Here is a 56,594-nt window from a genome sequence, read left to right on the forward strand (position 1 = left end):
CGACCGGCATCACCGGCACCACCGTAATCACCGGCATCTCGGCGGATTGGGGCGCATTCCATGACACCAACGCTCGTCCGGCACCACAGGCACGCGGATCCGTCCGCCCCGGTGGACACCGGGTCCCGGGCCCGTGACTGGGCCGAGATCCAGGAACGGATGCTCGCGCCGCTCTACGAGGCGGTGTACCGGCGGCTGGAGGTGGGGGCCGCCACCCGGATGCTCTCGCTCGGCTGCGGCTCCGGGCTCGCGCTGCTGATCGCGGCCGGCCGCGGGGCCCACGTCACCGGCGTCGACACCGACACCGAACGCCTCGCGCTCGCCCGCGCCCGGCTGCTGCCGGACCCGGAGCCGGTGGGCGGCGCCGGGCCACCGGCCACCGGGCCGTGGCTCCTGGACGGCGTCCCGGCCGTCGCGGCGGACCACCGGCCGTACGGCCTGATCACCGCGTTCACGCCGATCGGCTGCTCGGCCGACGACGCGGAGGAGCTGGTGGGCGCGCTCGGCTCCGCGGTGCCGCTGGCGGCTCGGGGCAGCACCGTCGTACTCACCGGCTGGGGCCCGCCGGAACGGTGCGCCACCGCGGCGGTGCTGCGGGTGGCCGCCCGGCTCGCGGAGGGGACCGGTTCCACCGGGGCGGGCGGCTGGCTGGGCGCGCGGCGGGACGATCTGGAGGACGTGGCGTTCCGGACCGGGCTGAAGCCGGACGGCTCCGGTCGGGTGGCGTGCCCGTTCGGCTACGCGGACCTGGACAGCGCGGTCCGCGGCCTGCTGTCGACCCGGCTCTTCGACGCGGCGGTACGGGCGACGGACCGGACCCAGGTGGAGAAGGAGGTGGCGGAGGCGCTCCACCCGCACCTGCGCCGGGACGGCACCGTCTGGATGCCCAACGTGTTCCGCTATCTCGTCTGCACGACGTAGCGGTCCCGGCGGCGGGCGTCGCGGACAGCCCGGCAGCCCTTACGGCTTGTCGAGCCGGGTGATGCCGGCCGCCCGGTAGGCGGCCACCTCGTCCAGCGTCTCGTGCTCCAGCAGCGCCCCGGCGAGGGAGTCCAGCCGGTCCCGGTTGTTCCCGAGGAGCCGGCACGCCTCCTCGTAGCACTCGTCGACGATGCGGCGCATCTCGCCGTCCACCGCGTCGAGGGTGGCGGGCGCGGCGCTCAGCCCGTACGCCTGCTGGGCATCGGCCGGAATCGCCGTCAGCCGGCCCACCTTGTGGCTCATGCCCCAGCGGCCCACCATGCCCCTGGCCAGACCGGTGACCTGCTCAAGATCGCTCTCCGCGCCCGTGGTGACGACACCGAACACCACCTGCTCGGCCGCCATCCCGCCGAGCGCGCCGATGATCCGGCCGCGCAGGTACTCCTCGGTGTACGCGTACTTGTCGGCGTCCGGTGTGGAGAGCGTGACCCCGAGGGCCCGCCCGCGCGGCACGATGGTGACCTTGCGGACCGGGTCGGCGCCGGGCTGGAGCATCCCCAGCAGGGCGTGCCCGCTCTCGTGGAAGGCGGTTCTGCGGCGTTCCTCGTCCGACATGACCAGCGAGCGCTCCGCACCGAGCTGGACCTTCTCCAGGGCGTCGGAGAGATCGGCGCCGCTGACCTCCCGCTGTCCCCGCTTGACGGCGAGCAGCGCGGCCTCGTTGGCGAGGTTGGCCAGGTCGGCGCCGGTCATCCCCGGGGTCGTACGGGCCACCTGGCCCAGGTCCACGTCCTGCGCCATCGGGATCTGCCGGGTGTGGATCTCCAGGATCGCCTCCCGGCCGGTCTTGTCCGGCGGGCTGACCTGGACGATCCGGTCGAAGCGGCCGGGCCGGGTGAGCGCCGGGTCCAGGACGTCCGCGCGGTTGGTGGCCGCGAGCACGATCACGCCCTCGGAGCCGGAGAAGCCGTCCATCTCGGTGAGGATCTGGTTGAGCGTCTGCTCGCGCTCGTCGTGCCCGCCCATGCCCGAGCCGCCGCCCCTGACCCGTCCGATGGTGTCGATCTCGTCGATGAAGACGATGGCGGGCGCGACCTTGCGCGCCTCGGCGAAGAGCTCCCGGACCCGTCCCGCGCCGACGCCGACGATCATCTCGATGAACTCGGAGGCCGAGGCCGAGAAGAACGGCACCCCCGCCTCCCCCGCGACGGCCCGCGCCAGCAGCGTCTTTCCGGTGCCGGGAGGACCCGCGAGGAGTACGCCCCCGGGCATCCTGGCGCCCATCTCGCGGTAGGCGTCCGGGTTCTTCAGGAAGTCCACCACGTCGTCGAGCTCGCCCGCGACCTCGTCGATACCGGCCACGTCGGCGAAGGTGGTGCGGCGGCCGCCCTCCAGCTCGACCGGCTTGGGCGGGGCCTTGCGGCCGAAGCCGCCCAGCCCGCCGCCCATGCCGCCCTTCGACATCCGCCGGGCGATGAACACCCAGAGCGCGACGAGCAGCAGCATCGGTGCCAGCGAGATCAGCAGGTTGGCCAGGAAGCTGCGCTCCTTGACGACCGGTTCGGCCGTGACCGTGACGTCGTCCTTGACCAGTTCGGCCCAGAGGTTGTCGTCGGCGAAGGCGGGCCGCTGGGTGACGAACTTGGTGTACTTGTCGTCCTTGCCCGGGACCTTCGCCTCCTTCTTGAGCTGCCCCTCGATGGCATCGCCCTTGGAGTAGATCTTGGAGACATTGCCCGAGGTGACCTGCTTGCTGAACTCCGTGTACGCGATCGTCCGCTCCTCCTCGCCGTTGAAGAAGGAGAGCAGCAGGTTGGCGATCAGATAGACGGCCAGCGCGGTCAGCAGCAGTCCGCCCCAGCCTCCGGGCATCTTCCGGCGGGGCGGCGGGGGCGGTGGTGCGCCCTCGGAGCGCCAGGGCTGGTCGGTGCGGTCGCGGGGAGGTACCGGACTGGTCACGCGTGCTCCTCTGCCGACAGCCGTTGAGCCGACATTAAGGGAGAAACACGGACGAAGCCCTCGGAGCGGCGGTCCGCTGGGCCCATGGAGGGAACGCCGCTCCCCCGCACACGCCCGAGGGGGCGCCCGCCGTGAAGCGGGCGCCCCCTCGGGGACATGGCACGGGGCTCGGTCAGCCCATGAACTTCTTGAACTCGTCCGGGAGCTCGAAGTTCTTGTCGTCCTGGCCGGCGGGCAGGCCGAGCGCGCCGCCCTGCGCGGCCTGCTCGCGGCGGGCGGCCTCGGCCGCCTCCTCGGCCTTGCGCTTCATCGGGTTACCGCTCTTGCGCTTGCCCTTGGCCTGCTTGACCTGCTTCTTCTGCCGGCCGGGGCCGCCGCCCATGCCCGGCATCCCCGGCATCCCCGGCATGCCGCCGCCCTGCGCCATCTTCGACATCATCTTGCGGGCCTCGAAGAACCGCTCGACCAGGCTCTTCACGGCGCTGACCTCGACACCGGAGCCCTTGGCGATACGGGCCCGGCGCGAGCCGTTGATGATCGTCGGCTCGGCGCGCTCCTTCGGGGTCATCGACTTGATGATCGCGGCGGTGCGGTCGACGTCGCGCTCGTCGATGTTGTTGATCTGGTCCTTGATCTGCCCCATGCCGGGCAGCATCCCGAGCAGCTTGGAGATGGAGCCCATCTTGCGGACCTGCTCCATCTGGGCGAGGAAGTCGTCGAGCGTGAAGTCCTTGCCCTTGCTGGACGCCAGCTTGGAGGCCATCTTGGCGGCCTCGTCCTGGCTGAAGGTCTTCTCCGCCTGCTCGATCAGGGTGAGCAGGTCACCCATGTCGAGGATGCGCGAGGCCATCCGGTCCGGGTGGAAGGCGTCGAAGTCCTCAAGCTTCTCGCCGTTCGACGCGAAGATGATCTGCTTGCCCGTGACGTGGGCGATCGACAGGGCCGCGCCGCCCCGGGCGTCACCGTCGAGCTTGGAGAGCACCACACCGTCGAAGCCGACGCCGTCGCGGAAGGCCTCCGCGGTGTTGACCGCGTCCTGACCGATCATCGCGTCGACGACGAAGAGGATCTCGTCGGGGCTGACGGCGTCGCGGATGTCCGCGGCCTGCTGCATCAGCTCCTGGTCGATGCCGAGGCGGCCGGCGGTGTCGACGACGACGATGTCGTGGACCTTGGTCCTGGCGAACTCGATCGAGTCCTTGGCGACCTGGACCGGGTCACCGACGCCGTTGCCCGGCTCCGGTGCGTACACCGCGACGCCGGCGCGCTCGGCGACGACGCTCAGCTGGTTGACGGCGTTGGGGCGCTGGAGGTCACAGGCGACGAGCAGCGGGGAGTGGCCCTGGCTCTTCAGCCAGAGGCCGAGCTTTCCGGCGAGGGTCGTCTTACCGGCACCCTGGAGACCGGCGAGCATGATCACGGTGGGCGCGGTCTTGGCGAACCGCAGCCGACGGGTCTCGCCACCGAGGATGGAGACGAGCTCCTCGTTGACGATCTTGATCATCTGCTGCGCGGGGTTCAGCGCCTGGGAGACCTCGGCGCCGCGCGCCCGCTCCTTGACGTTGGCGATGAAGGACCGGACGACGGGCAGGGCGACATCGGCCTCAAGCAGGGCGATACGGATCTCGCGAGCCGTGGCGTCGATGTCCGCCTCGGACAAGCGGCCCTTGCCCCTGAGGTTCTTGAAAGTCGCGGCAAGGCGGTCGGAGAGAGTATCGAACACGGCGCTCGTCGGTCCTCAGGGTCGGGGGCGGGATGGGTCAGTCGTTCCCAAGGGTATCCGGACGCCGTGGAACGCAAAGCCCTCGCCCGGTTCTCGTGACGGACGAGGGCTGTCGCACACGGTGAAAGCGCTCAGCCGAGCGCCTTCTCGACCTCCTGGGCCAGCTCCGCCGCGCGCTCCGCCGACAGCGGCCTGCCGTCCTCATCCGTGACGTAGACCGTGTCCACCGCGTTGGCCCCGAGCGTCGACACGTGCGCGCTGCGGACCCGTACCGCGCTCTGCTCCAGCGCCCGGCCGATCCGGTGGAGCAGCCCCGGAGCGTCCTGGGCGCGCACCTCGATCACCGTGGCCAGCCGCGAACCGGCCGCCGCGACCTTCACCCTCGGCGGCGGGGCCTTCACCCCGCGCCGGCGCGGATAGGCCGCCTCGCGCTCCGCGAGCCGGGACCGGATGTCCAGCGAGCCGTCCAGCGCGCGTACGAGATCGGCGCGCAGCCGGGCGGCCTGGGGCAGGGACCCGTACTCGGCGGCGACCCGCCAGCTCAGCAGCAGTACGTCGGCGCTCTCGCCCAGCTCGGTGGGGAGCTCGACGGCCCGCAGGTCCGCGGCGCGGACGGTGAGCCGGTGCAGGGCCAGCACCCCGGCGGCGGCGGGGAGGACTCCGGGCCGGTCCGGGAGGGCGATGAGGAGTTCGACGCCGACGGGTTCCGGGGCGTCCTCCTCGTGCGGGGTCTCGGTCTGGGCGTGCAGGGCGAGGACGGGTTCGCCGGTGCGCAGGGCCTCGACGGCCAGGCGTTCCTGTTCGGCGCTCGGGGCCGCGGGCTCCGGCTCCTCCGGTTCCTCGCCGGCGAGGACCGCCGCGACGCGTCTGACCAGGTCCGCGACGAGGGAGGCGCGCCAGGCGGACCAGGCGGCGGGCCCGGTGGCGAGGGCGTCGGCCTCGGTGAGCGCGTGCAGCAGTTCCAGGGTGGAGGTGGTGGAGACGGCGGTGGCGACGGTGCGGACGGTCGCCGGGTCGTCGAGGTCGCGGCGGGTGGCGGTCTCGATGAGCAGCAGGTGGTGGCGGACGAGGGTGGCGATGACGCCCACGTCGTGCGGCTCGAAGCCGATCCGTGCGGCCATGTCGCGGGCGATGACCTCGCCCGCGACGGAGTGGTCGCCGGGCCAGCCCTTGCCGATGTCGTGCAGCAGTGCGGCGACGAGCAGCAGGTCGGGGCGGCCGACGCGGCGGGTGAGGGAGGAGGCGCGGACGGCCGCCTCGACGAGGTGGCGGTCGACGGTCCAGGTGTGGACGGGGTTGCGCTGGGGGCGGCAGTGGACCCGTTCCCAGTCGGGCAGCAGCCGGGTGATCAGCCCCTCCGCTTCGAGGGCCTCCCAGACGGGCACGGTGGCCTCGCCCGCGCCGAGCAGGGTGACGAGCTCCTCCCGTGCCTCGGCCGGCCACGGCACCGGCAGCGGTTTGGCGGCACCGGCCAGGTGGCGTACGACGTGGCGGGAGAGCGGGAGTTCGGACTGGGCGGCGGCCGCGGCGGCGCGCAGGACGAGCACCGGGTCGCGTTCCGGACGGGCGGTACGGGCGAGCACGACCTCGCCGTCCGCCTCGACGACGCCGTCCGCGAGCGGGCTGCGGTCGACGCCCTGCGCCCGGCCGCCGCCCAGCATGGCGCGCAGCCTGGGACGCGCCGAGCGGGCCCGCAGCACCCGGTTGACCTCGCGCCAGGTGACGTCGGTGGCGTACGAGACGGTGCGGGCGGCCTCGTACACCTGGCGGAGCAGGGCGTCGGCGTCGAGGAGGCCGAGGGCGTCTGCGACCTGGTCCTGTTCCTGGAGGGCGAGGCGGTCGGTGGCGCGGCCGGTCGTCAGGTGGAGGGCGTCGCGGGCGTCCAGCAGGACGCGGCGGGCCTCCGCGAGGCCTTCGCGCGGTGCGTCGGCGACCCAGGAGGCGGCGACGGCGCGCAGGGCGGTGGCGTCGCGCAGGCCGCCGCGGGCCTCCTTGAGGTCGGGTTCCAGGAGGAACTGGAGCTCGCCCTGGCGCTCGGCCCGTTCGCGGCAGAGCTCGTCGAGCGCGGGCAGCCGCTTGGGGGCCTGGTTCCGCCAGTCCGCGAGGATCGCGGTGCGCAGGGAGGCGACGAGGCCGAGGTCGCCGGCCACGTGACGGGCGTCGAGCAGCCCGAGCTGGACCTTGAGGTCCTCGCCCGCCGTCTTGCGGGCCTCGGCGGGGGTGCGGACGGAGTGGTCGAGGGCCAGGCCGAGGTCCCAGACGGGGTACCAGATGCGGTCGGCCAGGGTGGCGACGGCTCCGGAGTCGGCGCTGCCGTCGTGCAGGAGCAGCAGGTCGAGGTCGCTGCGCGGGGAGAGTTCGCCCCGTCCGTAGCCGCCGACGGCGACGAGGGCGGCGCCGCGTACTCCGGCGTGTGCGGTGGCGGAGGCGAAGAGGGCGCTCAGCCAGTCGTCGGTGAGCGAGGCGAGGGCCGCACGGCGCGGCGGCCCGGACCGCACCTCTCCCTGGAGGAGGCGCAGCCGGGCCGCCGCATAGCCGCTGGGTCCCGAGTCCTCGGATTCGGTGGTCACTTCGGTACTCGTCACCCAGCTGCCTTCCGTTCGCGGAATCGTCGGTCAGAGTGCGTCGGGGCCGCGTTCGCCGGTACGGACCCGGACCGCGGTCTCGACAGGGACGCTCCAGACCTTGCCGTCACCGATCTTGCCGGTCCGGGCCGCCTTGACGACGACCTCGATGAGCTGTTCGGCGTCCTCGTCCTCGACGAGCACCTCGATGCGGATCTTCGGGACGAGGTCGACGGTGTACTCGGCGCCCCGGTAGACCTCGGTGTGGCCGCGCTGGCGCCCGTAGCCGCTGGCTTCCGTGACCGTGAGGCCCTGGACGCCGAAGGCCTGGAGGGCCTCCTTGATCTCGTCAAGCCGGTGGGGCTTCACGACTGCGGTGATGAGCTTCATGCGTCCACCTTCTTGTTCGTCGGGGCTGCCGTGGTGCCGGGGGCGGGAGGCGTGGGGCGGGGGGACAGACCGCCTCCCGCGCCGCTGAAGTCGTACGCGGTCTCCGCGTGCTCGACCTGGTCGATGCCGGAGACCTCGTCGTCCTCCTCGACCCGCATCCCGATGGTCTTGTCGAGGACGAGGGCGAGGATCGCGGAGACGACCAGAGAGTACGCGAGGACGGCGAAGACGCCGACGGCCTGCTTGCCGAGCTGGTCGAGCCCGCCGCCGTAGAAGAGGCCCTTGGCGTCGGACTGGACCCCGCCGGTGGCGAAGAAGCCGATGAGCAGGGAGCCCGCGATACCGCCGACGAGGTGGACGCCGACGACGTCCAGGGAGTCGTCGTAGCCGAACCGGTACTTCAGACCGACCGCCATGGCGCACAGCACACCGGCGATGGCACCGACCGCGATGGCGCCGAGCGGGCTGACCGCGCCGCCCGCCGGGGTGATGGCGACGAGTCCGGCGACGGCACCGGAGGCGGCGCCCAGGGTGGTGACGGAGCCGTGCCGGAGCTTCTCGTAGCCGAGCCAGGCGAGCATCGCGGCGGCGGTGGCGACCTGCGTGTTGACGAACATGACCGCGCCGACGCCGTCGTCGTTGCCAAGCCACGAGCCGGCGTTGAAGCCGAACCAGCCGAACCAGAGCAGTCCGGCGCCGAGCATCACGAGCGGCAGGCTGTGCGGCCGCATCGGGTCCTTCTTGAAGCCGACCCGCTTGCCGATGACGAGGATCACGCCGAGGGCCGCGGCACCGGCGTTGATGTGGACGGCCGTACCGCCGGCGAAGTCGATGACGCCGAGCTCGTACAGCCAGCCGCCCGCGCCCCAGACCCAGTGCGCGACCGGGAAGTAGACGACGGTGACCCAGAGGGTGATGAAGAGCGCCCAGGAGGTGAACTTGACCCGGTCCGCGAGGGCACCGCTTATCAGGGCCGGGGTGAGGACGGCGAACATCAGCTGGAACACGGCGAAGACGTAGACCGGGATGGTGTAGCCGTCCCAGAGTTCCGTGACACCGATTCCGCTGAGTCCGGCGAAGTCGGAGCTCCAGCCGATGAAGGAACCGATGTCGGAGCCGAAGGCGAGGCTGAATCCGTACAGCACCCAGAGGATCGTGACGATCCCGAGGCTGATGAAGCTCATCATCAGCATGTTGAGGGTGCTTTTGACGCGGACCATGCCTCCGTAGAAGAAGGCCAGGGCCGGGGTCATGACCATCACGAGGGCGGAGCAGATGAGCATGAATCCGGTATTGGCGGCAGACAGCGTCGGGGCGTCTGCTGCGAACGTCGTGATGCCTGGGGGCATCGGCGTCTCCTCGTCGTCGGTGCGGCCGCGTGCGGGCGGTGGGGGCACAACCACGTGCGGAACCACTGGGGAAAGGGGCCGTCCTTATGCGCCATGAGATTCGCTCAGCGCCGTTTCCATGGATGCCGCGTGGTGTTTCGCCGCAGTGACGAAGGCGAGCGACGTGTTACGTCCCCATGAACCGCCCGTGCCGTTCCCGCGCTCGCACCTACTCTGCGGCCGGGGCCGCATACGGTGCGGTTACGACGCTCCGGTACGGGAACGACCACACGAACCGGCCACGGCGACCACCCACTGACCTGGCAATCGGGGGAGCCGAAGTCGGTCTGTGCGGGGTGGCCGTCGTGGCCGGGGACTGGGTGCTCTCAGACCGCTTCCGCGGCCTCGGGGAGCTGTTCGGTGAGGAGATCGGTGAGCCGGGCGACCTCGGGGATGTCCCCGAAGTCCCTGGCCGCGGTGTCGACCGTCTTGCGCAGCCGGGTGTTGACGCGCTCGGACCGGACCTTCTTGGCGACCCGCAGCGCCTTCTCGGCCAGCACGGTGGACTCCTCCGGTTCGCGCTTGAGGAGGTGGACCGTGGCGAGACCGATCAGGTTGAGGGCGTAGGAGCGCTGGTGCTCGTCGTCCTCCCCGAAGAGCTGGACCGCCTTCTGCATGACGGGTTCGGCCAGCGAGGCGTACGTGGGGCTGCGGCCGGCCACATAGGCGAGGTCGCGGTAGGAGTGGGAGTTCTCGCCGTTCAGCTCGGCGTCGGAGAAGAACCGGATCCAGTCGGGCTCGGGCTCGCCGTCGATTCCCGCGTCGAGGAAGGTGTCCTCGGCCATCCGGACGGCCCGTTTGCACTTGCTGGGCTGGCCCATGTTGGCGTACGCGCGGGCCTCCATCGCATACAGCATGGCCTGGGTGCGCGCGGTGGCGCAGTCCCGGCTGCCGTACTGGGCGAGGTGGATCAGTTCGAGGGCGTCGTCGGGCCGGCCGAGGTGGATCATCTGCCGGCTCATGCTGGACAGGACGTACGAGCCGAGCGGCTTGTCACCGGCCTCCTTGGAGGCGTGCAGGGCGAGGACGAAGTACTTCTGGGCGGTGGGCTGGAGGCCGACGTCGTAGCTCATCCAGCCCGCGAGCTCGGCCAGCTCGGCGGCGCAGCGGAACAGCCGTTTGGCGGTGGCGGCCGGCTGCGGCTCCTGGAGCAGGTCGGTGACCTCGTGGAGCTGGCCGACGACGGCCTTGCGGCGCAGTCCGCCGCCGCACTGCGCGTCCCACTGGCGGAACATCGCGGTGGTGGACTCCAGCAGGTCGAGCTCGGGTCCGGAGAGCCGGGAGGGGCGGCGGGCGGCGGCCTCCGGATCCGGCTCCGCGGCCGCGGCGGCGGTGACGGGCACCAGCCAGCGCTGCATGGGTTCGATGAGGGCGGGGCCGGCGGCGAGGGCGAGGGAGCTGCCGAGGAAGCCGCGCCGGGCGAGCATCAGGTCGCTGCGGGAGAACTCACTGAGCAGGGCGACGGTCTGGGGCCCGGCCCAGGGCAGGTCGACACCGGCGACCGACGGGGCCTGGTGCGCGGCGCGTAACCCCAGGTCCTCGACGGCGACGACCGAGCCGAAGCGCTCAGAGAACAGCTCGGACAGGATGCGCGGGATCGGTTCGCGCGGCTGCTCGCCGTCCAGCCAGCGCCGCACCCGTGAGGTGTCGGTGCTGATGTGGTGGGCGCCCAGCTGGCGGGCCCTGCGGTTCACCTGGCGGGCCAGCTCGCCCTTCGACCAGCCGCTGCGCACGAACCATGATCCCAATTGCCCGTTGGGGCGCTTACCGGCATTCGAATCGCCCGCGCCGCTGCCACTCACTGGAACGCCCCCATCCCGCCGAAATACCGTCCGCCCGAACCATTCTCAGAATGCCGTGAACCGATCCTGTCCGTACGGAGGTCGCACGCCATCGAACAGAAAGTCGAGTTGCCTCCGGCATACCCATGGGCGCACATACTTCCATGGTTCGTGTACCGACGGTAATCCTACGATCACCCCCTCGGGGAGAGTGATTGCGGAAACGCCACCATTCGCCACCCCTTCGGATGAACGCCACCGCAGCTGAGCGCGATTCACTTGACAGGTGACGATCAGCGGTAGGCGCAAAGAAGCATTCGGCGGCGTGCGAATGAGTTCGGGCACCCCGGCGCACGCCCCGCGCCCGGCCGGATCAGCGAGGACGGCGGAGTGTCACGATTGAACCGCGTTCCGTAACCACCGCGAGCTGGACCCGTTGGAGGGGGCATGGGCTTCACGATCGGCGGCATCCGCGAACTGCGATCCGGCGCACGGCGCCGCGGCCGTGCGACCGAGGGCACCGCGGTGGCCGAGTACACGGGGTTATGGGGCTGGGCCGTCGCACCGGGCGCGCGGGCCTCTGACGGCCGCTGCTCCTGCGGCGCGGCCGACTGCCCCTCCCCCGGCGCGCATCCGCTGGACTTCGCGCGGGAGGTGCCCGCGGGGGCGACGCTCGACACCGCGGCACGTGCGTGGGCAGAGGTGCCCGGCGCCTCGATGCTGCTGCCGGTGGGCCGCAGCTTCGACATCCTCGAAGTCGCGGAGCGGTCCGGGCGCAGGGCGCTGGTACGGATGGAGCGAATGGGCCTGCCGCTGGGTCCGGTGGCCGTGACGCCGGCCGGACGGGCGCAGTTCTTCGTGGCACCCGGCGCGGCCGCCGGGCTCCCCCAGCTGCTGTACCGGATGGGCTGGGACGACGCGGAGCTGGACCTGCGGGCGCTCGGCCTCGGCTCCCACATCACGGCGCCCCCGTCCGACCAGGGCGGCCTCGGCCCGGTCCGCTGGCTCCGCCCGCCCGCCCTGGACACCGCGGCGGCCCCGCCTGAAGCGCGGCTGCTGCTGGGCACGCTGGCGTACATCTGCCACCGCTGGGCCCTCTGCGGCTGAGCCCGCACAACGACCCCGCACAGCGAACGGCCCGGCCGCCCGGATGTCCGGGCGGCCGGGCCGTTTCCTGTCCGGCGGTCTCAGTCCCCGATCAGGGCGTCCACGAACGCCTCCGGCTCGAAGGGGGCCAGATCGTCCGGCCCCTCGCCGAGCCCGATCAGCTTCACCGGTACGCCCAGCTCGCGCTGGACGGCGATGACGATGCCGCCCTTGGCGGTGCCGTCCAGCTTGGTGAGGACGATGCCGGTGATGTCGACGACCTCCGCGAAGACTCGGGCCTGCACCAGGCCGTTCTGCCCGGTGGTGGCGTCCAGCACGAGCAGGATCTCGTCGAGCGGTCCGTGCTTCTCGACCACCCGCTTGACCTTGCCGAGCTCGTCCATCAGGCCGGTCTTGGTGTGCAGCCGGCCCGCCGTGTCGATCAGTACGACATCGGCGCCCTCCGCGATACCTTCCTTCACCGCGTCGAAGGCGATCGAGGCCGGGTCACCGCCCTCGGGTCCGCGCACGGTGCGGGCGCCGACGCGCTCGCCCCAGGTCTGGAGCTGATCGGCGGCGGCGGCCCGGAAGGTGTCGGCCGCGCCGAGTACGACGCTGCGGCCGTCGGCCACCAGCACCCGGGCGAGCTTTCCGGTGGTGGTGGTCTTTCCGGTGCCGTTGACACCGACGACCATCACGACGCCGGGGGTGTCGACACCGCTCTCCGTCTTGACCGCACGGTCGAAGTCGGTGCCGAGCAGGGTGACGAGCTCCTCGCGCAGCAGGGTGCGCAGGTCCTCGGGGGTACGGGTGCCGAGGACCCGGACGCGCTCGCGGAGCCGTTCCACCAGCTCCTGGGTGGGGGCGACGCCGACATCGGCGGTGAGGAGGGTGTCCTCGATCTCCTCCCAGGTGTCCTCGTCGAGGTTGTCCCGCGACAGCAGCGTGAGCAGCCCCTTGCCGAGGGAGTTCTGCGAGCGGGCGAGCCGGGCCCGCAGCCGGACCAGCCGGCCCGCGGTGGGCTCGGGGACGTCGAGCGCGGGGGGCGCGGCGGCCTCAGGGGCCTGCTCCGCCTCCTCCTCGGTGGGCGGGAGCCCGACCTCCTCGATGGTGCGGCGCGATTCGTCGCGCGGCGTTTCGGCCTCCTCGCCGACATGGGGCTCGGCGGGAGGAGTGATGGTCGGCGTGCTCGACGGTGCCGGGGGCAGCTGCTTCTTCTTGCGGCTGCTGACCACGAGCCCGCTGATCACGCCGACCGCGACCAGGGCGATGACTACAGCAAGGATGACGAATTCCATAACCCACCCAGTATCAGTCACGCGCGGGGACAATCGGGGAATGGCCGTTCCGCAGGGGGCCGGGTGCGCGATATTCGCGGTACGGCCATGGCTCCGCCCGCGCCCGGCACCACCGCGCCCCGGCGCACGGCGGCGCAACACACCCCTACACTTCTGACGCTGCGTCAGCTACTGTCCGGCCTCGCCCAGCCCGCCCGGCGAAGGGGACAGTGTCATGGCCTTCACAGTCGTCCGGTTCAACCTCGTCGATCCAGCCGCCACGCCCGGCTCGCTCTCGGCCCGCTACCGCGCGGCCCTGGACATGGCCGCGTACGCCGACGAGCACGGCATCGACACCGTACAGACCGAGGAGCACCACGGGGCCGCCAACTCCTGGCTGCCCTCGCCCTTCGTCCTGGCCGGGGCCGTCTTCGGCGCGACGGGCCGGATCGCGGTCACGGTCTCCGCGGTGATCGGGCCGCTGCACGACCCGCTGCGGCTGGCGGAGGACATCGCGGTGCTCGACCTGCTGAGCGCGGGCCGGCTGGTCACGGTCGCGGGGATCGGCTACCGGCCGGAGGAGTACGAGCGGGCGGGCGTCGAGTGGGGCAGGCGCGGCCGGATCCAGGACGAGCTGCTGGAGACGCTGCTGCTGGCGTGGACCGGGGAGCCGTTCGAGTTCCGCGGCCGCACGGTCACGGTGACCCCCCGGCCGTTCACCCGGCCGCACCCGCTGCTGCTGGTCGGCGGCAGCTCGCGGGCGGCGGCGCGGCGGGCGGCGCGGCTGGGGCTGCCGCTGTTCCCGAGCGCGCATCTGCCGGAGCTGGAGGCGTACTACCACGAGCAGCGCGCGGAGCACGGCACCGAGGGCTTCTGCATGATGCCCGCGGCCGAGACCCCGCTGCTGCACGTGTCCGAGGACCCGGACCGTACGTGGGCCGAGTACGGGGAGCACTTCCTGCACGAGGCCCGTACGTACGCCTCCTGGCAGTCCAAGGACATCCGCTCGGCCGTCCGCTCCGCGGCCACGACGGTGGCGGAGCTGCGCGCCGAGGGCGTCTACCGGATCGTCACCCCGCAGGAGTGCGCCGATCTGGGCCGGGAGCTGGACAGCCTGGTGCTGCATCCGCTGTGCGGCGGGATGCCGGTCGAGGAGGGGTGGCGCAGTCTGCGGCTGTTCTGCGAGGCGACCGGCGGCTGAAGGAGCGCGGACCGCGGGGGTCAGCCCATCTCCTCCAGCGCCTTGCCCTTGGTCTCCTTGACGAACTTGAGGACGAAGGGGATCGAGAGCGTCGCGAAGCAGGCGTAGATGATGTACGTGCCCGACAGGTTCCAGTCGGAGAGGCTCGGGAAGCTCGCGGTGATCGCCCAGTTGGCGATCCACTGCGCGGACGCGGCGACACCGAGCGCCGCGGCGCGGATCCGGTTCGGGAACATCTCGCCGAGGAAGACCCAGACGATGACACCCCACGAGAGGGCGAAGAACAGCACGAACACGTGGGCGGCGACGAGCGCGACCACGCCCTGGGTGTTGGGGAGCTTGCCGTCGACCAGGTTGGCGGAGAAGGCCCATGCCTCGAAGGCCAGCGCGACGGCCATGCCGCAGGAGCCGACGAGAGCCAGCGGACGGCGGCCCACCCGGTCCACCAGCACCATCGCGATCACGGTACCGATGATGTTGATGATCGAGGTGGTGAACGAGTAGAAGAACGAGTCGGTCGGGTCGATGCCGACGGACTGCCACAGCGTCGCCGAGTAGTAGAACGCCACGTTGATGCCGACGAGCTGCTGGAAGACCGACAGGCCGATACCGACCCAGACGATGGGCAGGAAGCCGAAGCGGCTGCCCAGCAGGTCCTTGAAGGTCGACTTGTGCTCGCGGTGCATCGCGGTCTCGATCTCGGTCACCCGGGCGTCGAGGTCGACCCCCTCGCCCTCGACCTCCGCCAGGATCTGGCGGGCCCGGTCCTTCCTGCCGACCGAGATCAGGAACCGCGGCGACTCGGGGATCGCGAAGGACAGCAGACCGTACAGAACCGCGGGCAGGACCATCACGCCGAGCATCCACTGCCAGGCTTCCAGGCCGCCGATCTTGCCGCGCTGGTCGCCGTCGGCGATCTGCAGGATGCCGTAGTTGACGAGCTGGGAGATGGCGATGCCGATGACGATCGCCGCCTGCTGGAAGGAGCCGAGGCGGCCCCGGTAGGCGGGCGGTGAGACCTCCGCGATGTACGCCGGGCCGATCACCGAGGCCATGCCGATGGCGAAGCCGCCGATGATGCGCCACATCGCCAGGTCCCAGAGCGCGAACGGGAGCGCGGATCCGACGGCGCTGATGGTGAAGAGGACCGAGGCGATCTGCATGCAGCGGATTCGGCCGATCCGGTCGGCGATGCGGCCCGCGGTGGCCGCGCCGATCGCACAGCCGATGAGGGCGATGGCGATGACCTGGGCGAGCGTGCCGGAGCCGATGTCGTACCGGCTGCGGATCGCCTCGACGGCGCCGTTGATCACGGAGCTGTCGTAACCGAAGAGGAAGCCGCCCATGGCCGCGGCCGCCGTGATGAAGATGACATGGCCGAGGTGGTCCGGGTGGGCCGCTCTGGCTCCGGACTCTGGTCCCTGCGATGTGCTGGTCACGTGAACTCCTGGTGCCTGGCCGCAGACGCAGGCGTGGGGGGCGAGCTGTACCCAGTGGCGCATACGTTCACCTGTGCCACCACTTGACTGTGGAACAGGTGCCACAGGGACCGCGTGTTCAATCCCCCGACCCGGCGGAAGGGATTCAGCGCAGCCGCTGGCTGATCACCTTGGAGACCCCGTCGCCCTGCATCGAGACGCCGTAGAGCGCGTCGGCGACCTCCATCGTCCGCTTCTGGTGCGTGATCACGATGAGCTGCGAACTCTCCTGGAGCTCCACCATGATCCGGATCAGCCGCTGGAGGTTGGTGTCGTCGAGCGCCGCCTCGACCTCGTCCATCACATAGAACGGGCTCGGCCTGGCCTTGAAGATCGAGACGAGCAACGCCACTGCCGTCAGCGACCGTTCGCCGCCGGACAGCAGGGACAGCCGCTTCACCTTCTTGCCCGGCGGGCGGGCCTCGACGTCCACACCGCTCGTGAGCATGTTGTCCGGATCGGTCAGGATGAGCCGCCCCTCGCCGCCCGGGAAGAGGCGCGAGAAGACCCCCTCGAACTCGCGGGCGGTGTCCCGGTACGCCTCGGTGAAGACCTGCTCGACGCGCTCGTCGACCTCCTTGATGACCTGCATCAGATCGGCCCTGGTCTTCTTCAGGTCCTCAAGCTGCTCGGAGAGGAACTTGTGCCGTTCCTCCAGTGCGGAGAACTCTTCGAGGGCGAGCGGATTCACCTTCCCGAGTTGCTGGTACGCCCGTTCGGCCGACCTCAGCCGCTTCTCCTGCTCGGCCCTGACGAACGGCTTCGGCTGGTTGCGCGGATGCTCCGGATCCTCCGGCAGCTCCTCGCCCTCCGCGGCCGGGGACGGCGGCACGAGCTGGTCGGGCCCGTACTCGGCGGCCAGACCGGCCGGCTCCACGCCCAGCTCCTCCAGGGCCTTCGCCTCCAGCTGTTCTATCCGCAGCCGCTTCTCGGCGCCGAGCACCTCGCCCCGGTGGACCGAATCGGTCAGCTTGTCCAGCTCGTCCTTGAGCGCACGGCCCCGCAGCCGCTCCGCCGCCAGCTCCTGTTCCCGCTCCGCCTTCGAGGCCTCCGCGGCGGCCCGCTCCAGCTCGGCCCGTACGACGGACACCTCGACGTGGGCCAGCAGCTGACGGGCGCCGGACGCCACGGCGGAGGCCACCTCGGCCTCATGGCGCAGCCGCGCCCTGCGCCGCTCGACTCGGGCCCGCGCCTCCCGCTCCGCGCGGGCTCCCCGGTCCAGGGAGTCGGCGCGGCCGGCCAGCGCCTTGACCCGTTCCTCATGGGTACGGACCTGGAGGCGGGCCTCCATCTCGGTCTGACGGGCGTTGGCACCGTCGGCGGCGAGCCGGTCGCGGACGGCGCTGTCCGGCTCCTCGTCGGCGCCGTCCTGCGAGGCCTCCTCCGCCACGAGCAGCCGTTCGGCCAGCTCCTCCGCGTCCTGGGTCGCGCGCTCCAGCGCCTCCTGGGCACGGGCGGCGGAGGTGGCCATCCGGTCGGCCTCACCGGCCGCGCCCCGCGCCTGGCCGGCCAGCCGGCCGAGCTGCTGGGCCACCCCGGACTTCTCCCGCTCCGCGGCCCGGCGCCGCTCCCCCAGCTCCTCGACGAGCGCCGCGACGGTGGAGCGCCGCTGCCCGGCGAGCCGCTGGGCCTCGGCCAGCTCCGTGCACCGCACCGCCAGTTCGGCCAGTTCGGCGGCGGCCTCGTCCACGGACGCCTGGACTTCGAGGAGGCTGGGCGCGCCCGCGGAACCGCCGTGCGCGAAGTGCGCCGAGAGGACGTCCCCCTCGCCGGTCACCGCCGTCAGCTCCGGGCGGGCGGCCACCAGATCCTCCGCGTCCTCCAGCGTCCCGACGACCACCGTGTCCCGCACCAGCCTGCGCACGGCGGCCACCAGTTCGACGGGACCGCTGACGAGGTCGGCCACGGCGGGGTTCTCCAGGCCACCGAGCGCGGGCCCCTCCGGGTGGCCGGCCGGGGCCGCCGCGGTGCCGTCCGCGCCCTGTCGCACCGGGAGCCGCTCCGCTGCCTGGCCCGGTACGTGCGCGGCCTCGCTCCGGGGCGCGGGCTCCGCTTCCGTGCCCTGCCCGGGTACGTGAGCGCCTCCGCCGCCTCCGCCGCCTCCCAGCAGCATCGCGGCCCGGCCCGCGTCCAGTTTCCGCAGCAGCCGGATCGCCTCGGCCGCCGTGGCCGGGTCCGTCACCGCCACCGCGTCCGCCGCCGCGCCCAGTGCGGCGGCCACCGCGACCTCGTGTCCGGGGGCCACCGTGAGCAGCTCCGCGGCCGGTCCGAGCAGGCCGGTCAGCCGGTCCCCGGCACCGAGCAGCACCCCGGTGCCGTCCTTGCGGCGCAGCCCGAGGGCCAGCGCGTCATGGCGGGCCGCGACGGCGGCGCGCTTCCGTTCCGCTGCGGTGGCGGCCTCCCGGGCGGCGGCGAGCGAGGCCTCCGCCTCCTTGAGCTCGGTCCGGGCGGCCTCGTGCCGCTCCCCGAGCTCGGCGTCACCGGCGTCCAGCCCGTCGACCTCCGCCTTGAGCTGCTCGTACTCCTCCTGGGCGGCGACCGCCCGCTCCCGTGCCTCGTCGCGCGAGGCGGCCAGCCGGTCGATCTCCGCCTGCGCGGAACCGGCGCGGCTGCGGGCCGCGTTGACCTGGCCGCTGAGCCGGGCGAGCCCTTCGCGGCGGTCCGCGAGGGCGCGGGCCGCGTCCTTCAGCCTGCGTTCCTCCGCCGCCAACTCCCGCTCCAGTTCGGACCGGTGGGAGGCGGTGTCCTCCAGGGCGTGCTCCGCGGCCTCCAGCGCCGCGGTCAGCTCCGCCTCCTGCTCGCGGATCCGGGCCGCCTCGCGCTCCATGTCCTCCGGGTCGCGGCCGCGCCGCTCCTCCTCCGGCGGGGCGGTGGCGCTCTTCACCCGGGCGTCGGCCAGTGAGATCGTGCCGCGCACCCGTTCGGCCAGCTGCGACAGCTCGTACCAGGTCTGCTGGGCGCGCTGGAGCCTGGGCGTGAGCCGCCGTACCTCGTCCTCAAGCTCCGCCTCGCGCCCCAGCGCCGCCTTGAGTTCCGTCTCCGCCGTCTCCCGGCGCCGCTTCAGCTCGGCCTCGTCGGCGATCTCGCCGCGCAACGCGGTGTGCAGCCCGACCAGGTCGTCCGCGAGCAACCGCAGCCGGGCGTCGCGCAGATCGGCCTGGATGACGGCGGCCCGGCGGGCGACCGCCGCCTGTCGGCCGAGCGGTTTCAGCTGCCTGCGCAGTTCGTCGGTGAGGTCCTGGACACGGGCCAGGTTGGCCCCCATCGCGTCCAGCTTCCGCAGCGCCTTCTCCTTGCGCTTGCGGTGTTTCAGTACGCCGGCCGCCTCCTCGATGAACGCCCGGCGCCCCATCGGGTCCGCGTGGAGTACGGAGTCCAGCTGGCCCTGGCCGACGATGACGTGCATCTCGCGGCCGATACCGGAGTCGGAGAGGAGTTCCTGGATGTCCAGCAGCCGGCAGGTGTCGCCATTGATCTGGTACTCGCTGCCGCCGTTGCGGAACATGATCCGAGTGATCGTCACTTCGGCGTACTCGATGGGCAGCGCCCCGTCGGAGTTGTCGATGGTCAGCGACACTTCCGCCCTGCCGAGCGGGGGCCGCCCGGTGGTGCCGGCGAAGATGACGTCCTCCATCTTGCCGCCGCGCAGGGATTTGGCGCCCTGCTCCCCCATGACCCAGGAAAGCGCGTCCACCACATTGGACTTGCCCGATCCATTGGGGCCGACCACGCAGGTGATCCCGGGTTCGAACCGCAGGGTCGTGGCGGAGGCGAACGATTTGAAACCACGCAGGGTCAGGGCCTTGAGGTGCACGCCGCCGGACTCTACCTTTCACTCTCGGTTTCGCTGATGAAGGTGCAGGGCACATCAGACGGTAAGGGAAGGGGTGTACGTCCGGGGCGGGACGGGCGCGGTTCGGAGGGGAAAAGAAAGAAGGGACGCCGAAGCGTCCCCGGTAAATCTTGTGCATTGCTCTGTCGACGGATCCGGCGCCTCCATGGAGACGCGCGTGCCGGATCAATGACAGGCAGACGAAGACGCAGATCAAACGCATTCCATGAGCGAGTTCCATGGGCAAGCGATGATCAGGCGCAATCGATCTTCAATGATCCGGTGACGATCCGGCGATGATTCCGTGCGGCTGACGCGTGCGGCCCGACCGGCCCTGGGGCCTTCGGTCAGGTCAGCGCCGGCTCCGCCTGAGGTACGTCGATGTCGATGCTGTCGAGCAGCGACTCTTGGTGCTGAGCGGCGGCGTTGAGCGCGTCGTTCTCGTCCTGAATCCGTACGATCTCGGATTCAAGATCCTGGACGCGCTGCTGAAGCCGTCGCATCTCGGCGAGGAGTCGCGGGTCGGAACCGCCGACGTAACCGAGAAGCGCCTTTGCCATGAGGATGGTCCTCCACACTGAGTGACCGACCGATGCGGTGTGGGTCGTGAGGGAATCGCACCCGCGGTGCTCGGCAGTGCTCTGTGTTCACTGCTGTTCTGCTGCCAAACAGCTCTGCCGAACAGCTAAGGTGCGCGGGGTTTTCAGCGTCTCACCAAAAAGTTTGACGGTCAACACGATCACACCCTGTAGAGAAGGGCGTCCCGGGGGCGCGCGGCCTGGCGATCATGCGGCGCGACTCTCCTGCGGGGCCCTCAGGGGCACGGAGATCATCCTTCTCGCCGCAGCCTTCCACGGCAACCGATTCTTGGCAACCACCGGATCATTCCGCAGGTCATTTCATGTGTACGCGCGCCGACACCCCTCGCCGTCACCCCACGCCGCCCCTCGAACACAGCCCGAACACGGCACTTCCCGCGCGTCCGTCCGGGCACCGGATCAGCGGATCGCGAACCCCTCGTATCCACCCCGTGGCGTGTCCCAGATCTCAGTGACACCGTCAACGCGGCCGGGTGTGTCGTCCGAGCGCAGCCAATCCAGCAGACGGTGGCAATTCTCACGCCGCCCCTCGGCGACCACCTGCACCCTGCCGTCGTCGAGATTGAGGGCGAATCCGGTGAGGTCCCCGATCTCCAGAGCGTTTGCCCTGGTGAACCAGCGAAACCCTACTTGCTGTACTCGACCGCGTACCCAGGCGGTGAGCCGTACATCTTCGTTCATGCCCGAACGCTAACCGTCCAATTGCTCTCGGAGCACTTCTCGGCGAAAGCTCATGGCGTACAGTCCCCTCGCAAAAGCTCACTCGATCGGGTGAGTGATGGTGACGCCGAAAACGGCGTCCAGGTCGTCAGAAGGGCACAGCAGATGGGACGCCATCGACGCTCCGCCGCAGCTCCCACCGCTGAGGAAAGCGCGGAATGGGACGCCGGCCGGGGCCGGGGAGACCGCCGCAGGAAGCGGTCCGGCCTGCCGGTGCGCACGGGACTGCTCGGTGTCTCCGCGGCCATGGCCGTCGGGGCCGTCGCCGTGGCCTCCGGTCTGCTGCCCGGTGGTGACAACTACCTGAGCGGTGGTTCGGCCGCCGACCAGGTGCGTTACCAGGGCGCCCCGGACCTGCTGTCCCAGGGCGGCTCCACGACCCCGCCGGCCGACCGTCACACCGCGTCCGACACCGCCAGCCGCGGCACCGGCCGCGCCGAAGGACCGGCCAAGTCGAGCCCCTCCGCCGACGGCAAGCCCTCCTCCTCCTCCCCCTCCAGGACGTCCGCACCGGCGAAGGAGACCGAGAAGAAGGACAGGAAGAAGGACGCGGACGGAAACGCGGGAAAGACGGCGAGCGCCGAGCCGTCCCGGAAGGCCGCCGCCTCGAAGGCCCCCGCCGCACGGGCCACGAAGAGCGCCACCGCGAGCCCGACGGCCGCCGCACCGGCCCCCGCCACATCCGCACCGGCGGCCCCGCGGACCACGGCGCCGCCCGCCGCCGACACCTCGGCCGAGGCCGCCGTGCTCTCCCTGGTCAACCAGGAACGCGCCAAGGTGGGCTGCAGCCCGGTCACCGCGAGCAGTTCGCTGGCCTCGCTCGCCCAGAACTTCAGCGACGACATGGCGGCCCGCGGCTTCTTCGACCACACCGACCCCGACGGCAAGACCCCCTGGGACCGTGCCGCCAAGGCCGGCGTGGACGGGCTCGGCGGCGAGAACATCGCCCGCGGCCAGGCCGACGCACAAGCCGTGATGGACGCCTGGATGAACAGCGACGGCCACCGCGCGAACATTCTCAACTGCGACTACAAGACGCTGGGCGTGGGTGTCCACTTCGGTTCCGGCGGCCCCTGGTGGACCCAGGACTTCGGCTTCTGAGCCCCACCCTCCCCGTACGCCCCACACGCCCTCCCACGGATAGCGCAAACCCGTGGAGAGCGCTGTGCGGGCGTACGCTGGTTTTCATGGACGAGAACGGTGGCACCGGGGTGGACGGCTGTCCGGACGAGGAACTGGCCTTCGACGTGTTCTCCAAGCGGTGCCCCTCGCGCGGCACGCTGGAACACGCCACCGGCCGCTGGGGCAGCCTGACGCTGGGCGCCCTGTACGAGGGCAGCCTCCGCTTCAACGCGCTGCGCCGCCGGGTCGACGGGGTGAGCGAGAAGATGCTCTCCCAGACCCTGCACGCGCTGGAACGGGACGGACTGGTACACCGCGAGGCGCAGCACACCAACCCGCCCCGGGTCGACTACGAGCTGACCCCGCTGGGACAGCAGGTCGCAGAGCGGCTGCTCGGACTGATCCACCTCGTCGAGGGCCGGATGGACGAGGTCCTGGCCGCCCGCGCCCGCTACGACGAGGCCCGCACAGGGCGCGAGGGCCAGAAGCCCTAGTCGCGCGGCGGGCGCTGGCAGCGCGGGCAGAAGTAGCTGGACCGGTTCATCCAGGCGCGGCGCCTCATCGGCGTACCGCAGCGGTGGCACGGCTCGTCCTCGCGCCCGTAGGCGTCGAGCGACCGGTCGAAGTAGCCGGACTCGCCGTTCACATTGACGTAGAGGCTGTCGAAGCTCGTACCGCCCTGTGCCAGTGCCGCGTTCATCACATCGCGGACGTGGCCGAGCAGCTCGGCCGACTTGGGGCGGGTCAGGGTCGCGGTCGGCCGGTCGTAGTGCAGCTTGGCGCGCCACAGCGCCTCGTCCGCGTAGATGTTGCCGACCCCGCTGATCAGCGACTGGTCGAGCAGAGCACGCTTGACGGTGGTGCGGCGCAGTCGCAGCGCGGTGTGGAACGCGGCGTCGTCGAATTCCGGGTCCAGCGGATCGCGGGCGATGTGCGCGATGGTGTCGGGCACTCCGTCGGGGGTGTTGTCGTGCAGCGAGAGGCCGCCGAAGGTGCGCTGGTCGACGAAGCGGAGTTCGGTGCCGAGGGCGTCGTCGAACCGGATCCTGATCCGCAGGTGCTTCTCGTCGGCGGCGTCCTGCGGCTGTACGAGCAGCTGACCGCTCATGCCGAGGTGGCCGAGGAGTGAGCTGGACGTATCCTCCAGCGGCACCCAGAGGTACTTGCCCCGGCGCATCGCGGGCCCGAACCGGACCCCGTCGAGCCGGGCGGCGAAGTCCACGCCGCCCGCGAGATGGCGGCGGACCGCACGCGGGTGCAGTACCTCGACCTCACCGACCGTGCGCCCGGTCACCCAGCGCTGGAGACCGCGCCGTACGACTTCGACCTCGGGCAGCTCGGGCACGGTCTCGCTCCTGTGTCTGGAAGGGATCCGGATCTGGCGTCCGGACAGAGAGAACCCCCCGGTGCGCGGGGCACCGAGGGGTTTTCCGGGTCAGGCCGGAGCTACGTCCGTGGATGACGGCGGTTCGGCAGGGGTGTCGGCGGCCCCTCCGTCGGCAGCGGCCTTGTCGGCCACTGCCTTCCGCGCCTCCGCGGCGGCACTGATCTCGCGCCAGGCGGATTCCGCCGCCTGTTGCTCCGCTTCCTTCTTGCTACGGCCGGTGCCGGTGCCGTACGAGACACCACCGACGCGAGCAGCAGCAGTAAAGGTCTTCTCGTGGTCCGGGCCGGTCTCCGTGACGAGGTACTCGGGGACTCCGAGGCTCTCGCTCGCGGTGAGCTCCTGGAGACTGGTCTTCCAGTCCAGGCCGGCGCCGAGGTTGGAGGACCTGTCGATCAGCGGGTCGAAGAGCCGGTGAACCAGCTCGGAGGCCGCGCCGAGGCCCTGATCGAGATAGACCGCGCCGAGCACCGCTTCAAGGGTGTCGGCGAGGATGGACGCCTTGTCCCGGCCACCCGTGCCCTCTTCACCGCGGCCGAGCCGGATGAAGGAGCCGAGTTCGAGGCCGCGGCCCACTTCCGCAAGCGCCCGCGAGTTGACCACCGCGGCCCGCAATTTGGCCAGCTGGCCTTCAGGCAGGTCGGGGTGGGTGCGGTACAGCGTGTCCGTGACCACCAGGCCGAGCACGGAGTCCCCGAGGAACTCAAGCCGCTCGTTGGTGGGCAGACCGCCGTTCTCGTACGCGTACGAACGGTGGGTCAGCGCACGCACCAGAAGGGCGGACTCAAGGTGATACCCGAGCCGCCCTTCCAGAAGCGTGTGGGACGAGGCTGTGTTGACGTTGTCTGCCTGCTTCTTGGCGTGGGACAACTCAGACATCGGGCCTCTCACCAGCCGCTCAGACCTCGAGGACCTGGCGCTTGTTGTACGTGCCGCAGCTGGGGCACGCGATGTGCTGCAGCTTCGGCTCCTGGCAACGCTCGCACGAAACCAGGGTGGGGACCGCAGCCTTCCACTGCGACCGGCGGTGGCGCGTGTTGCTGCGCGACATCTTCCGCTTCGGAACAGCCACGGCTACTTCTCCTGCTTCTCGTCGACGCCAGGTTCGGCGCCGCCCATGTTGTCCTTCTCGCCGTCCTGAACGGTCTCGGCGAGTCCTTGCAATGCCGCCCAACGGATGTCGAGGGCTTCGTGGTGGTGACCGGGGTTCTCGTCCAGCCTGACTCCGCATTCGGAGCACAGACCGGCACAGGTCTCCCGGCACACCGGCTGCATCGGCAGTGCGAGCACTACCGCATCACGCAGCACTGACTCAAGGTCGAACAAGCCGTCCTCAAGGAAGAACCTGTCCTCGTCGTCCTCGGCGTCGTCGACCGGGTCCGCCGTCTTGCTGCGGTTCCGGTCATCGGCGTCAGGGTACGAGAACATTTCCTGGAAGTCCGCCTCGACCTCAAGGCTCAGCGGCTCCAGACACCTTACGCACTCCCCCTCGGCCGATGCACGGGCGGTGCCTGTGACGAGCACACCTTCCATGACCGATTCGAGGCGGACGTCCAGCTCCACGGGTGCGCCTTCCGGCACACCGACGACTCCGTCGATACCGAAGTCCTTGGGGGCGTCCACCGAGCGGGTCAGCCGCTTCATGGCACCAGGACGCCGACCCAGCTCGTGCGTATCGAACACGAGAGGGTTTCGGTGGTCGAGGTGGCCGTTCAGGGCTTTTCCTGCTTTCGAATCATGCGCATCACGCGTGGTGGGGAGGGGCCGACCGACTCCGGAGTCGAAGCGGGCAGCCAGGATCGCGGACATACGCGCGACCGAAGAACCAGGATACTTGACGCGCCGCCCAGCTCCCAATCCGGCCTTGGTCCGGCGCGGGACAGCGGCCCCGCGCCGGTTCCCGGCCGGTCAGCGCTCCTGTTCGTACCGGCGCAGCTGGTCCAGGTCGATCATGCTGGTGTCGAACAGGCTGGTCTCGTCCAGCGCGCCCTCACCGTGCTGCTGGACGGGCTGCTGCGCCTGGACGGGCTGCTGCTGCCAGGCGTCGTAGCCCTGGGCGGGCGGCGGGACCTGGCCCTGGTTCTGGTCGTAGCCCTGCTGCTGGTAGCCGGCGTAGGGGTCCGGCTGCTGCTGGTAGCCGTACACGTCCTGCTGGGGCTGGTCCTGGTACGCGTACGTCTGCGCGTACTGCGGCTCCTGCTGGACGGGGTACTGGGGCTCCTGCTGCGCGGGGTACTGCGGATCGGCCTGCTGGGGCATCTGCTGGGGCACCTGCGGCGGCTGCGGGGTGGCGATCTCGGCGAGGCCCGCCCAGTGGTCCTCGTCACTGGTGTGACCGCCGCCGCCCGCGGCGTCCTGGGCGGCCATGTGCGCGCCGAGGTCGTCGGTGGCTACCCGGCCGTGCAGCTTCTGCCGGCCCCGGCCCACCGCCTCCAGGGTCTTGGCGAGCACCGCCTCGAAGGCGCCGAGCTTGGTGTCCACGTACTCGTCGGCCCGGCGCTGGAGCGTGGCCGGGTCGGCGCTGCGCTCGGGGGCCTCCGCGAAGTCCGGGTCCTCGTAGCCCTGCTCGTCGAAGCCCTGGCCGCGGCCGAGCAGCTTCTCGCGGCCCCGGTCGACGGAGCCGATGGTCTTGGTGAGAACGACCTCGAAGTTGGCGAGCTTGCTGTCGACGTACTCGTCGGCCTCCGAGCGGATCTCGTCGGCCTCCTTGCGGGCCTCACCGAGGATCCGGTCGGCCTCCGCCTGGGACCGCCGGGCGATCTCGGTGTCCGAGATCAGCGAGCCGCGCTCGGCGTGGGCGGTCTCGATGATCCGCCCCGCTTCCTGGCGGGCCTGCTCGACCAGCTGCTCATGGCCGCCGATCAGCTCGGCGGCCTGCGCGAGGGAGCCCGGCAGGGCCTCACGCACCTCTTCGAGCATCGCGAGCAGATCGGCGCGGTTGACCACGCAGGACGCCGACATGGGCATCGACCGGGCGCTCCCGACCGCTTCGACGATCTCGTCGAGCTTCTTCTGCACGTCCACCGTGTGCTCGCCACTCTCTACTGCCGATTGGAGACGGACGGGACGACTGTACGGCCAGTCGGCGCCCGCCCGACACCTGGTGACGGGCTGTCAGCGCCTCACCGCTGGGCGAGGCGCTCGGTCAGGGCCTCGCGGACCAGTGGGGGCAGCAGGTGCGAGACGTCGCCGCCCCAGGTCGCCACCTCCTTGACCAGCGAGGACGACAGGAAACTGTAGGTCGGGTTGGTCGGCACGAAGAGCGTCTCGACGCCCGAGAGCCCATTGTTCATCTGGGCCATCTGGAGTTCGTAGTCGAAGTCGCTGACGGCCCGCAGTCCCTTCACGATCGCCGGGATGTCGCGCTGCTTGCAGAAGTCGACCAGCAGTCCGTGGAAGGCCTCGACCTGCACGTTGCCGAAATCCTCGGTGACCTGCCGGATCATGTCGATCCGCTCGTCGACCGTGAACAGCCCCTTCTTGGACTGGTTGATCATCACCGCGACGTGTACGACGTCGTACAGCTTCGAGGCGCGGCCGATGATGTCGAGATGTCCGTTGGTGATGGGGTCGAACGACCCCGGGCAGACGGCGCGGCGCAACTTGATTCCCTCGCTCTCCGGTCCGGTCATCGTGCGTCTTCGCACGTAGCGGCGGCGCGACCGTACCAAAGCGTTCCCTCGCCGTAGCGACGGGCCCGCAACGGCTCGAACCCCTTGGGCCAGCTGAATTCTCCGCCTCTGGTGCTGCGCTCCACGGTGACGAGCGCGTCGGCCGAGAGCCACCCCTGCGCACGGAGTGTGAGCAGTATCTCTCCAAGATCGTCGTCGGTGACGGCGTAGGGCGGGTCCAGGAACACCACGTCGTACGGGTCCGCGGGCGCCGGTCCTGTCACGATCTGCTCGGCTTTGCCGGTACGGACCTCCGCGCCGGGCAGGCCGAGGGTGCGGACGTTGTCCCGGACGGTACGGACGGCCTTGGCGTCGGCCTCGACGAGCAGGGCGTGGGCCGCGCCCCGGGAGAGCGCTTCGAGGCCGACGGCGCCGGAGCCCGCGTACAGATCGGCGATCCGGATTCCGTCGAGGGTGCCGAGGAGCGCCTGCCAGGTGGAGAACAGGCCCTCGCGCGCGCGGTCGGAGGTGGGGCGGGTGCCGGTACCGGGCGGGACGGCCAGGCGGCGTCCGCCGGCCGAGCCGGCGATCACGCGGGTCATGGGTGTCTGATCCTCGGGTCGGGGCGGCGCGCAGGGTGCTGCGGGCGCCGTGCCACCCACGATATGGCGTCGGCGCGGCCGGGGCGCGTCACCCCTTGTCCAGGTACTCCTCGCGGTCCTTGTCGAGCAGCGCGTCCAGCACCAGGCGCAGCTCGGGCAGGTGCTCCAGCTCCGGGTCGGCGGCGACGGTCTCGACGGCCTCCGCGCGGGCGGCGGCGATGACCTCCTCGTCGTCGATGACGCTGAGGACCCGCAGCGAGGAGCGGACCCCGGACTGGGCCTGGCCGAGGACATCGCCCTCGCGGCGCTCCTCCAGGTCGATCCGGGACAGCTCGAAGCCGTCGAGGGTGGAGGCCACGGCGGAGAGCCGGGCGCGGGCGGGGCTCGCCTCGTGGGCCTCGCTGACCAGCAGGCAGAGTCCGGGGGCGGAGCCCCGGCCGACCCGGCCGCGCAGCTGGTGGAGCTGGGAGACGCCGAACCGGTCGGCGTCCATGATCACCATCGCGGTGGCGTTGGGGACGTTGACCCCGACCTCGATGACCGTGGTCGCCACCAGGACGTCGACCTGGCCCGCGGCGAAGCGGCGCATCACGTCGTCCTTCTCGTCGGGGTGCATCCTGCCGTGCAGCACCTCGACGCGCAGGCCGGTCAGCGGCCCCTTGGCGAGTTGCTCCGCGATCTCCAGGACGGCGAGCGGCGGGCGCTTCTCGCCGTCCGCCTCGGCCGCCTTCTTCCCCTTCTTCGCGGCCGCCTCGTCCTCGTCGTCACCGATCCGGGGGCAGACCACGTACGCCTGGTGCCCGTTCTCCACCTCTTCGCGGACCCGTTCCCAGGCGCGGCTGAGGAAGTGCGGTTTGTCCTTGGCGGGGACGACATGGCTGGCGATCGGGGAGCGGCCGGCCGGCAGCTGGTCCAGGACGGAGGTCTCCAGGTCGCCGAAGACGGTCATGGCGACGGTACGGGGAATGGGGGTGGCGGTCATGACGAGCAGATGCGGCGACCTCTTCTCCCCCTTGGAGTGCGCCTTGGATCGCAGGGCGTCGCGCTGCTCGACCCCGAAGCGGTGCTGCTCGTCGACGACGACCAGCCCCAGCTCGTGGAACTTCACCTTGTCCTCGATCAGCGCGTGGGTGCCGATGACGATGCCGGCCTCGCCGGTGACCAGGTCCAGGAGCGCCTGGCGGCGGGCGGGCATGCCCATGGAACCGGTGAGCAGGACCACTTTGGTGCCCTGGTCCGCCCCGCCGAGCATGCCTCCCTCGGCCAGCTCGCCCATCATCTCGGTGATGGAGCGGTGGTGCTGCTGGGCGAGGACCTCGGTGGGCGCGAGCATGGCGGCCTGGCCGCCCGCGTCGACGGTCGCGAGCATGGCGCGCAGGGCGACCATGGTCTTTCCGCTGCCGACCTCGCCCTGGAGCAGCCGGTGCATCGGGTGCTCGGTCGCCAGGTCGTCGAAGATCTCCTTGGAGACCTTGAGCTGGCCGTCGGTGAGGGTGAAGGGGAGCGTGGCGTCGAAGGCGTCGAGCAGCCCGCCGGGGACGGGTCTGCGGGCGACGGCCGGCAGCTGGGTGTCCGCGTACCGGCGGCGGGCCAGGGCGACCTGGAGGACGAAGGCCTCGTCCCACTTGAGCCGGTCCCTGGCCGCCGCGACGTCGGCCTTGGTCTGCGGGCGGTGGATCTTCAGCAGCGCCTCGGGCAGCGCGGTGAAGCCGCGGCCCTCGCGCAGGGCGGGCGGCAGCGGGTCGACGGCCTCCTGGGCGCTGGGCAGCACGGCGTCGACCGCCTTGGCGATCCGCCAGGAGTCGAGCTGTTTGCAGGCCGGGTAGATCGGGAGCAGCTTGCCGGCGAAGGCGTCCACGGCCTCGGTCGCCCCGGCCTCGTCGGTGAGTTCGGCGTCGAGCAGCTGGTAGGTGGGGTGGGCCAGCTGCATCTTGCGGTTGAAGACGGAGACCTTGCCGGCGAACATGGCGCGCCGGCCCGGCAGCAGCTCTTTGTGCGGCTTGTGGACGCCGTGGCCGAAGAAGACCAGCTGGAGCCGTCCGTGGCCGTCGGTGAGGGTCACTTCGAGGCGCTTGCCCCGGCCGCCGTTGAACGTCATCACGCGGGCGTCCGCGACCTGGGCGACGACTGTGACGTGCTCGTCCAGCGGGAGCTCGGTCAGCGCGGTGAGCCGGCCGCGCTCCTCGTACCGCCGCGGGTAGTGGTGCAGCAGATCACCGACCGTGTGCAGGTCGAGGTGTTCGGCCATCACCTTCGCGGTGGCGCCACCGAGGAGCTTCTTGAGGGGTTCGTCGAACGCAGACACGCGGTCCATTGCACACCACGCGACTGACAGTTGTCCGGCGGGCGCCACCGGAGCGGCGGAAGTCCCCGCTCCCTACTCCACGCCGATCAGCAGCGGGGCGCACTGGTGGCCGCCCCGGTAGACCACCGTGTCCACCGCGAGGTAGCCCTCGCGGACGTGTTCCTCCAGCGTCGCGGCCAGCGCGTCGGGGACGTCCTCGCCCAGTACCAGGGTGACCAGTTCGCCGCCGGCCGCCAGCATCCGGTCCAGCACGCCGCGGGCCGTCTCCGCGACGTCCTGGCCGATGACGGCGACATCGCCGTCGATGAGGCCCAGGATGTCGCCGGCCTGGCAGATCCCGGCCATGGTCCAGGACTGCCGCTCCGCGACGGCCAGTTCGGCGTACCGGGTGGCGCCGGCCGCCGCGGTCATCGCGACCACGTCCTCGTCGAAGCTGCGGTCTGCCTCGTGGACGGCCAGCGCGGCGATGCCCTGGACCGCGGCCCTGGTGGGGATCAGAGCGACCCGGATGCCCTCGGTGCGGGCCTGCTCGGCCGCGGCCGCGGCGGTGTGGCGCAGGTCCGCGTCGTTGGGCAGGAGCACCACCTCGCGGGCGTGGGCGCGGCGGATCGCGTCGACCAGTTCGCCGCTGGCGGGCGGCTCCCCGGGGCGGGCCAGCACCGTCGTCGCCCCGGCCTGCGCGCACAGGCCGCCGAGCCCGTCGCCGGGGACGACCACGACGACGGCGCGCTGGGCGGGTTCGGGGCGGGCGTGCAGCCGGTCCGCGGCGAAGTGGGTGATCCGGATGCGGTACGGGCGTCCGGCCTCGACCCCGGCCTCCACGGCCGCACCGGCGTCGTCGACGTGCACGTGGACGTTCCAGAGCCCGTCGCCGCCCACCACGACGAGCGAGTCGCCCAGCGCGTCGAGCCGGGCCCGCAGCCGCTCCACGGCCTCGTCCCCGGCCTCCAGCAGGTAGATGACCTCGAAGGCCGGGCCGCCCTCGGGATCGTCCGCCGCGGGGCAGTCCCCGCCGGCGGCGGCGAGCGGGGCGGGGGCGGCCGGCGCGGTGGGCCCGGGGGCCAGCCGTTCCGGCGCCCGGCCGGAGACCGCCTCGACCAGCGCTCCGAGGACCGCGACCAGTCCCCGCCCGCCGGCGTCCACGACCCCGGCCCGGCCGAGCACGGCGAGCTGTCCGGGGGTCGCTTCGAGTGCGGTGCGCGCCCCTTCGTACGCCGCTCGCGCCACCGCGCCCGCTCCGGCGCCGGCCCCGGTGCGCCCCGCGGCTTCGGCGGCGGCGGTGGCCACGGTCAGGACGGTGCCCTCGACGGGGTGGGCGACGGCCTCGCGCGCCGAGGCCGCGGCCCGGGTCAGCGCGAGGCCCAGCCGGTCCGGGCCCGCCGATTCCGCCAGCACCCCGGCCATGCCGCGCAGCAACTGGGCCAGGATCGTGCCGGAGTTGCCCCGGGCGCCGATCAGCGCCCCGTGCGCCATGGCGCGTACCGCGTCGGCGGTGGAGGGTGCGGAGGTGCCGGTCTCATGGGCGGCGAACACCGCCTCGACGGCCGCCGCCGCGGATTCCGCGGTCAGGTAGAGGTTGGTGCCGGTGTCCCCGTCGGCGACGGGATACACATTGATCGCGTCGATCGCCTCGCGCTCCCGGCCGAGTGCGTCCAGCGCCAGTGAGCACCAGGTACGCACCGCGACGGCGTCCAGGTCGTCGGCGGTCTGCGGCACCTGATGGTCCTCCTCGGAACGGGGCCTGGGGCGGCGGGCTGCACCGCAGGGTAGCCCCGGCCGGTGGTCCCCGGCGGGGTCAGGGGCGGGGCGGGGGGCAGTGGATCCCATGGTAGTTTCGTATCTCCGACGCAGCCGTTGTATGCTGCTTCGGTTGCCCGACGAGAGTCGGGACATTCCCCCGGTACCGCCACTTCAGTCATTGAATCCGGCGTGCCGGAATTCACTGTAAGTGCATCTGAAGTTTTGGAGTGACCCGTGGCTGCCAACTGCGACGTTTGCGGCAAGGGGCCGAGCTTCGGCAACAGCATTTCGCACTCGCACCGCCGTACGTCCCGTCGCTGGAATCCCAACATCCAGCGCGTGCGTGCCGTGGTCGGGCGGACGCCGAAGCGGCTCAACGTCTGCACCTCGTGCATCAAGGCCGGCAAGGTCGCGCGCTGACGTTCCCGTCGTAGCGCAGCCTTACCGGTTGCCCAAAAAGCCGGTCCATCTCGGTGGACCGGCTTTTTGCTGTGCCCGTGCGGGCCTCGGGAGGGTGTCCTCGGCACCCTCCCGAGGCCGTCAGCCCGCGTTCCGCAGCTGCCAGCCGTGGTCGACCGGGCCGATCCCCGCGCCCAGCGCGAAGCCCGCCGCGATCGCGCCGGTCACGTAGGACTTGGCGGCCCGTACCGCCGTCGGCACGTCCTGGCCGAGCGCCAGTCCGCAGGCGATCGCGGAGGCCAGGGTGCAGCCCGTGCCGTGGGTGTGGCGGTTGTCGTGGCGGGGGGCGCGCAGCCAGTGCTCCTCCGAGCCGTCCGTCAGCAGGTCCACCGGATCACCCGGCAGATGCCCGCCCTTGATCACCACCCAGCGGGGCCCGAAGCCGAGCAGTTCGGCGGCGGCCCGTCGCATCCCGGCCTCGTCGGTGACCGTCATCCCGGTGATCTGTGCCACCTCGTCGAGGTTCGGGGTGGCCACGGTCGCGACGGGGAGCAGCTTCGTACGCACCGAGTCCAGCGCCTCCGCGGCGAGCAGCGGATCGCCGTGCTTGGAGACGCCCACCGGGTCCACGACGGCCGGGGCGTCCGTCCCGGCGATCAGCGCGGCGACCGTCTCGACGAGGACGGCGGAGGAGAGCATGCCGGTCTTGACGGCGTTCACCCCGATGTCGTCCACCACGCTGCGGTACTGGGCGCGGACGGCTTCCGGGGGCAGCTCCCAGGCGCCCTGCACACCGAGCGAGTTCTGGGCGGTGACGGCGGTCAGCACGCTCATGCCGTGCGTGCCGAGCGCCAGCATCGTCTTCAGGTCCGCCTGGATGCCGGCACCGCCGCCGGAGTCGGATCCGGCGACGGTGAGCACTCGGGGAGGTACGGCGGGAGATATGGGCATGCCCCGCAATCTACTGGGCGTCCTCGATGTCCCCGAAGTGGTCCCAGCCGTTTCTGCTGGTCCAGGGCGCCCCGTCGACGGTCACCTGGGGCAGCGCCGAGGGGTTGAGGACCTCGCCGATCACCTTCCAGCGGGCCGGCAGCTTCACGTCGGGCGGGAACGTCGCGACGATCGCGTGGTCCTCTCCCCCGGTGAGCACCCACTGGAGCGGGTCCACGCCGACGGCCTGCCCGATGTCGGACATCTGCGACGGGATGTCGATCCGGCCCGAGCGCAGGTCGATGCGGACCTTGCTCGCCTCGGCGATGTGCCCGAGGTCGGCGACGAGTCCGTCGCTGACGTCGGTCATCGCGGTGGCGCCGAGTCCGGCGGCCGCGGGGCCCGCGTGGTACGGCGGTTCCGGCCTCCGGTGGGCCTCGACGAAGGCGCGGGGCGAGCGGAAGCCGCGGGAGAGCACGGCGTACCCGGCGGCGGACCAGCCGAGCCAGCCGGTGACGGCGACGACGTCACCGGGCTGGGCGCCCGCCCTGGTGACGGGTTCGTGGTTGCGCAGGTCACCGAGCGCGGTGATCGCGACGGTGATGGTGTCGCCACGCACCACATCGCCGCCGACCACGGCCGCCCCGGCGACCTGGCACTCGTCGCGGATGCCGTCCATGAGCTCCCCGGCCCAGGTCACCGGGAGTTCGGCGGGGACGACGAGACCGAGGAGCAGCGCGGTGGGCACGGCTCCCATGGCGGCGATGTCGGCGAGGTTCTGCGCGGCGGCCTTGCGGCCGACGTCGTACGCCGTCGACCAGTCGCGCCGGAAGTGCCGTCCCTCCAGCAGGATGTCGGTACTGGCCACGACCCTGCGGTCGGGGGCGGTCACGACCGCGGCGTCGTCGCCGGGGCCGAGCCGTACCGCCGGAGTGGTGGTGAGCCGGGACGTCAGCTCTCTGATGAGCCCGAACTCCCCCAACTCGCCCACGGTTCCCTTCACCGAGTCTCACCCCTCATCTGTCGCGCCGGACGGTCGTCCGGCCTGTTTCCGCGGCCTGCGGGTGCCCGGACCGCGGACCGGCCCGGGGGGCGGTCCGTCCTGGTCGTCACGGGCACGCGGGTCCCCCGTCCGCACCGCTGGACTTGCGGTCGCGGGCCGTCACTGCTGTCGGTACTGTCAAGAGATACGTCAACTTGTGTGCTCTGTACGCCACGCTGTGGGCGTCATCCGGCCCGCAGGTCTCCCCGCGGCGCGGGGCAACGCGATAACGTGGCGTCCCTTTCCCCCACATGATCCTCGTGGCCGCCCTGGAGGTTCCGTGGTACAGGCGTACATCCTTATTCAGACCGAGGTGGGCAAGGCGTCGACAGTCGCCCAGACCATCGCCAAAATCCCGGGAGTGATCCAGGCAGAGGACGTCACCGGTCCCTACGACGTGATCGTGCGTGCCCAGGCCGACACGGTCGATGAGCTCGGGCGCATGGTGGTCGCCAAGGTCCAGCAGGTGGACGGCATCACCAGAACCCTGACCTGCCCGGTCGTGCACCTGTAACCCCCGTCTAGGCTGGGCCGGTGACGTCTTCCCGCCGCCGGCTTTCCCGTCCTGTGATCCTCGGTCCGTCCGCTGCCCTGGTCCTCATGGCCGCGGCGGGCTGCTCCTCCGGAGATGCCTCGGCGTCGGTCACGGTTCCCACCCCGTCGCCGGAAGCCGCAGCCTACTGCCGTGCGTTGCACAAGGAGCTGCCGGCCACCGTCGCCGGTCAGGAGCGCGGTGACCCGGGATCCGGCTCCGACCTGACCGCCGGGTGGGGGGACGGGGAGATCGTACTGCGCTGCGGTGTCCCGCGCCCGGCGAAGATGGATGACTCCCAGTCGAAGGCGATCGACGCGAACGGCGTCAACTGGATGCTGGAGCAGCTGGACGACGGCCGGCCCCGGTTCACGACCACGCTCCGCAAGGCGTACGTCGAGGTGACGTTGTCGGCGCGGTACGCGCATGACGCGAGTCCGCTGGCGGCCTTCGCCCAGGCGGTCAGGAAGACCGTCCCCGACAGCCTGTAGGGCGTGCGCCCCGGTGCGGAGCGCACGCCCTCGGCCGTGTGGTCGTGGTCTCAGCGCAGTCCGGTCGGCCGGTTCAGCGCCGCCTGGATGAGCCGGTCCACCAGCTGCGGGTAATCGACCCCGCTCTCCTGCCACATGCGCGGGAACATGGAGATCGGGGTGAAGCCCGGCAGGGTGTTGATCTCGTTGATGACGAAGCCGCCGTCCTCCGTGAGGAAGAAGTCGGCGCGCACCAGCCCCTCGCAGGACGCCGCCTCGAAGGCCTCGACGGCGAGCCGCTGGACCTCCGCGGTCTGGTCCTCCGTGAGCGGGGCCGGCACGATGCCGGACGCCGCGTCGATGTACTTGGCCTCGAAGTCGTAGAAGTCGTGCGAGGTGACCGGCGGGATCTCGGCCGGCGCGCTGGCGCGCGGCCCGTCCTCGAACTCCAGCACCCCGCACTCGATCTCGCGGCCGCGCAGCAGTGACTCGACGAGGAACTTGGGGTCGTGGCGGCGGGCCTCCTCGATCGCCCCGTCGAGACCGGAGGCGTCCTCGACCTTGGTGATGCCGATCGAGGAGCCGGCCCTGGCCGGCTTCACGAAGAGCGGCCAGCCGTGGTCACCGGCGAACGCCACGATGCGCTTGCGGGCGGCCTCCGGGTCCTGGTCCCACTCGCGGGGGCGTACGACGACGTACGGGCCGACGGGCAGTCCGAAGGAGGTGAAGACGCGCTTCATGTACTCCTTGTCCTGGCCGACCGCGGAGGCGAGGACTCCGGCGCCGACGTACGGCACCCCGGAGAGCTCCAGGAGGCCCTGGAGCGTGCCGTCCTCACCGTAGGGGCCGTGCAGCACGGGAAAGACGACGTCGACCTCGCCGAGCGCCCTGGGGACCGCGCCGGGCTCGCTGTAGACCACTTCGCGGCTGCCGGGATCGACGGAGAGCACCACGCCGCCCTTGTCGGACTCGGCGAGCCGGGCCACGTCCGGCATCTTCCGGTCCGTGATGGCCATGCGTTCGGGTTCGTCGGCGGTGAGCGCCCAGCGGCCGTCCGTCGTGATGCCGATCGGCAGGACGTCGTACTTCGTCCGGTCGATGGCGTTCAGGACGGCACCGGCCGTGACCACCGAAATGCCGTGTTCGGAGCTGCGGCCGCCGAACACGACGGCCACACGCGGCTTGCGGAGCTGCTGCTCCGTGCTCTGGGGGAGGTTCTCGCTGCTCATATCGCGATGAGCGTACCTGCTGGTACGGGTCGCGTCAGCGTCGCCGGTGCCGCCCGGCGGGTGAAACCCGGCCCCGGGGAGGGGCGCCGGGCTCAGTGCCGCTCGGCCTTGGCGCTGCGCGACATCAGCTCCTTGAGGGCGACCATCGGGGGCTTGCCCTCGTGGACGATGCCGACGACCGTCTCGGTCAGCGGCATCTCCACACCGTGCCGACGGGCCAGATCGAGCACCGATTCGCAGGACTTGACGCCCTCCGCGGTCTGCTTGGTGACCGCGATGGTCTCCTGAAGGGTCATGCCCCGGCCGAGGTTGGTGCCGAAGGTGTGGTTGCGCGAGAGCGGCGACGAGCAGGTCGCCACCAGGTCGCCGAGGCCGGCCAGTCCGGAGAAGGTCAGCGGGTCGGCGCCCATCGCGTGGCCGAGCCGGGTGGTCTCGGCCAGGCCGCGGGTGATGAGCGAGCCCTTGGCGTTGTCCCCCAGCCCCATGCCGTCCGCGATGCCGACGGCCAGCCCGATGACGTTCTTGACGGCGCCGCCCAGCTCGCAGCCGACCACGTCGGTGTTGGTGTAGGGCCGGAAGTACGGGGTGTGGCAGGCGGCCTGGAGGCGGCGGGCCACCGATTCGTCCTGGCAGGCGACGACGGCCGCGGCGGGGCGGCGCTCGGCGATCTCCTTGGCGAGGTTGGGCCCGGTGATGACGGCGATACGGTCGGCGCCGACCCCGGTGACGTCCTCGATGACCTCGCTCATCAGCTTCGCGGTGCCGAGTTCGACGCCCTTCATCATGGAGACCAGGACCGTACGGGGCTCCAGGTGCGGGGCCCAGGCCGCGAGGTTGGCGCGCAGCGTCTGGGAGGGCACGACGAGGACCGCGAAGTCGGCGCCGCGCAGCGCCTGTGCCGCGTCCGTGGTGGCCCGGACCGATGCGGGGAGTTCGATGCCCGGCAGGTAGTCCGGGTTGGTACGGGTCGTGTTGATGGCCTCGGCGACCTCGGCGCGACGCCCCCAGAGGGTGACCTCGCAGCCCGCGTCGGCCAGGATCATGCCGAAGGCCGTACCCCATGAGCCGGTTCCGAAGACGGCTGCTTTTACGGGGTGCGTCACTTGGGTCCCTCTCGTTCGGACTTGCGCCGCTGTTCCGCGCGGGCCTTTCGGTGGTCGTAGAGCTCCGCGGGGGCCGGCAGGCCGCGTACGTCCGCCAGCTGCTCGGTGATCGCGAGCATGATGACCTCGGTCGCCTCGCGCAGGACTTCGGGCGTCGGCTCCTTGTCGTAGAAGCGGGAGAGGTCGACCGGCGGACCGGCCTGGACCTGGAGGGTCTTGCGGGGGAAGAGCCGCAGCTTCTTGTCCGTGGCGTAGGGCGGCATCGCCAGGTTGGCGCCCCACTGCGCGACGGGGATGACCGGGGCCCGGGTCATCAACGCGACGCGGGCGGCGCCGGTCTTGCCGCCCATCGGCCACATCTCGGGGTCGCGGGTGAGGGTGCCCTCCGGGTAGAAGGCGACGCACTCACCGCGCTCGATGGCGTCGACGGCGGCCCGGAAGGCGTCCAGCGCGTTGGTGGTCTCGCGGTACACGGGGATCTGGCCGGTGCCCCGCAGCATCATCCCGACGAAGGGGGTCTTGAAGAGCCCCGCCTTCGCGAGGAGCCTCGGCACCCGGCCGGTGTTGTACTGGAAGTGCCCGTACGAAAGCGGGTCCAGATACGAGTTGTGATTGACCGCAGTTATAAAGCCGCCATCGGCCGGAATATGTTCCATCCCTCGCCAGTCGCGCTTGAACAGAACCACCAGCGGCGGTTTTGCGATGACCGCTGCAAAGCGGTACCAGAAGCCGATTCTGCGGCGGGACACCCGGACACCCTTCTCTACGGACCTGACTGTGGAGCTCTACTGACTGACTACCGACGGTCAAGTCTCGCCCCAGGCCCCTGCTCTGTCGAGAACACCGTACGCCTCACCTTCGGGACCGACCCTCCAGGTTGTCGCACCGGCAGGCGAGAATAGGCGGTGATGCGCATCGAGGGGGAGACCGCCACGAACACCGACCCGACCGGCCGCTGGTCCCTGGTCGTCCCGTTGAAGCCGCTGGCGCGGGCCAAGAGCAGGCTGGTACCCGCGTCCGGCGCCCTGTTGCGGCCCCGGCTCGCCCTGGCCTTCGCCCAGGACACCGTGCACGCGGCGCTCGCCTGCCGGGCCGTCGCGGATGTGGTGGTCGTCACGGACGACGTGACGGCGGGCGCCGCGCTGGCGGCCCTCGGCGCCCGCATCGTGCCCGACTCCCCCGCCGCCGGGCTCAACGCGGCCCTCGCGCACGGTGAGCGCGCGGTGCGCGCGGCCCGGCCCGGTGCGGCGGTCGCCGTACTCAACGCGGATCTGCCGGCACTGCGCCCCCCGGAATTGGCTCGGGTACTCGAATTTTCGGACGCTTTTCCGCGCGCATTTGTGACCGATGCGGCGGGAATCGGAACAACATTTCTGTCCGCTGGGCCAGGAGTGGAATTGCGCCCCGATTTCGGCGGCCGGTCCCGGGATCGGCACCTCGCGTCCGGGGCCGTGGAAATCACGCTCTCCGGCATCGATTCGGTCCGCCAGGACGTGGACACCGGCGGCGATCTGCGGGCGGCGCTCGCCCTGGGGGTGGGCCCCCGCACGGCGGCGCGCTGGGCCGCCGGGGTCCCCTCGATGGACCGATAGGCTGCCGTTCATGCAGGCGACCTCGTACACGTACGACCCCGAGACCCGCACCGGCAGCGTGCTGCTCGACGACGGCACCCCGGTGGATTTCGACGCCCAGGCCTTCGACGCCGGCGGCCTGCGGCTGCTGCGGCCGGGCCAGCGGGTACGGATCGAGGGGCGGGGCGAGGGGGCCGGGCTGCGGATCACCCTGGTGACGCTGCAGACCTTCTGAGCCCGTCGCCGCACCCCGAACAGCCCGCGGGCCGGGCTCCCCGAGGGGAGCCCGGCCCGGCGCGTGTGATGAGCCCTGTGCTGCTGGGTCTCACTTCTTCCGTGCGGTGGCCTTCTTGGCCGTGGTCTTGCGCGCGGTGGTCTTCTTCGCGGGCGCCTTCTTCGCCGTGGTCTTCTTGGCGGGCGCGGTCTTGCTGGCGACGGCCTTCTTGGCGGTCGTCGTCTTCTTCGCCGCCGCGGGGGTCGCCTTCTTCGCGGCCGCCGTGGTCTTCTTCGCCGCCGCGGACGTCTTCTTCGCGGTCGCCTTCTTCGCGGTGGCGGTGGCCTTCTTCGCCGGTGCCACGGCCTTCTTCGCGGTGGCCTTCTTCGCCACGGCCTTCTTCGCGGTGGCCTTCTTGGCGGCCGCCTTGGCCGTCGTACGGGTGGAAGAACCGCCCGAGAGGCTGCCCTTGGGCGCCTTCTTCACGGCCACATCGTTCTTGGGGAGCTTCTTCGAGCCGCTCACCAGGTCCTTGAAGCCCTGTCCCGCACGGAAACGGGGCACGGACGTCTTCTTGACCCGCACCCGCTCACCCGTCTGCGGGTTGCGGGCGTAGCGGGCCGGGCGGTCGACCTTCTCGAACGAGCCGAAGCCGGTGACCGAAACACGGTCACCTGCGACAACCGCACGAACGATCGCGTCGAGCACCGCGTCGACGGCGTCCGCGGCCTGCTGTCGGCCGCCGACCTTGTCGGCAATCGCTTCTACGAGCTGTGCCTTGTTCACGTCTTCCCCTTCGGAGACATAGCCAGAACGAAAGTGTTCAAGCCTTTTTCGCACGTTAGGCAGATATATACCGCAAATCAAACACGAAACGGGCTAATCACCCTAGTGCCGCAACGAAGTCGACCGCTGCGCAGTTCCGCAGAGTCAGTCACCTTCGGGGAATCGGCCCTCATCGAGGTCCTTCATCAACCGGTCCAGACGCCTTGCCGCATCCGGTAGATCGTGCTTCGCCGCGGCCGTGACGACCAGCAGCTTCCGGGACAGCGCCATCCGTACGCTCTCCGGGACTTGCAGTGCACGCACTCGTGAGTGCGCTTCCTTCAATTGGTCGGCGACTTGGCCGTAAAGCTTGAGTTGGCTGTCGCGTTCCATGCACCGATTGTGCCATCTGGGGCGAGTTGTCGCCCGACGGGGTCTCAACAAGCGACTGCGCCCCCTACCAGAAGGCAGGGGGCGCAGTACTGGAAAAGCGCTGCTCAGGCGTGAATTGTACGTGGCTTGTGGGCCGGCCTGGTCGCCTCGTAGGCCGCGATGTCCGGTTCGTTCTGCAGGGTGAGGCTGATGTCGTCCAGCCCGTTCAGCAGCCGCCAGCGGGCGTTCTCGTCGAGCTCGAAGTCGGCGGTGACGCCCTCCGCGAGCACCTGCCGCTTCTCCAGGTCGACCGTGACCTCCGCGGTCGGGTCGGCCTCGGTCAGCTCCCACAGGGCGTCGATGACCTGCTGGTCGAGGACCACGGTCAACAGCCCGTTCTTCAGCGAGTTGCCTCGGAAGATGTCGGCGAACCGGGAGGAGATGACGGCCTTGAAGCCGAAGTTCTGCAGGGCCCAGACGGCGTGCTCACGGGAGGAGCCGGTGCCGAAGTCGGGGCCGGCCACCAGGACCGAGGCACCCTTGCGCTCCGGGCGGTTGAGGACGAAGTTCTCGTCCTTGCGCCAGGCCTCGAAGAGTCCGTCCTCGAAGCCGTCCCGGGTGACCTTTTTCAGCCAGTGGGCGGGGATGATCTGGTCGGTGTCGACGTTGCTGCGGCGCAGCGGGACGGCCCGGCCGGTGTGCGTGGTGAAAGCTTCCATGATTCTCAGACTCCGGCGGGCGTACGGGCGTCGGACAGGTCGGCCGGCGAGGCCAGATGGCCCAGCACGGCGGTGGCGGCGGCGACCTGCGGGGAGACCAGGTGAGTGCGGCCGCCCTTGCCCTGCCGGCCCTCGAAGTTGCGGTTCGAGGTGGAGGCGGAGCGCTCGCCGGGGGCCAGCTGGTCGGGGTTCATACCGAGGCACATCGAGCAACCCGCGTGCCGCCATTCGGCGCCGGCGGCCTTGAAGACCTTGTCCAGGCCCTCCTCGACGGCCTGCAGGGCGACCCGCACGGAGCCGGGGACGACCAGCATCCGTACCCCGTCGGCGACCTGACGGCCGTCCATGACGGCGGCCGCGTTGCGCAGGTCCTCGATCCGGCCGTTGGTGCAGGAACCTACGAAGACGGTGTCCACGTTGATCTCGCGCAGCGGCTGCCCGGCGGTCAACCCCATGTACTCCAGGGCCTTTTCCGCGGCGTTGCGCTCCGAGGCGTCCTCGTACGAAGCGGGGTCGGGGACGTTGGCCGAGAGCGGGGCGCCCTGGCCGGGGTTGGTGCCCCACGTGACGAACGGCGCCAGTTCGGCGGCGTCGATGACGACCTCCGCGTCGAAGACCGCGTCGTCGTCGGTGCGCAGCGTCTCCCAGTACGCCACCGCGGCGTCCCAGTCCTCGCCCTGCGGGGCGTGGTCGCGGCCCTGGAGGTAGTCGAAGGTGGTTCGGTCGGGGGCGATCATGCCAGCCCGCGCTCCGGCCTCGATCGACATGTTGCAGATGGTCATCCGGGCTTCCATCGAGAGCTTCTCGATGGCGGAGCCGCGGTATTCGAGGATGTAGCCCTGGCCGCCGCCGGTGCCGATCCTGGTGATGATCGCGAGGATCAGGTCCTTGGCGGTGACGCTGTCGGGGAGTTCACCCTCGACGGTGATCGCCATCGTCTTCGGGCGGGCCAGCGGCAGCGTCTGGGTGGCCAGTACGTGCTCGACCTGGCTGGTGCCGATGCCGAACGCCAGCGCGCCGAACGCGCCGTGCGTGGAGGTGTGGGAATCGCCACAGACGACCGTGGTGCCGGGCTGGGTCAGCCCCAGCTGCGGACCGACCACGTGCACGACGCCCTGCTCGACGTCGCCCAGCGGGTGCAGCCGGACGCCGAAGTCCGCGCAGTTCTTGCGCAGGGTCTCCAGCTGGGCGCGGGAGACCGGGTCCGCGATCGGCTTGTCGATGTCGAGGGTCGGGGTGTTGTGGTCCTCGGTGGCGATGGTGAGGTCGAGGCGCCGCACCGGGCGTCCGGCCTGCCGCAGACCGTCGAAGGCCTGCGGGCTGGTCACCTCGTGCAGCAGGTGCAGATCGATGAAGAGGAGGTCGGGCTCGCCTTCGGCGCGCCGGACGACGTGGTCGTCCCAAACCTTCTCCGCGAGTGTCCTACCCATCGCTTTCCCTCCGGCCGGCGTCGTCGCCGGCCCAACTAGAGATTCGGTGCGCCCCCGTCCGGACCCCCGTGCGGGGCGGTGGCTACGGGCCGTTGTGGGGCCGCCCGTACAGGTTCGCAACTTCCCTGGAAAATTGAACTTGCGTTTCACAGAGTGAGACGCGAGTATCGTCGTATGGACAACTCTAGCGGCGTCGGCGTTCTCGACAAGGCAGCTCTGGTATTGAGCGCCCTGGAGTCCGGTCCGGCCACCCTCGCCGGGCTGGTCGCGGCGACCGGGCTCGCACGACCCACGGCCCACCGGCTGGCCGTGGCACTGGAACACCACCGCATGGTGGCGAGGGACATGCAGGGCCGCTTCATTCTCGGCCCCCGGCTGTCGGAGCTCGCGGCGGCGGCGGGCGAGGACCGGCTGCTCGCCACGGCCGGACCGGTACTCACCCATCTTCGCGACATCACCGGGGAGAGCGCTCAGCTCTACCGCCGGCAGGGCGACATGCGGATCTGCGTGGCGGCGGCGGAGCGGCTGTCCGGTCTGCGGGACACCGTGCCGGTCGGCTCCACGCTCACCATGAAGGCGGGCTCCTCCGCCCAGATCCTGATGGCCTGGGAGGAACCGGAGCGCCTGCACCGGGGCCTCCAGGGCGCCCGCTTCACCGCGACGGCGCTCTCCGGCGTACGGCGCCGGGGCTGGGCCCAGTCGATCGGCGAGCGGGAACCGGGCGTCGCCTCGGTCTCCGCGCCGGTACGCGGCCCCTCGAACCGGGTGGTCGCGGCGGTCTCGGTCTCCGGGCCGATCGAACGGCTGACCCGTCACCCGGGCCGGATGCACGCCCAGGCCATCATCGACTCGGCCGCCCGGCTGAGCGAAGCGCTGCGCCGCACCGGCTGAGCCGGACCGCCCCGCACCGCTCCGGTACCGGCCGCCCCAACGTCGTGGCGGCCCCTTCAGAACCTCACATCAGCTCTCGGCCCCACCCCGCCTCCCCGCACCCGGCTTCACCCGGCTTCACCCGGTGAACGGTGCGCGAAGCGGTCGGCCGCCCGGCGCCCCCGGCTCTCGACCGGCAGTGTCCCGGTCGCCGCGGCCAGTCCGTACGCCGGCATATCCGCGTAGATGGACTCGTAGCCGCCCTCGGGCACCACATGGGCCTCGTGCCACAGCCCCACGTGCTGCCGGGACTTCTTCTCCTTGCGGTTGGTCATCGCCCACGCCTTGCGGTGGAACGTGTCGGGCGCCGTCGCGTACACGTACAGCTTCTCCCTCGACTCCCAGCACTGGACGACGTAGTAGGTCCTGGCACTCCCGCACGGTCCGGAACCGGACGAGGAGGCGCCGGAGACGGTGGCCGCACGCGCCGAAGCCGACCGGCTCCTGGACCGGTTGGGGTGGACGAGCGCCCAGGAGATCGGTTCGCTCTCCCCCGTCCACCGGTCCCTGGTGGCGTCACTGGCCACGCTCATCCGCCTCGGATATCCCTGCGAGGGCGACTACTTGGCGGAGCACGCGCGGCTGATGCGTCAAGTGGCGGTCCGGGACCTGGACATGATGGAGACCTACCCCACCGAGGCGGAGCAGGTGGAGCACGTGGTCGCCTCCGCGGTCCTGTACGAGCCGCTGCTCGCCGCTCTGCGGCGGCTGGCCCAGGAGGAGGAGTCCGCCCGGCGGTTCGGGCTCTGAGCCGTACGCACCCGGGTCCGCACAGACAGAAGGCCCCTCACCGGAGTGAGGGGCCTTCTGCCCTGTTGCTCTACTTGTACCCCCGACCGGATTCGAACCGGCGCTACTGCCGTGAGAGGGCAGCGTGCTAGGCCGCTACACAACGGGGGCGTGTGTCCTGCGATTTGTTTGTTTTACGCTGGGCTACCAGGACTCGAACCTAGAATGACGGTACCAGAAACCGTAGTGTTGCCAATTACACCATAGCCCATGGTGTTACAAGTACCCCCGACCGGATTCGAACCGGCGCTACTGCCGTGAGAGGGCAGCGTGCTAGGCCGCTACACAACGGGGGCCCTAGCGATCCTGCATCGAGAGCGTGGGTGCGACCCAGATGTTCTCGCGGGAAGGATCTGTACCCCCGACCGGATTCGAACCGGCGCTACTGCCGTGAGAGGGCAGCGTGCTAGGCCGCTACACAACGGGGGCGTGTTGTACAGATGAAGCTCTGCGCTGGGCTACCAGGACTCGAACCTAGAATGACGGTACCAGAAACCGTAGTGTTGCCAATTACACCATAGCCCACTGAAATGCAACCCTTGGTGGGTCTTATTTCCGTGTGCGCTTCCCGACCGGATCCTTCGGCCCGCTCGGGCGGCGCAGGAAGAACATTACCCGAAGGTGTCCGGCGCTCCAAAACGGGTATTGCGCGCCAGCACCCCGGGGAGCTGATCCAGACCGGTGATCCGGGCCAGTTCGGGCCGCCCGCCGCGCCCCTCCCGGTCCAGCCAGATGCCACTCAGCCCCGCCGCCACCGCACCGGCCGCGTCGATGTCGGGGTGGTCGCCCACGTACACGACCTCCTGCGGCTCCAGCCCGAGGGCCTCGACGGCGGCGTGGAACGCCCCGGCCTCCGGCTTGGAGATGCCCAGTTCGACGGCGCACACCACGGCCTCGAAGCGGTCGCGCACCCCGAGGACGCGCAGCTTGCGGTCCTGGTTGATGATGCTGGAGTTCGACAGCACGGCATGGCGGTAACCGTCCGCGAGCCGGTCCAGGGCCGGCACGGCATCGGGGAAGAGCGCCCAGGCGGCCTCGTAATGACTCGCGTGCCGGGCGAACCACTCATCGGCCTCAGCGTCCGTGAGCGGCCGCCCCAGGAACGTACGCACCCGCTCGCGCCGCTGCCCCTGGAAGTCGGTCTCCCCCGCGGCGAAACGCTCCCACTGCACATCGGTGATCGCCCGCCACGCGTCGAGGGCCCCATCGGCGGACGCGTACCCGGCGGGCAGGCCCTCGTTCTCCAGATGCCGGCGCATGCCGACGCGGTCGGCGCCCGTGTAGTCGAAGATCGTGTCGTCGATGTCCCAGAGCACTGCTCGGATCGGCATACGACCACGCTACCGCCCCCTCCGCGCCCGCTCAGGTGGTGAGCAGCACACCGCCGTAGCTCGCCGCCGCGATGACCACCCAGGAGGCGAGGCCGAGAACGGCGGTCCTGGCTCCGGAGCGGGCGAGCGTCGGCAGGTGGACGGCGGTGCCGAGGCCGAAGAGCGCGGCGGCCAGCAGCAGTTCCTGCGCGGTGGCCGCGGCGTCGAGTACTCCGGCGGACAGCAGGCCCGTGCTGCGCAGGGCCGTCATCGCGAGGAAGCCGATCAGGAACAGCGGCACCACGGCAGGGCGGCGCCCGGCCGCGCGCTGCCGGTCACCGGATGCCCCGCGCGCCCGTCGGCGGTAGGCCACGGCGACCCCGGCGACCAGGGGTGCGAGCATCGCCACCCTGATCAGCTTGACGAGCACGGCCTCGCCGAGCGCGGTCGGCCCGGCCGTCTGCGCGGTGGCCACGACCTGGCCGACGTCGTGCACGCCGGCGCCCACCCAGCGGCCGAACTGCACGGTGTCCAGGCCCAGCGGGTGGTGCAGCAGCGGCAGTACGGCGATGGCGAGGGTCCCGCACAGGGTGACCAGCGCGACCGAGGTCGCCACATCGGCGGCGAGCCGCTCGTCGTCGTCCTCCTTGCCGAGCGCGCCGCTGACGGCGCTGATCGCGGAGGCTCCGCAGATCGAGTAGCCGGTGGCGATCAGCAGCGGCTGGTCGCCGGGCAGCCCGAGCTTCCGGCCGAGCCACCAGATGCCGAAGAAGGCCACCAGGACGACGCCGAACACCATGGCCACGGTCGCCCAGCCGAGCCCGAGGACGTCTCCGACGCTGAGCTTGAGCCCGAGCAGCACGATGCCCGCGCGCATCAGCCGCTTGCCGGCCGTCGAGAGCCCCACCCTGCCCCGGCCGCGTACGAAGGGCCGCACGCCGGGAAGGTGCGCCGCCAGGACTCCGAGCACCACCGCCGCCGTCAGCATCGGCACGGCGGGCAGCAGGGCGTGCACCCCCTCGGCCAGCGCGAGCCCGATGCCGGCCAGCGCGAGGCCGGGGGCGTTGCGGCGCACCGGGCCCGGCGTGGACGCGCCACCCCCGGATGACGGCTTCGCCGGCTGTCGCACGGGCGGCGACCAGGAGTGTTCGGTGTCCAGAGTCATGATCACCAGCGTGGTCCGGTACCCCGTCGCCCGGTAGACACGAACCGGAGCCCAGGTCATAGGGTTGCCCTATGAAGGTTTTCCTATGAGGGTTTCACTGTGAGCGAGCACGGCGGGAACCGGGACCTCGGGCAGCTGCCGCTGCCCGATCTGCAGTCGTTGCAGCTGCTCGTCAGCGTGGCGGAGACCGGCAGCCTGGGGCGGGCGGCGACGCGGCTGCTCATCAGCCAGCCGTCGGCCAGTGCCCGGATGCGCACGCTGGAGCGCCGTCTCGGGCTCCAGCTGCTGGACCGCTCCACCGCGGGGTCCCGGCTGACCCCGGCCGGAGCGGTGGTGACCGACTGGGCGCGGACGGTGCTCGAAGGGGCCGCCGCGCTGGTCGAGGGCGCCGCCGCGCTGCGTTCCCGGCAGGACAGCCGGCTGCGGGTCGCCGCCAGTCTGACCATCGCGGAGGAGCTGATGCCCGGCTGGCTCGTCACCCTGCGGGAGAGCGCCCCCGACGCCCACGTCGGGCTGACGGTGACCAACAGCTGGGGCGTGGTCGAGGCACTGCGGCGCGGCGGCTGCGATCTGGGATTCATCGAGGGGCCCAGGGTCCCCGACGACCTGCACCGCTCGGCGGTCGGGCGTGACCGGCTCGCGGTCGTCGTTGCCCCCGGTCACCCCTGGACCCGGCGCCGCACCGCCCTGACCGGACGCGAGCTGGCCGACACCCCGCTGCTGCTGCGCGAGGCGGGCTCCGGCACCCGGGAGACGCTGGAGCGGGCGCTGCGCGCGTACGACGGCGTCGCCGTGCCGGTCCTTGAGCTCGGCTCCACTGCCCCGCTGCGCAGCGCCGCCGCCCGGGGGCTAGCGCCGGCCGTTCTCTCCGCGCTCGCCGTGCGCGAGGACGTGGCAGCGGGCCGTCTGGTCGAGGTAGAGGTCACCCCGGCCGTCCGGCTGCAACGCGTCCTGCACGCGGTCTGGCCCAAGGGCCACGAACTGCCGGAGCCGGCCCTCCACCTGCTGCGGGTGGCCAAGCACCAGTAGCGGGCGGAGAGCCGGCTCGTGTGATCAGCGGCCTGCTCGGGCGGTCAGGCGGTGAGCTTCGCCAGTGCGGCGTCCACCCGGGCCAGGGTCTTCTCGCGGCCCAGGATCTCCAGGGACTCGAAGAGCGGCAGGCCGACCGTGCGGCCGGTGACGGCGACGCGGACCGGCGCCTGCGCCTTGCCGAGCTTCAGGCCGTGCTCCTCACCGGCGGCGAGGATGGCGTTCTTCAGTGCGTCCGCGTTCCACTCGGCGTCGGCCAGCTTGGCGCGGGCCGTCACGAGCAGGGCGTCGGAGCCCTCCTTCATCGCCTTGTTCCAGGACGCCTCGTCGGTCGCGGGCTCGTCGAGGAAGAGGAAGTCGACGTTGGCCGTGATCTCGGAGAGGACCGTGACGCGGGTCTGGGCGTGCGGGGCGATCGTCGCGAACAGGTCCGCGTCGAAGGCCTCCGGGGCCCAGGGGGCGAACGGAGCCTTCAGCCAGGGGCCGCAGGCCTCGGTGAAGGTCTTCACGTCGAGCCGGCGGATGTGCTCGGCGTTGACGTGCTCGCACTTCTTGAGGTCGAAGCGGGCCGGGTTGGCGTTGACGTCCTCGATGTCGAAGGCGGCGACCATCTCGTCGATGTCGAAGATGTCGCGGTCCTCCGCGATCGACCAGCCGAGCAGCGAGAGGTAGTTGAGCAGCCCCTCGGGCAGGAAGCCGCGCTCGCGGTAGAGGTTGAGCGAGGCCTGCGGGTCGCGCTTGGAGAGCTTCTTGTTGCCCTCGCCCATGACGTACGGCAGGTGCCCGAACGCGGGGGTGTCCTTGGCGATGCCCAGCTCGGTGAGCGCGCGGTACAGCGCGATCTGGCGCGGGGTGGAGGAGAGCAGGTCCTCGCCGCGCAGGACGTGGGTGATCTCCATCAGCGCGTCGTCGACCGGGTTGACCAGCGTGTAGAGCGGGGCGCCGTTGGCGCGGACGATGCCGTAGTCCGGCACATTCTCCGGCTGGACGGTGATGTCGCCGCGGACCAGGTCGGTGAAGGTGATCGCCTCGTCGGGCATCCGGAAGCGGACGATCGAGGTGCGGCCCTCGGCCTCGTACGCGGCCTTCCGCTCGTCGCTCAGGTCGCGGCAGTGGCCGTCGTAGCCGGACGGCTTGCCGGCGGCGCGGGCGGCGTCGCGGCGGGTGTCGAGCTCCTCGGTCGTGCAGTAGCAGTGGTACGCGTGACCGGCGGCGAGGAGCTTCTCGGCGACGTCCCGGTAGATGTCCATCCGCTGCGACTGGCGGTACGGGGCGTGCGGGCCGCCGACCTCGGGGCCCTCGTCCCAGTCGAGACCGAGCCAGCGCATCGAGTCGAGGAGCTGCTCGTACGACTCCTCGGAGTCGCGCGCCGCGTCGGTGTCCTCGATGCGGAAGACCAGGGTGCCCCGGTGGTGACGGGCGAAGGCCCAGTTGAAGAGAGCCGTCCTGACCAGGCCCACGTGGGGGTTGCCGGTCGGGGAGGGACAGAAACGTACGCGTACGTCGGTGTTAGCCACGCTTGATCACCTTGTTGGTGAGAGTGCCGATGCCTTCGATGGTGACGGCGACCTCGTCGCCGACATGCAGGGGGCCGACCCCCGCGGGGGTGCCGGTGAGGATCACGTCGCCCGGGAGCAGCGTCATGGCTTCCGTGATGTGGACGACCAGGTCCTCGATGGAGCGGATCATCTCGCTCGTCCGGCCCAGCTGGCGTTGCTCGCCGTTGACCGTGGCCTGGATGGCGAGGTCGCCGGGGTCGAGGTCGGTCTCCACCCAGGGGCCGAGCGGGCAGGACGTGTCGAAGCCCTTGGCCCTGGCCCACTGCTTCTCGCGCTTCTGGGCGTCACGCGCGGTGACGTCGTTGGCGCAGGTGTAGCCGAAGATGACGTCCTTGACCCGCTCGCGCGGCACTTCGCGGCACATCCGGCCGATGACCACGGCCAGTTCGGCCTCGTGGTGCACCTCTTCGGAGAAGGAGGGGTACTCGATGGCGTCGCCGGAACCGATCACCGAGGTGGTGGGCTTGAAGAAGGCGACGGGGACGTCGGGGACCTCGTTGCCGAGTTCCGCGGCGTGCTCCGCGTAGTTGCGGCCGATGGCCACGACCTTGTTGGGGAGCACGGGCGGCAGCAGCCGGACCTTGTTCAGCGGGACCTTGGTCCCGGAGAGCTCGAACTCGGCGTACGGGATGCCCTTGATGATGTCGAGGACGAGACCATCGGGCCCGTCGCCCTCGACGGCGCCGAAGGCGACATTGCCGTCGATGGAGAACCTGGCGATGCGCACGGGAAGCTGTGGCCCCTCACTTGCTGGGTTGCTTGAAGACTGACGCTCCAGGCTAACGCGGGTGAGGGGGGAGGCCGCGCGTATTACTCCGCGGCGGCGGTGGCGGTGGCGGGGGCGACCATGAGGATCGTGCGGCGGGGGTTGGCCGTCTGCGTCGGCAGGTCGAGCGCGTGCTCCGGCCGCTCCGGTGTCTGCAGCGCTTCGGCGTCCTTGAGGTGCGCCAGCGTCGTGCGCCGGGGGTTGGCAATGTTGCGGAACATCATCGTCGTCTTCATCTGCCGTTCGGACCCTGTCGGTAGGGGCGCCACCGGAGGGGCGCCGGTTGTCGGTTCTGCCATCCCTGTAAAGCGTCAGGCTAAACATCCAATTCCCTCCCGGAGCCAGGAAGAGACGACGATCATCATGTGAGTTTGCTCACCAGTGACCCGACAATTACCTCAATCCGGGCGGTCGACCCGGTCGGTCAAACCAGACATTGCATCACTGAATGAACTATTCCGCTCCTGATCATGTCGTCTGGGACACCCGCCACCGTCACCTGATTCACCCTCAATAGTCCGGTTTGACGGCGAACCGGCTCCACGGCTTGTTACGCGGCCATCACAACGTGTCACCCAGGTCACAGCCCGGTACCTGGCCCTTGTTGGAGATCCTGCTCTGTGCTGGAATTCCACGCACCGCCGCAGGTTTCAGGCCGGCGCGCAGGGGGCGCAACGCAGCGCCGATCCGAGTGGCGGCGGGAAGGGGAAGAACGCCGGTCACTCACGACCACCATGGGGCGGTACAACGCCCCACGACGCCGACACCGTTCCATCCGTCCATGACGGGGGGAACGCCTGGTCCAGAGGTTGCGACGCTAGTGCAGGGACGTTTCAAGAGGGATGGCAGCGCAGCGGCTGAACAGGAGCCGCGCGGCGGGACCGACCGCGGCTCCTCGCCCCAGCACGCCCAGAACCCCGGACCGGCCGCGGCCGGCGACACCGCGGACCGCGCCAAGCGCTCCGGCGCGCCGTCGGGCGACAACGCCGACGCGGCAGCGTCACCGAAGCCTCAGGGCCCGGTCAACACCGGATCGCGGGTAGCTCTGCGCAACTGGCGCATCAGCACGCGCCTGGTCTCCCTGCTCGCCCTCCCCGTGGTCGCGGCGACCACCCTGGGTGGCCTCCGCATCAACGACTCCATGAACGACATCCAGCAGCTGGAGCACATGCAGCTGCTGACCCAGATGACCAAGCAGGCGACCTCACTGGCCCAGGCGCTCCAGGAGGAGCGCGACCGGTCGGCCGGCCCGCTGTCCAACGGAGTTCCGGCCGACGACTTCAAGGTCACCGAGCCCCGGAAGAAGACCGACCGGGCCAAGAAGGCCTTCTTCGACGCGACGAACGACATCGGCGACACCGAGGGCGACGAGGCGCTGGAGAGCATCCACTCCAGCGTCCAGCAGATCGCATCGCAGCTGGGCGGCATCCGCGACATCCGCAAGCAGGCGTTCGCCGACGGCACACCGAGCCTCCAGACCGTCGACGCGTACAGCCAGCTGATCACCTCGCTGCTGAGCCTCTCGCAGGACATGGCGCAGGCCACCAGCAGCCCAGAGATGATCAAGCGGACCCGCGCCCTGGCGGCCTTCTCCTCCGCCAAGGAGTACGCCTCGGTGCAGCGCGCGATCATCGCCGCGGCGCTGCCGGGCGGCAACGACAAGCAGCCGAAGCTCGATTCGAACGACCGGCAGTTCGGCCTGGCGGCGCTGCGCAAGGAAGAACTGGCGCGTCGCTCGTTCGAGTTGATCTACACGACCACCGGCAACAGCGCGGCCGAGCTGACCGCCACGCTCGACGAGGGCAACCCCGAGATCAAGGCGGCCGACACCTACGCCAAGAAGGTGCTCGACAGCCCGACCAGCATGACCGGGACGGCCCGGCGTTCGTACCTCGACTGGTACGACCAGGACTCCACCAAGATCCAGGCCATGAAGCAGATCGAGGAGACGCTCCTCAGCGACATGGAGGGCAAGGCGCGCGAACTGCGCGACGAGTCCCAGCGCGAGGCGATCATCTCCGGTGCGCTCATCCTGCTGGTGCTCGGTGTCTCGCTGGTCGGCGCCTTCGTCGTCGCCCGGTCGATGATCCGCTCGCTGCGCCGGCTCCAGGACACGGCCACCCGCGTCGCCCAGGACCGGCTGCCGGAGCTCGTCAAGCAGCTCTCCGAGGCCGACCCGCAGGACGTCGACACCTCGGTCGAGTCCGTCGGTGTGCACTCCCGTGACGAGATCGGCAAGGTCGCCGCGGCCTTCGACGACGTGCACCGCGAGGCCGTCCGTCTCGCCGCCGAGCAGGCCCTCCTCCGGGGCAACGTCAACGCGATGTTCACCAACCTCTCGCGCCGTTCGCAGGGCCTCATCCAGCGTCAGCTCTCGCTCATCTCCGAGCTGGAGTCGCGCGAGGCCGACCCGGACCAGCTGTCCTCGCTCTTCAAGCTCGACCACCTCGCGACCCGTATGCGCCGTAACGGCGAGAACCTCCTCGTCCTCGCGGGCGAGGAGCCGGGCCGCCGGTGGACGCGTCCGGTGCCGCTGGTCGACGTGCTCCGTGCCGCCGCCTCGGAGGTGGAGCAGTACGAGCGCATCGAGCTGGCCGCGGTGCCCGCCACCGAGGTCGCCGGCCGGGTCGTCAACGACCTCGTGCACCTCCTCGCCGAGCTGCTGGAGAACGCCACGTCGTTCTCCTCGCCGCAGACCAAGGTCCGGGTCACCGGTCACGCGCTGCCCGACGGCCGGGTGCTCGTCGAGATCCACGACACGGGTATCGGCCTCTCCCCCGAGGACCTCGCGGCGATCAACGAGCGGCTCGCCTCGCCGCCCACCGTGGACGTCTCGGTCTCCCGCCGCATGGGTCTGTTCGTGGTCGGCCGGCTGTCCCTGCGTCACGGCATCCGTATTCAGCTGCGGCCCTCCGACTCCGGGGGCACGACCGCGCTGGTCATGCTCCCCGTCGATGTCGCGCACGGCGGCAAGATGCCGGTGCCGAAGCAGGCCCAGGGCCAGCAGCCCGCTCCCGGCGGCCTGCTCGCCGGCGGCGCACCCGCGCCGCGCCCCGGCCTGGACAGCGCCCAGCCGGCGCCCGGCGGACGGCTCCCGGCCGGCCCGGGTGCCACCCGCGGTCAGGTCGGTGCGGGCTCCGGTCCGCGCGCCGCGCTGCCCGCCCGGGACACCGCCGCCCGGTCCCAGAACCCGCAGGGCCAGCCGGGACAGCCGGGACAGCCCGGCCAGAACGGACCGGGTGCGCCGAACGGCCGGCCCGGTCAGCCGAGCTCCGACTTCCAGGGCTCCGACTTCCAGAGCGCCGGGCTCTCCGGCACCGGCCCGCAGGCCCGGCAGCCGCAGGACGGCTCACGCCAGGAGCCGCCGCGTCAGGGCGGCGGCCTCTCCGGCGCCTTCGGCGGCGGTGCCCGGCTGGGCGCCCGCGGCCAGGGCGGCGGCGCCGGGCGTACGGACTCGGGTCAGGGCAGCCTGTTCGGTCAGCGTCGTCCGGAGCAGAACGGCCAGGGCCAGGGCAACGGACAGGGCAACGGCCCCGGCCGGCAGAACCCGGCGGGCCAGGGCGGCGGCTTCCAGCAGCCCGGCGGCCCCGGCGACAACGGCCGCCAGCTGCCCCCGGTCGGCGGTCCGCGTGCGGAGCTGCCCGGTGGCAACCCCGCGCCGTCCGCGCCCAACAGGGGTTTCCCCGCTCCGCAGCGCCCGCAGGCCACCAGCTGGGGCGCGGAGGAGCAGTCCGCACCGCAGCAGCGCTCCCCGCTCGACGCCCCCCGTGGCCACGAGGAGCCCGAGTCCACCAACCAGTTCCAGCGGCCGCTGAGCCCGCCGCCGCTCACCCCTCGCCGCCCGATGGACGACCGGCAGGGACCGGGCTCCACTTCGGAGTTCGCCCGTCCGGACTTCTCGGCGCCCGCTCCGGGTGCGCAGACGCCGGACCCGGCGAGCACCGCGCAGTTCCCGCGCCCCGACTTCGGCCGGCCGCAGGACCAGGGTCAGGGACAGGGCCCGGGACAGGGCCGGCCCGGCCTCGTCCGGCGCGACCGGGGCAACGAGGACTTCGGTGCTCCGCGGCCGCCCGTCGCGCCGCAGGACCCGCAGTACCGGCCGGCCCTGCCGCAGCAGCCCCAGCAGCCCGAGGCGCTTCCGCCGGCCTCCGGGCCCGGCGACGGCCGTACGCCGCTGTACGACACGCTGGAGACCAACTGGTTCCACGGTCCGCAGCAGAACGGCCAGCACCAGAACGGGCAGCAGCAGAACGGGCAGCAGCAGGGCCAGCAGTACGGGCAGCAGCCGAACCAGCAGCAGCCCGCCGCGCCGCAGGCACCCGGCTTCCCTCAGCAGCAGCCCGCCGAAGAGCGTCCCGCTCCGCCCGCACCGCAGCGCGGACCGGGCGACACCAACGGCGTCACAAGCTCCTGGCGCGCCTCGCCGAACGACGAACTCGTCCGGCAGGCGGAGCGGGTGAAGAAGCCCGCAGCAGGCGGAATTACCACTTCCGGTCTGCCTCGCCGGGTACCGCGTGCCAATCTGGTGCCGGGCACCGCCCAGCAGCAGAACCACCAGTCCGGTCCCCAGGTCTCGCGTGCGCCCGATGATGTGCGCGGGCGTCTTACCAATCTCCGCCGGGGCATTCAGCAGGGGCGTCAGGCCAACAACGGTCAGTCGACCGGCAGTTTCCCCATCGGCCCCACTCACCAGCAGGAGCGTTAGTTGAGCCCGATGAGTCAGGCCGCGCAGAATCTGAACTGGCTGATCACCAACTTCGTGGACAACACCCCCGGGGTGTCGCACACGGTGGTGGTCTCCGCGGATGGCCTGCTGCTGGCGATGTCCGAAGGTTTCCCGCGCGACCGCGCCGACCAGCTGGCGGCCGTCGCCTCCGGTCTGACCTCGCTGACCGCGGGCGCCTCCCGGATCTTCGAAGGCGGCGCCGTCAGCCAGACCGTGGTGGAGATGGAACGCGGGTTCCTCTTCCTGATGTCCGTCTCCGACGGTTCCTCCCTTGCCGTACTCGCCCATCCGGACGCCGACATCGGTCTGGTCGGGTACGAAATGGCGCTTCTGGTCGACCGGGCGGGCACCGTCCTCACCCCGGACCTCCGCGCCGAGCTCCAGGGCAGCCTGCTCCACTAGGCGGCCGTGAATCGGTGACACAGACGATTACCCCAGGTACTGCAATCAACCCTCGCCCGTCCGGCCGCTTACAGCCCCCCACCGGCCCCTTCCGACGGCAAGCCGACATCCTGCTGTCACGCCCGGAGGATTCATGACCCCGCCACCCGCCTCACCCGATCCGTACGGCGCGCTGAACCACGCGTCGTACGAAGGTGAAGGCGACCAGCCGCTGGTTCGTCCGTACGCCATGACCGGCGGCCGGACCCGACCGCGCTACCAGCTAGCGATAGAGGCCCTGGTCAGCACCACGGCCGACCCCGCACACCTGGGAACGCTGCTCCCCGAGCACCAGCGGATCTGCCACCTGTGCCGCGAGGTCAAGTCGGTGGCCGAGGTGTCGGCCCTGCTGTCGATGCCGCTCGGCGTGGCCCGGATTCTCGTCGCGGACCTGGCGGAAGCCGGCATGGTGGCCATCCACCAGCCGGGCAACGGAGAGGCCGGCGGCGCGCCGGATGTGACACTGCTCGAAAGGGTGCTCAGTGGACTTCGCAAGCTCTAGCGGCGGTGCCGCCCGTGCCACCACCTCGGCGAAGATCGTGGTGGCAGGCGGGTTCGGCGTGGGTAAGACCACGTTTGTCGGTGCTGTTTCGGAGATCAATCCGCTGCGCACCGAAGCCGTGATGACGTCCGCGTCCGCGGGCATCGACGACCTCACACACACCGGAGGCAAGACCACCACGACGGTGGCCATGGACTTCGGACGCATCACCCTGGACCAGGACCTGATCCTGTACCTCTTCGGTACCCCCGGCCAGGACCGCTTCTGGTTCATGTGGGACGACCTCGTACGCGGAGCCATCGGCGCCGTCGTACTCGTCGACACCCGCCGCCTCGCCGACTGCTTCCCCGCCGTCGACTACTTCGAGAACAGCGGACTCCCCTTCGTCATCGCCCTCAACGGCTTCGACGGACACCAGCCCTACACCCCCGACGAAGTCCGCGAAGCACTTCAGATCGGACCGGACACGCCGATCATCACGACCGACGCCCGGCACCGCGGTGACGCCAAGAGCGGTCTGATCACGCTGGTGGAGCACGCGTTGATGGCAAGGCTCAAGTAGGCACAAGTCGGTATTGCCGTACGGCAGTTAAAGTAGTCACACGGGGGCGGGCTGTGTCCTTTGACACGATCCGCCCCCGTGTTCATAACGTTTCGAAAGAGAATTACCTCACGGTCGACACCCGATGCGTACGCGCGGTACCACTGCGCTCAACTGAGCCCCGCCTTTTGGCGGGGCTCGTTCTTTATGCCCGTTTTATCTGAGGCCTGCGCCACTTGGAATCGCTGGTCCCGACTGTTTGGAACGCGGCCGTTCCACGTGCTGCAATTCGACGAACTCCCGAGTAGCACGGCCCTGAACAAACACGGCACAACGTAGGTGCCGACGCCGAGAGGTTGTTGGTCGAGTGAGGCGTA

General features: G+C 71.0%; 51 protein-coding genes, 5 tRNA genes and 2 pseudogenes (1 of these 58 cut by a window edge). 18 read left to right on the forward strand and 40 right to left on the reverse strand.

What is annotated here, in order from left to right; translation table 11 throughout:
• Positions 1-60 precede the first annotated feature (60 nt).
• Positions 61-921, forward strand: a complete 861-nt coding sequence (locus ACFVQ0_RS32840; RefSeq protein WP_390092841.1) for a methyltransferase domain-containing protein — start codon at positions 61-63, stop codon at positions 919-921.
• Between the two features lie 39 nt (positions 922-960).
• Here ACFVQ0_RS32840 and ftsH read toward each other — a convergent pair whose 3' ends face one another.
• From ftsH to ACFVQ0_RS32870, 6 genes are all read right to left on the reverse strand, one after another.
• Entirely contained in the window at positions 961-2,880 is a 1,920-nt protein-coding gene (gene ftsH, locus ACFVQ0_RS32845) for an ATP-dependent zinc metalloprotease FtsH (protein WP_390092842.1), read from the reverse strand.
• Positions 2,881-3,052: 172 nt separating this feature from the next.
• On the reverse strand, positions 3,053-4,603 hold the full coding sequence (ffh, locus tag ACFVQ0_RS32850) for a signal recognition particle protein (protein ID WP_390092843.1): 1,551 nt from the start codon (positions 4,601-4,603) through the stop codon (positions 3,053-3,055).
• Between the two features lie 131 nt (positions 4,604-4,734).
• A complete protein-coding gene (locus ACFVQ0_RS32855; RefSeq protein WP_390092844.1) occupies positions 4,735-7,188 on the reverse strand; it encodes a [protein-PII] uridylyltransferase in 2,454 nt (817 codons plus the stop codon).
• A gap of 30 nt (positions 7,189-7,218) precedes the next feature.
• A complete protein-coding gene (locus ACFVQ0_RS32860; protein ID WP_003965965.1) occupies positions 7,219-7,557 on the reverse strand; it encodes a P-II family nitrogen regulator in 339 nt (112 codons plus the stop codon).
• Entirely contained in the window at positions 7,554-8,906 is a 1,353-nt protein-coding gene (locus tag ACFVQ0_RS32865; protein ID WP_390092845.1) for an ammonium transporter, read from the reverse strand. Before ACFVQ0_RS32865 ends, ACFVQ0_RS32860 begins: the two co-directional genes overlap by 4 nt.
• Positions 8,907-9,271: 365 nt before the next feature.
• A complete protein-coding gene (locus ACFVQ0_RS32870; protein WP_390092846.1) occupies positions 9,272-10,747 on the reverse strand; it encodes a hypothetical protein in 1,476 nt (491 codons plus the stop codon).
• Positions 10,748-11,173: 426 nt separating this feature from the next.
• Here ACFVQ0_RS32870 and ACFVQ0_RS32875 point away from each other — a divergent pair, with 426 nt between their 5' ends.
• Positions 11,174-11,833, forward strand: a complete 660-nt coding sequence (locus ACFVQ0_RS32875) for a bifunctional DNA primase/polymerase (RefSeq protein WP_390092847.1) — start codon at positions 11,174-11,176, stop codon at positions 11,831-11,833.
• Between the two features lie 80 nt (positions 11,834-11,913).
• Here ACFVQ0_RS32875 and ftsY read toward each other — a convergent pair whose 3' ends face one another.
• A complete protein-coding gene (ftsY, locus tag ACFVQ0_RS32880; RefSeq protein WP_390092848.1) occupies positions 11,914-13,110 on the reverse strand; it encodes a signal recognition particle-docking protein FtsY in 1,197 nt (398 codons plus the stop codon).
• 214 nt (positions 13,111-13,324) lie between these two features.
• On the opposite strand from ftsY, the gene ACFVQ0_RS32885 reads away from it, so the two are divergent.
• A complete protein-coding gene (locus ACFVQ0_RS32885; RefSeq protein ID WP_390092849.1) occupies positions 13,325-14,290 on the forward strand; it encodes an LLM class flavin-dependent oxidoreductase in 966 nt (321 codons plus the stop codon).
• 20 nt (positions 14,291-14,310) lie between these two features.
• Here ACFVQ0_RS32885 and ACFVQ0_RS32890 read toward each other — a convergent pair whose 3' ends face one another.
• From ACFVQ0_RS32890 to ACFVQ0_RS32905, 4 genes are all read right to left on the reverse strand, one after another.
• Entirely contained in the window at positions 14,311-15,729 is a 1,419-nt protein-coding gene (locus tag ACFVQ0_RS32890) for a sugar porter family MFS transporter (RefSeq protein WP_390092850.1), read from the reverse strand.
• 145 nt (positions 15,730-15,874) lie between these two features.
• The gene (locus ACFVQ0_RS32895; protein ID WP_390092851.1) at positions 15,875-19,582 is read right to left on the reverse strand and encodes an AAA family ATPase; all 3,708 of its coding nucleotides are present in this window, start codon (positions 19,580-19,582) and stop codon (positions 15,875-15,877) included.
• Positions 19,583-19,947: 365 nt separating this feature from the next.
• On the reverse strand, positions 19,948-20,160 hold the full coding sequence (locus tag ACFVQ0_RS32900) for a hypothetical protein (RefSeq protein ID WP_024494492.1): 213 nt from the start codon (positions 20,158-20,160) through the stop codon (positions 19,948-19,950).
• Positions 20,161-20,598: 438 nt separating this feature from the next.
• The gene (locus tag ACFVQ0_RS32905; protein WP_073739083.1) at positions 20,599-20,880 is read right to left on the reverse strand and encodes an acylphosphatase; all 282 of its coding nucleotides are present in this window, start codon (positions 20,878-20,880) and stop codon (positions 20,599-20,601) included.
• 144 nt (positions 20,881-21,024) lie between these two features.
• Between ACFVQ0_RS32905 and ACFVQ0_RS32910 the strand changes: the two genes are divergently transcribed.
• Both ACFVQ0_RS32910 and ACFVQ0_RS32915 read left to right on the forward strand, forming a co-directional pair.
• Complete coding sequence (locus ACFVQ0_RS32910) at positions 21,025-22,020, forward strand: CAP domain-containing protein (RefSeq protein ID WP_390092852.1); 996 nt, start codon at positions 21,025-21,027, stop codon at positions 22,018-22,020.
• Between the two features lie 86 nt (positions 22,021-22,106).
• Entirely contained in the window at positions 22,107-22,535 is a 429-nt protein-coding gene (locus ACFVQ0_RS32915; protein WP_390092853.1) for a winged helix-turn-helix transcriptional regulator, read from the forward strand.
• Here the strand turns inward: ACFVQ0_RS32915 and mutM are convergent.
• From mutM to ACFVQ0_RS32960, 9 genes are all read right to left on the reverse strand, one after another.
• Positions 22,532-23,386: a bifunctional DNA-formamidopyrimidine glycosylase/DNA-(apurinic or apyrimidinic site) lyase gene (gene mutM / locus ACFVQ0_RS32920; protein ID WP_390092854.1), complete on the reverse strand. Its 855-nt coding sequence runs from the start codon at positions 23,384-23,386 to the stop codon at positions 22,532-22,534. The two genes, ACFVQ0_RS32915 and mutM, sit on opposite strands and share 4 nt — an antisense overlap.
• Positions 23,387-23,476: 90 nt before the next feature.
• Positions 23,477-24,304, reverse strand: a complete 828-nt coding sequence (rnc, locus tag ACFVQ0_RS32925) for a ribonuclease III (protein ID WP_073738750.1) — start codon at positions 24,302-24,304, stop codon at positions 23,477-23,479.
• 19 nt (positions 24,305-24,323) lie between these two features.
• Positions 24,324-24,497 (reverse strand): 50S ribosomal protein L32, encoded by a 174-nt coding sequence (gene rpmF / locus ACFVQ0_RS32930; protein WP_003965982.1) that lies wholly within the window; start codon positions 24,495-24,497, stop codon positions 24,324-24,326.
• A 2-nt stretch (positions 24,498-24,499) separates the two neighbouring features.
• Entirely contained in the window at positions 24,500-25,108 is a 609-nt protein-coding gene (locus ACFVQ0_RS32935; RefSeq protein ID WP_024494487.1) for a DUF177 domain-containing protein, read from the reverse strand.
• 225 nt (positions 25,109-25,333) lie between these two features.
• Entirely contained in the window at positions 25,334-26,449 is a 1,116-nt protein-coding gene (locus tag ACFVQ0_RS32940; protein ID WP_390092855.1) for a cell division initiation protein, read from the reverse strand.
• A 98-nt stretch (positions 26,450-26,547) separates the two neighbouring features.
• Positions 26,548-27,027 carry a pantetheine-phosphate adenylyltransferase gene (coaD, locus tag ACFVQ0_RS32945; protein WP_390092882.1) on the reverse strand — a complete coding sequence of 160 codons (480 nt, stop codon included), beginning with the start codon at positions 27,025-27,027 and terminating at the stop codon, positions 26,548-26,550.
• A 26-nt stretch (positions 27,028-27,053) separates the two neighbouring features.
• Entirely contained in the window at positions 27,054-27,638 is a 585-nt protein-coding gene (gene rsmD / locus ACFVQ0_RS32950; RefSeq protein WP_390092856.1) for a 16S rRNA (guanine(966)-N(2))-methyltransferase RsmD, read from the reverse strand.
• 88 nt (positions 27,639-27,726) lie between these two features.
• Positions 27,727-29,952, reverse strand: coding sequence for an ATP-dependent DNA helicase RecG (gene recG / locus ACFVQ0_RS32955; RefSeq protein ID WP_390092857.1), 2,226 nt, complete (start codon positions 29,950-29,952; stop codon positions 27,727-27,729).
• 63 nt (positions 29,953-30,015) lie between these two features.
• Positions 30,016-31,659 (reverse strand): DAK2 domain-containing protein, encoded by a 1,644-nt coding sequence (locus ACFVQ0_RS32960; protein WP_390092858.1) that lies wholly within the window; start codon positions 31,657-31,659, stop codon positions 30,016-30,018.
• 258 nt (positions 31,660-31,917) lie between these two features.
• Here ACFVQ0_RS32960 and rpmB point away from each other — a divergent pair, with 258 nt between their 5' ends.
• Positions 31,918-32,103 carry a 50S ribosomal protein L28 gene (rpmB, locus tag ACFVQ0_RS32965; RefSeq protein ID WP_003965989.1) on the forward strand — a complete coding sequence of 62 codons (186 nt, stop codon included), beginning with the start codon at positions 31,918-31,920 and terminating at the stop codon, positions 32,101-32,103.
• A 120-nt stretch (positions 32,104-32,223) separates the two neighbouring features.
• Here the strand turns inward: rpmB and thiD are convergent, their stop codons facing one another.
• On the reverse strand, positions 32,224-33,033 hold the full coding sequence (gene thiD, locus ACFVQ0_RS32970) for a bifunctional hydroxymethylpyrimidine kinase/phosphomethylpyrimidine kinase (protein WP_390092859.1): 810 nt from the start codon (positions 33,031-33,033) through the stop codon (positions 32,224-32,226).
• 10 nt (positions 33,034-33,043) lie between these two features.
• A complete protein-coding gene (locus ACFVQ0_RS32975) occupies positions 33,044-34,015 on the reverse strand; it encodes a thiamine-phosphate kinase (RefSeq protein WP_390092860.1) in 972 nt (323 codons plus the stop codon).
• Between the two features lie 319 nt (positions 34,016-34,334).
• Here ACFVQ0_RS32975 and ACFVQ0_RS32980 point away from each other — a divergent pair, with 319 nt between their 5' ends.
• Both ACFVQ0_RS32980 and ACFVQ0_RS32985 read left to right on the forward strand, forming a co-directional pair.
• A complete protein-coding gene (locus ACFVQ0_RS32980; protein ID WP_123523309.1) occupies positions 34,335-34,568 on the forward strand; it encodes an Lrp/AsnC family transcriptional regulator in 234 nt (77 codons plus the stop codon).
• 20 nt (positions 34,569-34,588) lie between these two features.
• Positions 34,589-35,077 carry a DUF3515 domain-containing protein gene (locus ACFVQ0_RS32985; protein ID WP_390092861.1) on the forward strand — a complete coding sequence of 163 codons (489 nt, stop codon included), beginning with the start codon at positions 34,589-34,591 and terminating at the stop codon, positions 35,075-35,077.
• Positions 35,078-35,127: 50 nt separating this feature from the next.
• Here the strand turns inward: ACFVQ0_RS32985 and ACFVQ0_RS32990 are convergent, their stop codons facing one another.
• The 3 genes from ACFVQ0_RS32990 to ACFVQ0_RS33000 all read right to left on the reverse strand — a co-directional run bounded on the left by ACFVQ0_RS32990 (position 35,128) and on the right by ACFVQ0_RS33000 (position 38,137).
• The gene (locus ACFVQ0_RS32990) at positions 35,128-36,285 is read right to left on the reverse strand and encodes a D-alanine--D-alanine ligase family protein (RefSeq protein ID WP_390092862.1); all 1,158 of its coding nucleotides are present in this window, start codon (positions 36,283-36,285) and stop codon (positions 35,128-35,130) included.
• A 92-nt stretch (positions 36,286-36,377) separates the two neighbouring features.
• Positions 36,378-37,388, reverse strand: coding sequence for an NAD(P)H-dependent glycerol-3-phosphate dehydrogenase (locus tag ACFVQ0_RS32995; RefSeq protein WP_390092863.1), 1,011 nt, complete (start codon positions 37,386-37,388; stop codon positions 36,378-36,380).
• The gene (locus ACFVQ0_RS33000; RefSeq protein WP_390092864.1) at positions 37,385-38,137 is read right to left on the reverse strand and encodes a lysophospholipid acyltransferase family protein; all 753 of its coding nucleotides are present in this window, start codon (positions 38,135-38,137) and stop codon (positions 37,385-37,387) included. The genes ACFVQ0_RS32995 and ACFVQ0_RS33000 overlap by 4 nt, the downstream gene beginning before the upstream one ends.
• Before the next feature lie 159 nt (positions 38,138-38,296).
• On the opposite strand from ACFVQ0_RS33000, the gene cofC reads away from it, so the two are divergent.
• Positions 38,297-38,980 (forward strand): 2-phospho-L-lactate guanylyltransferase, encoded by a 684-nt coding sequence (cofC, locus tag ACFVQ0_RS33005; RefSeq protein ID WP_390092865.1) that lies wholly within the window; start codon positions 38,297-38,299, stop codon positions 38,978-38,980.
• Positions 38,981-38,990: 10 nt separating this feature from the next.
• On the forward strand, positions 38,991-39,194 hold the full coding sequence (locus tag ACFVQ0_RS33010) for a hypothetical protein (RefSeq protein ID WP_024490262.1): 204 nt from the start codon (positions 38,991-38,993) through the stop codon (positions 39,192-39,194).
• Between the two features lie 90 nt (positions 39,195-39,284).
• On the opposite strand, the gene ACFVQ0_RS33015 is transcribed toward ACFVQ0_RS33010, so the two are convergent.
• The 4 genes from ACFVQ0_RS33015 to leuC form a co-directional block, all read right to left on the reverse strand.
• Positions 39,285-39,959 carry an HU family DNA-binding protein gene (locus tag ACFVQ0_RS33015; protein WP_389212608.1) on the reverse strand — a complete coding sequence of 225 codons (675 nt, stop codon included), beginning with the start codon at positions 39,957-39,959 and terminating at the stop codon, positions 39,285-39,287.
• Between the two features lie 144 nt (positions 39,960-40,103).
• Positions 40,104-40,331: a hypothetical protein gene (locus ACFVQ0_RS33020; protein WP_024490260.1), complete on the reverse strand. Its 228-nt coding sequence runs from the start codon at positions 40,329-40,331 to the stop codon at positions 40,104-40,106.
• A gap of 104 nt (positions 40,332-40,435) precedes the next feature.
• Positions 40,436-41,029, reverse strand: coding sequence for a 3-isopropylmalate dehydratase small subunit (leuD, locus tag ACFVQ0_RS33025; protein WP_390092866.1), 594 nt, complete (start codon positions 41,027-41,029; stop codon positions 40,436-40,438).
• A 5-nt stretch (positions 41,030-41,034) separates the two neighbouring features.
• Positions 41,035-42,459 (reverse strand): 3-isopropylmalate dehydratase large subunit, encoded by a 1,425-nt coding sequence (gene leuC, locus ACFVQ0_RS33030; protein WP_390092867.1) that lies wholly within the window; start codon positions 42,457-42,459, stop codon positions 41,035-41,037.
• A 174-nt stretch (positions 42,460-42,633) separates the two neighbouring features.
• On the opposite strand from leuC, the gene ndgR reads away from it, so the two are divergent.
• Positions 42,634-43,350, forward strand: coding sequence for an IclR family transcriptional regulator NdgR (gene ndgR / locus ACFVQ0_RS33035; RefSeq protein ID WP_024490257.1), 717 nt, complete (start codon positions 42,634-42,636; stop codon positions 43,348-43,350).
• A gap of 107 nt (positions 43,351-43,457) precedes the next feature.
• On the opposite strand, the pseudogene ACFVQ0_RS33040 reads toward ndgR, so the two are convergent.
• A pseudogene (locus tag ACFVQ0_RS33040) lies at positions 43,458-43,763 on the reverse strand (monooxygenase family protein); the annotation flags it as partial.
• Here ACFVQ0_RS33040 and ACFVQ0_RS33045 point away from each other — a divergent pair.
• A pseudogene (locus ACFVQ0_RS33045) lies at positions 43,759-44,139 on the forward strand (transcriptional regulator); the annotation flags it as partial. The pseudogenes ACFVQ0_RS33040 and ACFVQ0_RS33045 overlap by 5 nt on opposite strands.
• A gap of 77 nt (positions 44,140-44,216) precedes the next feature.
• On the opposite strand, the gene ACFVQ0_RS33050 reads toward ACFVQ0_RS33045, so the two are convergent.
• From ACFVQ0_RS33050 to ACFVQ0_RS33080, 7 genes are all read right to left on the reverse strand, one after another.
• Positions 44,217-44,289, reverse strand: a tRNA-Glu gene (locus ACFVQ0_RS33050).
• 28 nt (positions 44,290-44,317) lie between these two features.
• Positions 44,318-44,389 (reverse strand) — tRNA-Gln (locus ACFVQ0_RS33055).
• Positions 44,390-44,401: 12 nt separating this feature from the next.
• Positions 44,402-44,474 (reverse strand) — tRNA-Glu (locus ACFVQ0_RS33060).
• Positions 44,475-44,534: 60 nt separating this feature from the next.
• A tRNA-Glu gene (locus ACFVQ0_RS33065) sits at positions 44,535-44,607 on the reverse strand.
• Positions 44,608-44,631: 24 nt separating this feature from the next.
• Positions 44,632-44,703, reverse strand: a tRNA-Gln gene (locus ACFVQ0_RS33070).
• Between the two features lie 86 nt (positions 44,704-44,789).
• Positions 44,790-45,509: an HAD family hydrolase gene (locus ACFVQ0_RS33075; protein ID WP_390092868.1), complete on the reverse strand. Its 720-nt coding sequence runs from the start codon at positions 45,507-45,509 to the stop codon at positions 44,790-44,792.
• 31 nt (positions 45,510-45,540) lie between these two features.
• Positions 45,541-46,653 (reverse strand): YeiH family protein, encoded by a 1,113-nt coding sequence (locus ACFVQ0_RS33080; RefSeq protein ID WP_390092869.1) that lies wholly within the window; start codon positions 46,651-46,653, stop codon positions 45,541-45,543.
• 99 nt (positions 46,654-46,752) lie between these two features.
• On the opposite strand from ACFVQ0_RS33080, the gene ACFVQ0_RS33085 reads away from it, so the two are divergent.
• The gene (locus ACFVQ0_RS33085; RefSeq protein ID WP_390092870.1) at positions 46,753-47,682 is read left to right on the forward strand and encodes a LysR substrate-binding domain-containing protein; all 930 of its coding nucleotides are present in this window, start codon (positions 46,753-46,755) and stop codon (positions 47,680-47,682) included.
• Positions 47,683-47,726: 44 nt separating this feature from the next.
• Here the strand turns inward: ACFVQ0_RS33085 and gltX are convergent, their stop codons facing one another.
• The 3 genes from gltX to ACFVQ0_RS33100 form a co-directional block, all read right to left on the reverse strand.
• The gene (gene gltX / locus ACFVQ0_RS33090; RefSeq protein WP_390092871.1) at positions 47,727-49,199 is read right to left on the reverse strand and encodes a glutamate--tRNA ligase; all 1,473 of its coding nucleotides are present in this window, start codon (positions 49,197-49,199) and stop codon (positions 47,727-47,729) included.
• Positions 49,192-49,968, reverse strand: coding sequence for a fumarylacetoacetate hydrolase family protein (locus ACFVQ0_RS33095; RefSeq protein ID WP_389212586.1), 777 nt, complete (start codon positions 49,966-49,968; stop codon positions 49,192-49,194). The genes gltX and ACFVQ0_RS33095 overlap by 8 nt, the downstream gene beginning before the upstream one ends.
• Positions 49,969-50,051: 83 nt before the next feature.
• Positions 50,052-50,243, reverse strand: coding sequence for a hypothetical protein (locus ACFVQ0_RS33100; RefSeq protein ID WP_390092872.1), 192 nt, complete (start codon positions 50,241-50,243; stop codon positions 50,052-50,054).
• 584 nt (positions 50,244-50,827) lie between these two features.
• On the opposite strand from ACFVQ0_RS33100, the gene ACFVQ0_RS33105 reads away from it, so the two are divergent.
• The 5 genes from ACFVQ0_RS33105 to ACFVQ0_RS33125 all read left to right on the forward strand — a co-directional run.
• Positions 50,828-54,712 (forward strand): nitrate- and nitrite sensing domain-containing protein, encoded by a 3,885-nt coding sequence (locus ACFVQ0_RS33105; RefSeq protein WP_390092873.1) that lies wholly within the window; start codon positions 50,828-50,830, stop codon positions 54,710-54,712.
• Between the two features lie 9 nt (positions 54,713-54,721).
• Positions 54,722-55,135: a roadblock/LC7 domain-containing protein gene (locus ACFVQ0_RS33110; RefSeq protein WP_024495006.1), complete on the forward strand. Its 414-nt coding sequence runs from the start codon at positions 54,722-54,724 to the stop codon at positions 55,133-55,135.
• A gap of 133 nt (positions 55,136-55,268) precedes the next feature.
• Positions 55,269-55,676 carry a DUF742 domain-containing protein gene (locus ACFVQ0_RS33115; RefSeq protein WP_073738726.1) on the forward strand — a complete coding sequence of 136 codons (408 nt, stop codon included), beginning with the start codon at positions 55,269-55,271 and terminating at the stop codon, positions 55,674-55,676.
• Entirely contained in the window at positions 55,657-56,238 is a 582-nt protein-coding gene (locus ACFVQ0_RS33120; RefSeq protein ID WP_073738725.1) for an ATP/GTP-binding protein, read from the forward strand. Before ACFVQ0_RS33115 ends, ACFVQ0_RS33120 begins: the two co-directional genes overlap by 20 nt.
• Positions 56,239-56,584: 346 nt before the next feature.
• Positions 56,585-56,594, forward strand: partial view of a nitrate- and nitrite sensing domain-containing protein gene (locus tag ACFVQ0_RS33125; protein ID WP_390092874.1) — the 5' portion only. 3,263 nt of this gene lie beyond the right edge of the window; 10 of the gene's 3,273 nt are visible here — the first part of the coding sequence; its start codon is at positions 56,585-56,587; its stop codon lies beyond the right edge, outside the window.

The sequence above is a fragment of the Streptomyces sp. NPDC057900 genome (genome assembly GCF_042887885.1).
In the GTDB taxonomy this organism is placed as follows: Bacteria; Actinomycetota; Actinomycetes; order Streptomycetales; family Streptomycetaceae; genus Streptomyces.

Bases quoted from the DNA above. Each gene is read 5' to 3' on its own strand.
- ACFVQ0_RS32840 (WP_390092841.1), top strand. From the start codon at position 61: ATGACACCAACGCTCGTCCGGCACCACAGGCACGCGGATCCGTCCGCC.
- ACFVQ0_RS32860 (WP_003965965.1), bottom strand. From the start codon at position 7,557: ATGAAGCTCATCACCGCAGTCGTGAAGCCCCACCGGCTTGACGAGATC.
- ACFVQ0_RS32865 (WP_390092845.1), bottom strand. From the start codon at position 8,906: ATGCCCCCAGGCATCACGACGTTCGCAGCAGACGCCCCGACGCTGTCT.
- ACFVQ0_RS32875 (WP_390092847.1), top strand. From the start codon at position 11,174: ATGGGCTTCACGATCGGCGGCATCCGCGAACTGCGATCCGGCGCACGG.
- ftsY (WP_390092848.1), bottom strand. From the start codon at position 13,110: ATGGAATTCGTCATCCTTGCTGTAGTCATCGCCCTGGTCGCGGTCGGC.
- ACFVQ0_RS32885 (WP_390092849.1), top strand. From the start codon at position 13,325: ATGGCCTTCACAGTCGTCCGGTTCAACCTCGTCGATCCAGCCGCCACG.
- ACFVQ0_RS32900 (WP_024494492.1), bottom strand. From the start codon at position 20,160: ATGGCAAAGGCGCTTCTCGGTTACGTCGGCGGTTCCGACCCGCGACTC.
- ACFVQ0_RS32905 (WP_073739083.1), bottom strand. From the start codon at position 20,880: ATGAACGAAGATGTACGGCTCACCGCCTGGGTACGCGGTCGAGTACAG.
- ACFVQ0_RS32910 (WP_390092852.1), top strand. From the start codon at position 21,025: ATGGGACGCCATCGACGCTCCGCCGCAGCTCCCACCGCTGAGGAAAGC.
- ACFVQ0_RS32915 (WP_390092853.1), top strand. From the start codon at position 22,107: ATGGACGAGAACGGTGGCACCGGGGTGGACGGCTGTCCGGACGAGGAA.
- rnc (WP_073738750.1), bottom strand. From the start codon at position 24,304: ATGTCTGAGTTGTCCCACGCCAAGAAGCAGGCAGACAACGTCAACACA.
- rsmD (WP_390092856.1), bottom strand. From the start codon at position 27,638: ATGACCCGCGTGATCGCCGGCTCGGCCGGCGGACGCCGCCTGGCCGTC.
- recG (WP_390092857.1), bottom strand. From the start codon at position 29,952: ATGGACCGCGTGTCTGCGTTCGACGAACCCCTCAAGAAGCTCCTCGGT.
- thiD (WP_390092859.1), bottom strand. From the start codon at position 33,033: ATGCCCATATCTCCCGCCGTACCTCCCCGAGTGCTCACCGTCGCCGGA.
- ACFVQ0_RS32990 (WP_390092862.1), bottom strand. From the start codon at position 36,285: ATGAGCAGCGAGAACCTCCCCCAGAGCACGGAGCAGCAGCTCCGCAAG.
- cofC (WP_390092865.1), top strand. From the start codon at position 38,297: ATGCGCATCGAGGGGGAGACCGCCACGAACACCGACCCGACCGGCCGC.
- ACFVQ0_RS33010 (WP_024490262.1), top strand. From the start codon at position 38,991: ATGCAGGCGACCTCGTACACGTACGACCCCGAGACCCGCACCGGCAGC.
- ACFVQ0_RS33020 (WP_024490260.1), bottom strand. From the start codon at position 40,331: ATGGAACGCGACAGCCAACTCAAGCTTTACGGCCAAGTCGCCGACCAA.
- leuD (WP_390092866.1), bottom strand. From the start codon at position 41,029: ATGGAAGCTTTCACCACGCACACCGGCCGGGCCGTCCCGCTGCGCCGC.
- leuC (WP_390092867.1), bottom strand. From the start codon at position 42,459: ATGGGTAGGACACTCGCGGAGAAGGTTTGGGACGACCACGTCGTCCGG.
- ndgR (WP_024490257.1), top strand. From the start codon at position 42,634: ATGGACAACTCTAGCGGCGTCGGCGTTCTCGACAAGGCAGCTCTGGTA.
- ACFVQ0_RS33075 (WP_390092868.1), bottom strand. From the start codon at position 45,509: ATGCCGATCCGAGCAGTGCTCTGGGACATCGACGACACGATCTTCGAC.
- ACFVQ0_RS33080 (WP_390092869.1), bottom strand. From the start codon at position 46,653: ATGACTCTGGACACCGAACACTCCTGGTCGCCGCCCGTGCGACAGCCG.
- ACFVQ0_RS33100 (WP_390092872.1), bottom strand. From the start codon at position 50,243: ATGAAGACGACGATGATGTTCCGCAACATTGCCAACCCCCGGCGCACG.
- ACFVQ0_RS33110 (WP_024495006.1), top strand. From the start codon at position 54,722: ATGAGTCAGGCCGCGCAGAATCTGAACTGGCTGATCACCAACTTCGTG.
- ACFVQ0_RS33115 (WP_073738726.1), top strand. From the start codon at position 55,269: ATGACCCCGCCACCCGCCTCACCCGATCCGTACGGCGCGCTGAACCAC.